This is a genomic window from Rhizobium sp. A37_96 (assembly GCF_053521765.1).
On the sequence record NZ_JBNWDS010000025.1, the window covers coordinates 1 to 46,341 of the forward strand.

Consider the following 46,341-nt stretch of genomic DNA (forward strand, 5'->3'; position numbering starts at 1 on the left):
TCGGGCGGAAGATGCGCGCGAGAATGCCGCCTCCGGCAAGCAGCGTATCCAGATCCTCGTCCGCGATCCTCTCGCCTTTCTGCGCCCGCCGGAAGGCGGACCACACGCCCTTGAGCACGAAGAGATTGGCGATGCCGATCAGAAGGAGAAAGGCCGCCGAAACCGTGGTGCCGATGACGCCGCCGATATCGTGGAAGGAATCGAGCCGGTTCTGCATGGCGGCGGCCGTCGCGGCAATCAGGATCGAGGCGATCACGACGATCGAGGAGTGCCCGAGAGAGAAGAAGAAGCCGACCGCATAGGGCTGCTTCTTTTCCTGCATCAGCTTGCGCACGACGTTATCGATGGCGGCGATATGGTCGGCATCGAAGGCGTGGCGAAGCCCGAACATGTAGGCAAGCAGCGCGATGCCCAGAAGCGATGGCCTGTCGGCAAAGGCCGCCCACGCCCAGATCCATGCGGCAATGTTGAAGACGATCAAAAGCGCAAAGGTAAAGGCGATCTTGGCTTTCGGCCGCTCGACGCCATCGTCAAATGGATTGAGGATCATACTTTTGTTCCCGTTATGCTTACTCGAAGAGTGCCACGGAAACGAAGGCGGCGCGACAGTCAAATGACGTAGGCGCCAAACTTCGCCGCACTGTCACAAAAATGAGCAAACCCGGCATGAGGCCGGGTTTGTCCTGTCGGTCTGCTAGGTTATTTCGAAGGGGTAGCCCTCATCCGCCCAGCCGGTCATGCCGCCGATCATCACCTTCACGCGCTTGCCGAGCGTGCCCAGCCGCAAGGCCGCCTTGTCGGTGCCGTTGCAATGCGGGCCGGCGCAATAGACGACAAACAGCGTATCGTCCGGCCATTCCGCCATCTTGCGTGCGGTCATCTTGCCATGCGGAAGATTGATCGCGCCGGGAATATGCTGCTCCTGGAACAGGGCTGGGCCGCGAACATCGATCAGAACGAAATCGACATTGCCCGATAGCGTGGCCTGATGCACATCGGAGCAATCGGTCTCGAAGGCAAGCTTCCGGGCATAGTGTTCGGCGACGAGGTCCGGGGCGGCGGCGGGGATTTCACTGACGAGGGACATGGAGCACTCCTTGGTTGGTTCTGTGCATTCATGCCTGATCGATCTTGCTGTTGAAATTGGCCGTAATGCCATATAGCGTCAACATCATGCCAAACGCTGATAGCCCCAATCTTCTCGGCCCGCATGTCGTCACGCTTGTCTATGACGGGCTGTGTACGTTCGAATTCGGCGTCGCCTATGAAATTTTCGGCCTGTCGCGCCCGGAGATGGGGAACGACTGGTATCGCTTTTCCGCCTGCGCGATCGAAGATGGTCCGCTCCGCGCCGCCGGCGGCCTCACGGTTCAGGCCGATCACGGACTTGAAGTCATGGCCGATGCCGATCTGATCGTCGTGCCCGGTTGGCGCGGCATCGGCACGCCTGTCCCCGCTCCGTTGATTGCCGAGTTGCAAGCAGCCAGCCGCCGCGGCGTGCGCATCATGTCACTATGCTCGGGCGTCGCGGTCCTTGCCGCCGCGGGGTTGCTCGCCGGCCGAAAGGCGACGACGCATTGGCGCTACGTCGATTCGATCGCGGCGCGCTATCCGGATATCACCGTCGATGCCGATGTTCTCTATGTCGATGAAGACAGCGTGCTGACGGCGGCCGGCAGTGCAGCAGCCATCGATCTCTGCCTGCATGTCGTGCGCCGGGATTTCGGACCCGACATCGCCAACAGCGTCGCGCGTCGGCTGGTGGTGCCGCCTCACCGTGAAGGCGGCCAGGCGCAATATATCGAGACGCCGGTTCTGAGGCAGCGCGAGGGAGCCCGCCTGGGGCCTTTGCTTGAGTGGATGCGCGAGCGCCTGCAGGAAGAACAGCCAATCGCCGCACTGGCAGCCCGCGCCGGCATGAGCATCCGGACTTTTCAGCGCCGCTTCGAGGCCACCACCGGCATGTCGCCGGGCGAATGGCTGTTGAGCGAGCGGCTGCGCCGCGCGCGCGATCTACTCGAAAAACAGGCCGCCATTTCGTTGGACGATGTGGCTGTGGCGAGCGGATTTGGATCGCTCGCCACCATGCGCCATCATTTTCGGGAAAGGCTTGCGGTCAGCCCGAGCGACTACCGCAAGCGATTTACGGTCCTTAGACCAGCCGGCTCTGTTCCGTCGCGGCTTCGATGAAGCTGGAGAACAGCGGGTGCGGCTCCAGCGGCCGGGATTTCAGCTCCGGATGGTACTGGACGCCGATGAACCACGGATGATCGGCATATTCGATCGTTTCCGGCAGGACGCCGTCCGGCGACATGCCTGAGAAGGTCAAGCCGCAATCTTCCAGCTTATCCTTGTAATCGATGTTGACCTCGTAGCGATGACGATGGCGCTCCGAAATATCGGTGGTGCCATAGATCTCCGAAATCTTCGTGCCCTTCTTCAGGGCTGCCTTGTACGCGCCGAGACGCATGGTGCCGCCGAGGTCGCCGGATGACGTGCGCTTCTGCAGCTCGTTGCCCTTCAGCCATTCGGTCATCAGGCCGACGACCGGTTCCGGCGTCGGTCCGAATTCGGTCGAAGAGGCATTCTCGACGCCGGCCAGATTGCGGGCCGCTTCTATGACGGCCATCTGCATGCCGAAGCAGATGCCGAAATACGGCACCTTGCGCTCGCGTGCGAAACGGGCGGCCAGGATCTTGCCTTCGGAACCGCGCTCGCCGAAGCCGCCCGGCACCAGGATGCCGTGAACCTTCTCGAGATAAGGTGCCGGATCTTCCTTTTCGAAGACCTCGGATTCGATCCACTCGAGATTGACCTTGACGCGATTGGCGATGCCGCCGTGATGCAGCGCCTCGATCAGCGACTTATAGGCATCCTTGAGGCCGGTATACTTGCCGACGATGGCGATCGTCACTTCGCCTTCCGGCGTGCGGATGCGGTTGCAGACCTCTTCCCAGTCTTCCAGGCGCGGCTTCGGAGCCGGCTCGATGCCGAAAGCGGCCAGCACTTCGTTGTCGAGGCCTTCCTTGTGATAGGCCATCGGCACGTCGTAGATGTTGGCGACGTCGAGCGCCTGGATGACGGCCGAAGGACGGACGTTGCAGAACAGCGAAAGCTTGCGGCGCTCCGCTTCGGGGATCTCGCGATCCGCGCGCACGAGCAGGATGTCGGGATGAATGCCGAGAGCCTGCAGTTCCTTGACGGAATGCTGTGTCGGCTTGGTCTTCAGCTCGCCGGCAGCCGGAATATAGGGCATCAGCGTCAGGTGAACGTAGATCGCCGTACCGCGCGGCAGATCGTTACCGAGCTGGCGGATCGCTTCCATGAAAGGCATGGCTTCGATGTCGCCGACGGTGCCGCCGATCTCGCAGATGACGAAATCATAGTCGTCATTGCCTTCGATGACGAAATCCTTGATCTCGTTGGTGACGTGCGGAATGACCTGGACGGTGGCGCCCAGATAGTCGCCACGGCGTTCCTTGTCGATGATGTTCTTGTAGATGCGACCGGTGGTGATGTTGTCGGTCTTGGTGGCCGAGCGGCCGGTGAAGCGCTCGTAGTGGCCGAGATCGAGGTCGGTTTCCGCACCGTCGTCGGTGACGAAGACCTCGCCGTGCTGGGTCGGGCTCATGGTGCCCGGGTCCACGTTCAGATAGGGGTCGAGTTTGCGCAGGCGGACTCGATAACCACGAGCCTGCAACAACGCTCCGAGAGCCGCAGCCGCAATTCCTTTTCCGAGGGAAGAAACCACGCCGCCTGTGATGAATACATATCGCGCCATGGGAGTCACCGGATACCTTTTAACAAATGATTCCGCTAGCCCTAAAATTCGTTTCCGGAATTTTGGACGCACAAGGCGGAATATAGACAAAACAAAACCGGCAGATCCGAGGACCTGCCGGGGATGATCTTTACGACCAGGCTTACTTGCCGGTCGGAACGTCGCCGCCGCTCTGGGCGGGAGCAGTCGTGGTGGCTGCCGGCGCGGTCTGCTGACCGGCCGCAGCCGGAGCCTGCTGCGCAGGTGCGGCGGCAGCTGGCTGATTCGTCGTGGCGGGCGGCGTTGCCTGCGACTGCGGAGCGACGGCTCCGCTGTTCGGAACGCCGCTGTTGTCGGCCGGCTTCGGCTGACCGTTCGCCGGTGCGGCGCCGTTCTGGCCGCCGAGCGAATCGAGAATGCCGTTGCCCTGGCCGGCCGTGCTCGGAATGCGGTTGAGAATATCGGTCGGGCGAGCTTCGAAACGCGACAGCACATTCATGCCGAGCGCGAGTATGAAGAACAGCGCAGCCAGGATGGCCGTGGTGCGGGTCAGCGCGTTGGCCGTACCACGCGCGGACATGAAGCCCGATCCCCCGCCTATGCCGAGGCCGCCGCCTTCGGAGCGCTGAATCAGCACCACGCCGATAAGGGCGACGACAACCATGAGATAGATGACAAGCAGTACGGTTTGCATAGGTCCAGTCCTGCCCGCGGGCGGGCATCAAAAACAAAAGCTTGCGGCTCTTTACATGAGGCTCTCGCCTATTCCAAGCCCTTTTAAGGATGGAATTCCGGGCAAGGTGCTGCTTCAGGCGAACTGCGGTTCGAATGCGGCATAAATGGCGAGGAAGTCGGCGGCTTTCAAGCTCTGGCCGCCCACAAGAACACCATTGACGTGCGGAACCTCCAGAAGGTCGCGTGCATTGGCGCCGCTGACCGATCCGCCATAGAGGATTCGCATGTTTGCGCCCTCCTTGCCGAAGCGCTCGATGAGTTCCGCGCGGATGAAGGCATGTGCCTCCTCCACATTCTCTCGGGTCGGAACGACGCCCGTGCCGATCGCCCAGACCGGCTCGTAGGCGACCACGGTCGTCTCCGCCGTTGCGCCATCGGGAATGGAGCCGACGAGCTCCCGCTTCAGCACGTCGAGCGTCTGGCCGCTGTTGCGCTCATAGGCCGTTTCGCCGATGCAGATGATGGCGATGAGCCCGGCATCGAGCGCAGCCTGCGCCTTGGCACGCACCAGCATATCGCTTTCCGCGTGGTTCCTGCGCCGCTCGGAATGGCCGACGATGACGTGGGTGCCGAAGCAGTCCGCGATCATTTCCGCCGAAATATCACCCGTATGGGCGCCGCTGACCTGCTGATGGCAATCCTGCGCGCCGATCGCGAGCGGGCTGTCGTCGCAAAGCGCGGTGGCGACATAGAGCAAGGTGGCCGGGGGGCAGAGCAGCGTATCGATTTTCTCGGACAACGGCGTCTTGACGCCATCCGCGATCGCCTTGATCTGATCGAGGCTCGCACGCGTACCGTTCATCTTCCAGTTTCCGGCCAGAAGCGGCCGCATGGTCTTCGTCATTCCGGTTGTCTCCCCCTATTCCATCAGTCGGACTAACAAAAAGGAGGAGGAAAGGAAAGTTATCGAATGAAGCCGAAGCCGGTTCAAATCGTTTGAAAAATGCTTATCCGGAAAATAAATCCGATCTTCTCGCAGCTTTCACGACGCTTGCGGATCGACGATCCAGTTGAGCACCTTGCGCCAATCGGTCATGCGCACCGGCGTTCCGTGGTTGCCGGTTTCGAAAAGCGTGAAGCGCGTCGGATAGTGCGCCTTGTAGAGTTTCTCGAACAAGGCTTCCTGGTCGGCCGCCGCATAGACTGGATCCTTGCTGCCATGCGTGAACCAGAGCGGCAGCTTCGCCTTGTAGAAGGCGCTCTTCGTGAAATCCGGATCGGTGACGCCGCTCAGGATCGCCATGCCCTTCAGGCGCTTGACGCTTTCGGCGTCGCGGGTGATGCCCCAGCAGATGAAGCTGCCCATGGACGCGCATGTCAGGATGACGGGCTTGCCGCCGGACTGTTCGGAGGAATAGCGGATCAGCGCGGCGATATCAGCGACGCCGTTGCTGTCGAAGCCCTTGACGCTCGGCGCATAATAGGTGCCGCCATTTCCATAGGCGAGGTTCTTCAGCCGGTTGAAATTGCCGCCGAACGTATAGTCGTTGGAGCCGAGCCGCCGGTCGCCGCCCCGACCGTGGATGAAGATGACGGTAAAGGCCTGCTTCGATGCGGGACCGATGCGGGTGACATCGACCTTGCGGTCGCCAAGCTGAAGCGTCTCGTCTTCCTGCGCCTTCCAGCGTACGCCTGTGTCGACATAGGCCGGTTTGACGCGCTTCTCCGGAATCTGGTCGCGGCCGTTGATATCCCGCATTTCCTGGTAGTCGATGGTCTGGAATGCGCCGTTGTCGTGACTTTCGATGACCGTCTGGTTGGAAAACAGCTCGTCCTTGAAGGGTTTGAGCATATCGGCGGCAGCGTCCTGAATGGTCGCCAGCAGCAGAATGCCCGATATCGCGGACAGGATAGGCAAATGAGCTGTGGACATTCGCATGCGGATAGTTCCTCTGATCGGCCATCGGGCTTGCCATTCGTCACCCGGCAACGCAAATCTCTTCATCAATTCGCCGTTCTCGGGCGCCATCGCTCTTGTGCGCCGTTTCTGGCAGAATCACGGTGATTCGCGAATAGCCGCGATAAATGCGACAATAACGGGGTTTGGCCCCTCCAGGACAAATCTGGCAGTTTGAAGTTCTATGGATAACAGCAAAGATCTCTTCTCCGAACTACCCCGCTCGCCGAAACCGGAAGCAGCGGAAAAGCCTGCCGTGAAGGCTGAAAAGCCCGCGGCCGCACCGGTGCGCGCGGTTCCGACGACGTCTTCGGCCGAGGAATATGGCGCGAGCTCCATTCGCGTTCTCGAGGGGCTCGAGCCGGTTCGCATGCGTCCGGGCATGTATATCGGCGGCACGGACGAGAAGGCGCTGCATCACCTTTTCGCCGAAGTCATCGATAACGCCATGGACGAGGCGGTGGCGGGTCACGCCAATTTCATCGAGGTTTATCTCGATCAGCAGGGATATCTGACCGTCACGGACAACGGTCGCGGCATTCCTGTGGAAAACCACCCGCAGGTGCCGGGTAAGTCCACGCTCGAAGTCATCATGACGAAGCTGCATGCCGGCGGCAAATTCGACGGCAAGGCCTATGAGACGTCGGGCGGCCTGCACGGCGTCGGCGTATCGGTCGTCAACGCGCTGTCGGATGATCTGGAAGTCGAGGTGGCCCGTAACCGCAAGCTTTATCGCCAGCGATTTTCGCGCGGCCTGCCGGTCGGCGGCATCGAAGAGCTGGGCGATGTGCATAACCGTCGCGGCACGCGCGTCCGCTTCCATCCCGATCCGCAGATCTTCGGCGATCACGCCCGCTTCGATCCGGCCCGCGTCTTCCGCATGGCCCGCTCCAAGGCCTATCTGTTCGGCGGCGTCGAGATCCGCTGGAGCTGCGATCCGGAGTTGGCGCCCGAAGGCGCCGATGTTCCCGAAAAAGCGGTCTTCCATTTCCCGGGCGGCCTGAAGGACTACCTCAAGGCGACGATGGGCAACGAGTTCACCGTCACCCGCGAGATTTTTGCCGGAAAGTCGGAGAAGGAAAGCGGTCACGGCTCGCTGGAATGGGCGATCACCTGGTATGGCGGCGACCCGCAGATTCACTCCTATTGCAACACGATTCCGACTCCCGAAGGCGGAACGCACGAGGCCGGTTTCCGCATTGCCCTGACCAAGGGCCTGAAGAACTACGCCGACCTTACGCAAAACAAGCGCGCGGCCAACATCACGACGGACGACGTGATGATTTCCGGCGTCGGCATGTTGTCGATCTTCATCCGCGAGCCTGAATTCGTCGGTCAGACAAAGGACAGACTTGCGACGGTCGAAGCACAGCGCATCGTTGAAAACGCTCTGCGCGATCCTTTCGATCACTACCTCACGGACAATCCGGCCGAAGCTGAAAAGCTGCTGGAATGGGTGATCGAGCGCTCGGAGGAGCGCATGCGCCGCCGCAAGGAAAAGGAAGTCAACCGCAAGACGGCCGTGCGCAAGCTGCGCCTCCCCGGCAAGCTGGCGGATTGTTCGCAGAACGTTGCCGAAGGTGCAGAACTGTTCCTCGTCGAGGGCGATTCGGCAGGTGGATCGGCCAAGCAGGCGCGAAACCGCACGAACCAGGCAATCCTGCCGCTGCGCGGCAAGATCCTCAACGTCGCAAGCGCGGGCCGCGAAAAGCTTTCCGCCAACCAGCAGATTACCGACCTCGTCCAGGCGCTCGGTTGCGGCACGCGCACGAAATATCGCGAGGAAGATCTTCGCTATCAACGCATCGTCGTGATGACCGATGCCGACGTCGACGGCGCCCACATTGCTTCGCTCCTCATCACTTTCTTCTATCAGGAGATGCCCGAGTTGGTGCGGCAGGGCCACCTGTTTCTGGCGGTGCCGCCGCTTTACAAGATCACACAGGGATCGAAATCCATCTATGCTCGCGACGATGCCCATCGCCAAGAGCTGATGGCGACGGAGTTCAAGGGCAAGGGCAAGGTCGAGATCAGCCGCTTCAAAGGTCTCGGCGAAATGCTGCCTGCCCAGCTCAAGGAAACGACGATGGATCCGTCCAAGCGCACCCTGCTGCGCGTCGAGATCGACGAGGTGGATTTCGAAGGCACGCGCGATGCCGTCGACAATCTGATGGGCACCAAGGCCGACGCCCGCTTCCGCTTCATTCAGGAACGGGCAGCCTTCGCCGAGGATCTGGATATCTGACGGCTTAGCAACCGAAGATTGCCGCAGCCGGCGGTCTTCGCGATATTTTGCCGGATTGTCCGGCATCCGTTACGAAGGCGTCATGGATGGATGTGTAGATGGCGGCATTGTTTTGAATGCCGCCTTTTCACAATCCGGGTTGACGATTTCGCCATGTTGAAGCCATTTCTGACGACTGCCGCCGTTCTCCTGTTCGGCCAGGCTGCCTATGCGCTGGATATCGGGGCGACCATCGACGTGCCCTGCCCCTTTGGCGACTGCAAGGCGGGCATCAGCCTCTCCTATCTCGGCAGTTACGATATTCCCACCGGCTTTATGGAGAATGGAGTGGAGGTCGGCGGCCTCTCGGGCATCGACTTCGACCCCTCCACCGGCCGTTATATCGCGATCAGCGACGATCGTTCCGAAAAGGCGCCTGCCCGCTTCTACGATCTCGAAATCGATATCGATGCCAGCGGACTGAAGGGTGTCACGATTGTCGATCACATCACGCTGAAGGACAGGAACGGCCAGCCCTTCGCGATCAAGACGGTGGATGGCGAAGCCATTCGCCTCGGCAAGGATGGTATCTATTGGACCAGCGAAGGTGACGGCAAGGCGCTGCTGCCTCCCTTCGTGCGTGTCGCCAATCGCGATGGCAGTTTCGTTCGCGAGTTTTCCTTGCCTGCGGGTTTTGCTCCGACGGCAGACAAGAGCACAGGCATTCGCGACAATCTGGCGTTCGAAGGCCTGACGTTCCTGTCTGGCGGCGACGTGCTGGTTGGCACGGAATCGGCGCTCTATCAAGATGGACCCATCACGACGCTGACGGGCGGTGCGCTCGCGCGCCTCATCCGTTATGACGCAGTGACCGGCAATCAGAAGGCGCAATATGTCTATCCGATCTCGCCGATCCCGCAGGCGCCATCCACGGCCATCGGCTGGAACGACTTCGGCCTGTCGGAAATCCTGGCGCTCGATGACCGTCACCTGCTGTCGATCGAGCGCGGCTACGCACAAGGCGTCGGCAATTCCGCGGTAATCAGCATGTTCGACCTCGATGGCGCCACCGATGTCGCGGATATCCCGTCGCTTGCGAAGGCCGACCAGCGTATCGTTCCGGTGCGCAAGACACAGATAATGGATCTGCGTGCGCTGGGGCTTGCCCCCGACAACATCGAAGGTATTACCTTCGGCAAGGCGAAGGATGGCACGGATCTATTGGTCATGGTGGCTGACAATAATTTCAATCCCACACAGAAAACCCAGTTTTTTGCCTTCAAGATTATCCGTCGACCACTCTGACAAACCTTGCTCCCGCCGGTATCGCAGTCGTGTTATTGTCACGGGACCTGAATAAGAAGCTTTGGACCGTCGCTCTTGAAACGGCCAAGATCATACCCCATAACCGGTTGATCTATAAAAGAGGGGTGAAGTAAGTCCGGTGGGTGTATTTGAACGTCAAAAGCCGAAGGAGCATCGGTGGCTCGGGTCCAGCGCGCATGCGCGCCTGCCGCTGATACCATCCATTTCAGCTGCGCGTTGGCTGCTGATCCTGATTGCCATTGCAGGCATCTATTTCTTCTACGGCTTTCTCGTTCCCGTTCTGGCCGCTGCCGTAATCGGCTTCGCCACTTGGCCGCTCTACAACGATATCGTGCGCCGCACCGGCGGAAACACGACGCTTGCCGCCACTATCGCCATTGCGTTCATCGTCACGTTTCTCGTCTTGCCGATCGTTCTTTCCGCCATCTACATGGCCGGTGAGGTACGTGAATGGTTCGGCTGGGCGGTGCATGTGAATCGTGAAGGCGCGCCGCCGCCGCAGTGGATTCTGGCTTTGCCCGTCATCGGCTCGTGGCTCGGTGACCAGTGGACGCAATATGTCGGCAGCCCCGGTTCGCTCGGCGAGCTGGCGCAGCTCGTGAGCGGCGCCCATATCGGCAATATCTACCGGGCGGTGCTCGCAGCCGGCGGCGGGGCGTTCCATGTCGTCCTGACCTTGCTGTTCATGCTGATCGCTCTGTTTTTCATCTATCGCGATGGCTCGACATTCGTTCGGCAGGTCGATCTGCTCGGCGAGCGCATCCTTCCCAATCGCTGGGAGCGGATTTCGCGCGTCGTGCCGGCGACGATCAGCTCGACCGTCATGGGCATGACGCTGATTGCCATCGGCGAAGGCATCGTTCTCGGCGTCGCCTATTGGATCGCCGGCGCGCCATCCGCGATCACGCTTGGCGTTCTCACGGGCGTCATGGCCCTGGTGCCGGGCGGCGCCCCGCTGTCCATGTCACTCGTCTCGATCTATCTCATCGCCAGCGGTTCGCTCTGGGCAGGCATCGCCCTCTTCCTCTGGGGCACCATCGAGCTTTTCATCGTCGACAAGACGCTTCGCCCGAAGCTTGTCGGCGGCCCGATCAAGCTGCCCTTCCTGCCGACTTTCTTCGGTCTGGTCGGCGGCGTGAAGACCATGGGTTTCCTCGGCCTGTTCATCGGTCCGGTGCTGATGGCGATCATCGTCGCCATCTGGCGCGAATGGATTCGCGAGGCGGAATTGACCGAAGAGCTTCAGGCGCAGGAACCGGAGCTGCAATTGCATGTTCGGGACGCCGCCGAGCGCTGATCCCCCTATCCCAGCCGTTTTTCCATGAAGAGGCTGAGCGGGTCCGGCTGATAGCTACCGAAGGCCGGGATTTCGGCGTAGCCGAATTTCCGGTAGAGGCCGATTGCCTCCGGTTGGTATATGCCGGTTTCCAGCCGTATGGCCGCAAGGTTTCTTTCGAGCGCCGCTGCTTCGAGCGTTTCCATCAGTTTGCGCGCGACGTTGCGTCCCCTGGCGGCGGGGTCGACGAACATCCGCTTGATCTCCGCAGTGCCGTCACCCGCGTCCACGAGGGCGCAGCACCCGACGATCGCTCCTTCCAGCCTGGCGACCCAGAAGGTCACGTCCGGCTTCTCCAGCGAGGCCAGGTCGAGGATATGGTTGCTTTCAGGCGGATAGAGCGATTCCGCATAGGCGCTCGACATGTCCAGAAGACGGATGACGCCTTCCTGGCGCGGGGATTCGATTGATATCGTCAGTGACACGATGAACCTCGGAAAACAGGACGCCGGCTGGATATCACGCGGCGGCGAGCGTCGCGAGTGCCGCGAAGCTGCGTGCGGCCTGCCGCCGTTCGGCATTCGCAAGCTTCTCCACCATGTCGAGCAGCTGCATCGCAGCGGCAGGCGGTTGCTCCGCAAGGCGGAATTTCCGCATCAGCTGTGAAGAAACGTTTTCGAGCAAGGCAGTGCCGTTCTTGCGGGTGGCTTCACGCCAGATCATCGTCGCCTCGACGAAGATCGTGCTGACATCTCTCGACAGTCCGGCGTCTTCATAGAGCGCGCGGATGGCATAGACGCGGCCCCTGGAAATGATCGAGCGCACGCGCCGCTCATCGCAGCCGGAAAGATTGGTGATCGCACAGGCGAAGAAATCGACCTTGCCCGAGCATAGCGCATGCATCAGGAAAGCCGGCGTCAGCCAGCCGCTTTGCCTGAGATGCTCGACCAGATCGGGGAGTTGTTCGTGCTGCGCCGTTCCTGCAATGGCAACCGTCGCCGATTCGGTCGCCTCGCGCGTCACCTGCTGAAGCCGGCCGCTGCCGATGACGGTCTGCACAAGCGCGGAGCCCGACAGCGCTTCGCTGACCCGGCGCATCAGCAGGTGCCTGACGTCCGAAGAGAGCGCATCCCGCGAAAGAAGCAGTCCGCGTATATCGGCGCAATCGCCCAGACGCTCTGCGATGCGTTTCAGCGAGGCCTGGGAAAGGAGTGCCCCATCGTTCTCAAGCAGGCACAGGATTTCGATCTCTCCGCCGATCTCGGCAAGTGCCGCACAGACGGCGCGCGGCACCTCCCCGCGGGAGGCGACCAGCACCCGCGTCACATCGCTGCCATGCAGCGCCAGATCGACAAGGTCGGCATCGGTGAATACGGGCGATAACAGGATGATCTGCCCGGCAATCTCGGGCTGATCCTCGGCAAGGGAGAGAATGACGTTGCGCGGCGTGCTGGCCGAGCGGGCGACCGCTTCTGCAAGAGCCAGCCGGACGCGCGGGGACGGGTCATCGAGCAGATAGGTCATCGCCATCTCCGCAGCCGCGCGTTCTTCCGCCGGCATCTCCGATTGCAGATAGGCTCTGCCGAGCGCGTTGGCCGCCCTGGCTCTGCTTTCTGCCTTGGCGGTCTCAGCCCAGCGAAGGAATGCTTCTATGATCACGTAACGCCCCGATATCGACGAGGCGATTCCAGCCCCGCAAACTCATATTCACTACGCTATCGGGGAAAGGTTTACGGGACGTTTACCTTGCTTATTAACCTTTCGCATATCGACGCCAAAGGCCCCCTTCAGGGAGCCTTTGGCCGCATCATCTCGAAGACGTCGCTGCCCTCGCTGTAATCCATGTAGCCCATGCGGGCGACAGGCCGTGCCAGCGCCATATCGAGCCTGCCGTCACGAATGATCGTTTCGTCGATATGGATACCGACGACCTGGCCAATGACCATGATGTTGTCGGAGGGTGCGCCATCGAGCCCTTTCGGCTCCAGCACTTCCGTCACCCGGCATTCGAGGGCTGCAAAGGCCTCGCCAACGTAGGGCGCATCGACCAACCGGCCGGGCACGGCCGTCAGTCCGGCCAGTTCGAATTCGTTGACGCCATAGGGAACGGCAATCGAGGAATGGTTCATCTTTTCCACGATATGGCGACTGACGAGATTGGCCGTGAAAACGCCCGTCTCCTCGACATTGCGAACGCTGTCCTTTCGGCCGGCCGACGAGAACATCACCAGCTTCGGCCGATCGCTCACGGCGTTGAAAAAGGAATAGGGAGAGAGATTCAGGGAGCCGTCCCTGCCCTTGCTGCCGATCCAGCCGATCGGCCTCGGCGCGATAATGGCCTTGAAAGGATCGTGCGCCAGCCCGTGGCGATTGCTATCCGTCGTGTAGAACATCACGCGTCCTCGCCGCCGACCCAGGTCACGGTTTCGGAGAGTTCCGGCCGCGGACGCTCGACGGGCGGGAAGGTCGTCGAACCGATATGGATGAAACCGGCCACCTTCTCGCCCGGCTGGACGCCAAGCAGCGGATAGGCGCGCTCGTCAAAGGCAAACCACTCGGTCAGCCAATTGGAGACCCAGCCATGGGCGTTGGCGGCGATCAGCAAATTCAGGCAAAGCGCGCCGGCCGACATCAGCTGTTCCCATTCCGGAATCTTGAAATGCGGCGCGGCGGTGCTGACAACCGCAACGACGACAGGCGCGCGGGTGAAGCGAGTCCGCTCGACCTGAATCATTTCCTCGGAAAGATCAGGCCTCACTTCCAGCGCAAGCTTCAGCAGCTCCTCGCCGATGCGCGCACGCTCCTCGCCGCGATAGACGATGAAGCGCCATGGCGCGAGCTTGCCGTGATCCGGTACGCGCGAAGCCAGCCGGAGAATCTCCTCGATTTCAGCCTTTTCCGGCCCTGGCTCCGACATTTGGAACGCGGGGATCGATCGGCGCACAGCGAGATAGTCGACCAGCTTGATATCGGTTTTCATTGATGGACTGCCTTCATTTTGGCTTATGGGAGGATGTAGGTCTTGAATTTGCCACTGCATTGGTTTTGAAGTGGCGTGTGTTTTATCGGAAGTCAATCGGTTGGGTATCCATGTCAGGCATTTCATCCGCTCTCCGATTGAGCGCAGTTTTTGCGATGCTCGCGAGCTTGGGTACGACCGCCTCCGCGCAGGAAGCCTTTAAGGAATTCAAGCAGCTGGACGGCAGCGTGAAGATGCCGAAGCTCAACGCCTTCGTCGCGCCCGACGGTGAGAATTCCCCGGCCCGAACCCTGCGCGACGTTTTCCTCGAGGCCAAGATGACGCCCCAGAGCAGCCCGCAGCAGCAGGGCCTTTCCTGGTATGTCTTCAGCCCGATTGCCGGCGCCGATGGCAAGCTGCCGCTGGTTGCCAGTTCGCGGGGTGGCTCGGCCTCCTTCCACCTTCAGCCCGGCGATTACTTTGTCAACGTTTCCTTCGGCCGCGCCGGCGTTACCAAGAGGCTGAGCGTGCCGGAAACCGGCGATACGCAAAAGCAGACGATGGTCCTCGATGCGGGCGGAATGGTTTTGAATGCCGTTTCCGGATCCGACGTCCGAATCCCGCCGAACGAGCTGAGCTTCTCGATCTATTCGAGCGAGGCGAAGGAAGACGGCGAACGCGGTCTCGTCATGGACGACGTCAAGCCGAACACGCTGGTCGGTCTCAGTGCCGGCACCTATCACATCGTTTCCGAGTATGGAGACGTCAATGCCGTTATCCGCGCCGATATTCAGGTGGAGGCCGGCAAGGTGACGCAGGCGACCATCCAGCACAGGGCGGCAAAGATCACCCTCAAGCTGGTGTCCGACGCCGGCGGCGAGGCGATCGCCGATACCGCCTGGTCGATCCTGACGTCCGCGGGAGATATCGTCGGGGAAAGCGTCAGCGCCTTTCCAACCATGGTGCTTGCCGAAGGCCGCTACACCGCCGTCGCCCGCAACAAGGACAAGATCTATCAGCGCGACTTCACAGTTGCCGCAGGCGTGAATACGGACGTGGAAGTGCTGATGAAGGAACAGCAGCCGCAGGATGCCGACGACGAACAGCCGGCCCGCCAGCTTCCGATCCAGATGCCGCCGATGCGCCAGAGCCAGACGCCGCCCGCGACCATCAATCAGCAGCCGCTGCCGACCTATGAGCAATTGGCGCCCTCAGGCGGCGACGAAGGCGAAAGCATGGATTGACGATGGCGCGCTTGCGACCGCCAACTCAAGCCGGCGAAGCAGTCACCGCTCGTCGAAAGCGAACTCTACACTCTTCCCGCTCATCCGGCCTTGCGGCGCAGCATCCGTCTCGGCGGCGCCATCGAGAAGACCGCACCATATAGTTTCGACAGCAGATCCTTGCGATCGCTGCCTTCGCTGAGCGCTTCCCAGCTTCTCAATGCGCCGATATGGGCTGTGATGGTGCTGCCGGAAAGACGCCGGAATTCCCGGATCAGCAGCGAAATGCGCAGGGTCATCGAGATCCGGCTCGCCAGATGGAACAGCCGACCGTTCTGCCCTTCGAAATAGATGGGAATGACACTGGCGCGCGCGGCCTGAATGAGCTTGGCGGGAAACATTTTCCAAGGCAGATCTTCCGCCCGGCCAAAACCCTTCTTTGCCGTTGCGACGCCGCCGGCGGGAAAGACGATGATGGTCGTGCCTTCCTTGAGAAGGCGGACGGCCTCATGCCTGGTCTTCATATTGATGGCCATCGCGTCCTTGGTTTCCTCGAAAGAAACCGGAAGCGAATAGTCGAGCATTTCCGGCACCTTCAACAATTCGTTGTTGATGAGGACCTTGAAGGGACGGCCGAGCTGCTCGGCAAGCGCCATCACCGCGATCCCGTCGCCGATGCCATAGGGATGATTGGCGACGATGACGATCGGCGCTTCGGGGATCTGGCTCGGCGGCCACTCGCCCTTGATCAGCAGGCGCACGTCGATGAGATCGAGCATCTTGCCGAAGACCCGTTCGCTCTTGCCGACGATATCGGTGCGCCAGATATCGTAGAGCCGGGCGTACCGATCTCGGCCGGAAAGGCCCTCGATGGAGCGGATGAACCAGCGCTTGATACGCGGGTCCCGTTCATTGGCGTAGGATAATTCTTTGAATTCCAAGTGCGCGACGGGGCTGCCCCGCTCCTATGGTTCAGTTGCGTCCCATGCCGCAACCACAGCAACGCGTTGATTCATCAACTATATGAAAGCTTTATGTCAGTTCTCTGACGGCACCCTGAAGGTGCCGTCAGATATGGGTTGCCGTCAAGCGGCCTTGGCGCGCCGCGCTGCGCGCTTGCGCAGGATGTCCGGTGCCGTCGCCTCCAGAGAAAGCGATGCGATGGCCTCGTCGAGCGACATGGACGTCTGCGACTGGCTGCCGAGGCGACGGATATTGACCGAACGCTCCTCGGCTTCCTTCTTGCCGCAGACGATGATCACCGGAACCTTCGTCACCGAATGCTCGCGGATCTTGTAGTTGATCTTCTCGTTGCGGAAGTCGGTCTCCACGGTGAGACCGGCATCGCGCAGTGCTTCGGCAACCTCTTCGCCATAGGCATCGGCTTCGGAGGTAATGGTGGCCACGACGACCTGCAGCGGCGAGACCCACAGCGGCATGTGGCCGGCGAAGTTCTCGATCAGGATGCCGAGGAAGCGTTCCATCGAACCGCAGATGGCGCGATGGATCATGACGGGCTGCGTCTTTTCAGAATGCTGGTCGATGTAGAACGCGCCGAAACGCTCCGGCAGGTTGAAGTCGACCTGCGTCGTGCCGCACTGCCATTCGCGGCCGATGGCATCCTTGAGCGTATATTCGAACTTCGGTCCGTAGAACGCGCCCTCGCCCGGCAGGATGCCGGTCTTGATGCGTCCCTCGGACTGCGCCTCGATGGTTTTCAGCACATCCGTCATCACGCTTTCGGCGCGATCCCAGAGTTCGTCGGAGCCGACGCGCTTTTCCGGGCGGGTGGACAGCTTGACGACGATCTCCTTGAAGCCGAAGTCCTGATAAACGGACAGGATCAGATCGTTGATCTTCAGGCACTCGGCGGCCATCTGCTCGTCGGTGCAGAAGATATGCGCGTCATCCTGCGTGAAGCCGCGCACACGCATCAGGCCATGCAACGCGCCCGACGGCTCGTAGCGATGAACCGCACCGAATTCCGCAAGGCGGATCGGCAGTTCGCGGTAAGACTTCAAGCCATGCTTGAAGATCTGGATATGGCCAGGGCAGTTCATCGGCTTCAGCGCGAAGACGCGGTCGTCGTCCGTATCGTCGCCGGCGACGGTGACCTTGAACATGTTGTCACGATACCAGCCCCAGTGACCCGAGGTCTCCCAAAGCGACTTGTCGAGCACCTGCGGCGCGTTGACTTCCTGATAGTCGCCCTCCAGCCGGCGGCGCATGTAGGACACCAGCGTCTGGAATATGCGCCAGCCCTTGCCATGCCAGAAGACGACGCCGGGGCCCTCTTCCTGGAAATGGAACAGGTCCATTTCGCGGCCGAGACGGCGATGGTCGCGCTTTTCGGCTTCGGCAAGGATGTGCAGATAGTTGTCGAGATCCGCCTGCTCGGCGAATGCCGTGCCGTAGATGCGGGTCAGCATCGGATTGTTGCTGTCGCCGCGCCAATAGGCACCGGCAACCTTCATCAGCTTGAAGGCATTGCCGATCTGGCCGGTGGAGGCCATATGCGGGCCGCGGCAGAGGTCGAACCAGTCGCCCTGGTAATAGATCTTCAGATCCTGGCCTTCGGGGATGGCATCGACCAGTTCAACCTTGTAGTTTTCGCCCTTGGCGGCGAACACTTCCTTGGCCTTCTCGCGCGACCAGACTTCCTTGGTGAAAGGCTTGTTGCGCTGAATGATCTCGCGCATCCGCTTCTCGATGACCGGCAGGTCGTCGGGCGTAAAGGGCTCGTTCTTGGCAAAGTCGTAGTAGAAGCCGTTTTCGATGACCGGACCGATGGTCACTTGCGTTCCCGGCCATAGCTCCTGCACGGCTTCGGCGAGAACGTGGGCAGTGTCGTGGCGGATCAGTTCCAGCGCGCGATCGTCTGCCCGGGTGATGATCTCGATCTTGCCGTCCGATACCGGATCGGACAGGTCGCGCACCGTGCCGTCGATAGCAATGGCGACGGACTTCTTGGCCAGCGACTTTGAAATGGATTCGGCGACATCGCGACCGGTCGTGCCGGCAGCGAAGCTGCGCACGGAACCATCGGGAAATGTCAGGGAAACAGATTGGGACATCGATATTCTCCTTGTCCAGTCCCGCCAACGAATGCGGGTGGTTTCTATGGAAGCGGTCAATTATCCAAATGTTGCGGACAATCGACCGCAGCCTGATAAAGACTTTTCGTGATTTAGTAAAGGAAAGTGGGTCTCAGGGCTGCAGAAATCGAGTGGGGTTTTGGCGGTAAAATCAGGAGATCGCGGGAACTCGTTTCCAGAAAAAATATGCAATAAGGCTGATAACCCAGACGAAAAGCAACCAGTAATAGAGATAGATTCTGAGGAGACTTTTGATGATTGCGGCGTTGATGGAATCACTCGGGTGAAAGCCAAGCCAAGTGTGCGGGCCGTGGTAATTGTCGAACTTATCCAGCCACATGAAAAGTATACCGAAACCTATCAACAAAACCGGAAAGATCAGGGGTATTTTCTTGACTCTGAATCCCCTTAATGCCTTGAAGGTGAAGGCAATAAGAGTGGTGAAACCTAAGAGCAAGGTTAGGCTCGCTATCGATCTGACACCGAAGAAAGTACACTGGTCCCGCTCGGAATACGGTAAACTCTGCATTTGCGACAAAGCCGTGGCATTCGGCGGCCACAGATCACGTAGAAATGGATTGTCGCGGAAGTAACAGGCGGTCTTTATTTCGTAATGGAACAAAACCCAAGCCAGGATCGTGATAAGGAACGCGGCACCCAATACGATTAAGAGGAATTCACCGCGTCTGTTGGCCGCTGCTATTTTTGCTTGCAGCTCCTGTTTAGGGTCTTTTGAGATATCCTGGCTCAATGCACTCCCCCACGCTCATCGCCATGACTGCGACCGAGATCATTGCTCGATCAATATGATATCAAAGATCAGTTGTTTTCGCTCGACCGATTATTTCATCGATTCCGCGCACCGTGTTCCAGTTTCGCATCGTTCCGATGCCAAGCCGCTTCGTCGTCAGGGCCGGCAACAACTTCGTCTCGCTGGCCTTGAGACCGAAATCGATCCAGAGATCGCCGCCGACAATAGCCATGCGCTCGCCCTGACGATATTTCGCAAGTACTTCGAGAATCCGGGGCTCCAGCGGCTGACGCATGACGCGAATGGCGACCTCGCTGCCAATGCCATCGACAAAGGGATTGCCTTCGGCAAGTTTCAGCCATGTCTCGGCGTCCCGCACGACGATGTCGACATGCTTGCCGAACGCTTTGACAAAACCAGCTTCGAGTTGCGCTTCGATAGAAGCAATCGACCGCTTCTCGCTCTCGAAAATCAGATTGCCGGTCGCGACAAGCGTGCGGGCATTGCGAAAGCCAAGCCCTTCCGCCATCGCCTTGAGATCACTCATCACAACCCTGCGTCCGGCGCCAAGCACAATGCTGTGGAGCAGCGCCACGTAGAGAGCCATGCGGATCAGGCTGCCTTCCGGCCGAGACGGAAGTAGCGCCAGGGCGTCCACCAATGGTATCGGCGCTCCAGTTCACCGGGCACCGGATCGAGCCCGCTGGTGCCTCCCGGTCCGCAGCGCGCGACACGAAACAGCGTCATCCAGCCGCCGGCCCAAAGCCCGTGGCGGGCGACGGCCTCATAGCCGTATTCCGAGCAGGTCGGGATATGGCGGCAGGAATTGCCGATGAAGCCGGAAAGCGTGAGCTGATACAGGCGAATGAGACCCATGCCGAAAAGCCGGTCCGGTGTCTTGCGGAAAGGGCCGGTATAATTACGCGATCTGATCGCCCTGCCTCCGGCCGGTGACGTGTCGCGCCGCGCTCGCTTGGAAGGAGCAGCACCGCCCTCGTCTTCATCATCATCCTGCATGAGACAGAATTGGCACATCGCCCGAAGCCCCGGTCAGACAGCTTCAGCGGTCTTGGCGTTGCCGCCCGTCCGCGTGGCTTCGATCTGCCCGATCGCATCGACGACGGCATCGAATGTCAGCATGGTCGACGCATGGCGCGCCTTGTAATCCCGAACGGGCTTCAGGTAGCGCATGTCCTCGAAGCGCCCGTCCGGCCCTTCGCCGTCGGCCTTGAGCATGGCCAGCATATCTTCCCGAGCCTTTCGCACTTCGTCCGCCGAAGCGCCCACCACATGGCGGGCCATGATCGAGGACGAGGCCTGACCCAGCGCGCAGGCCTTGACGTCATGGGCAAAATCGGTCACCACGTCGCCGTCCATTTTCAGCCAGATTTTTACGCGAGAACCGCACAGTCTGGAATGGGCCTGGGCACTGGCATCGGCGTCGGAAAGACTGCCGATACGTTCGATATTGCCGGCAAACTCCAGGATTTTGCTGTTGTATATGTCGTCCATCACAGATTTTACTCCGATGCCCCCGTTTTGCGTTTCGTAACAAAAAACACAGCGTGTCCGTTTAGGACACTTTCACAGGGACAATGCCATACTATATGTATGTCGTTCGAAGACCATCGAAATGCAATGGTCTTCTGTAAGTTTGATGGGAAACCGTGCAGGACGGCAGGCTTGTCCGCCAGCCAGAACGCCCCGGAGCCCGCCAAAGGTACGAAATCTCCGCGCTTCGGAGAATGCCAGTGGCGAGTCCGACAGATGATATCCGCTTAGCGGGTCAGGAGATCCACAGGTAATGGACGCCATTGTAAAGAACTTTCCGCAAGTCGTTGATTCCGAACGCCCCTCACAGAAGGAAGCCGAGGACGCAGTTCGCGTTCTGCTCCGCTGGGCGGGCGACGATCCGCAGCGCGAAGGCCTGCTGGATACGCCGGCGCGCGTTGCCAAGGCCTACCGCGAGCTCTTCTCCGGTTACGATTTGAACCCCGAGGACGTACTCGGCCGCACCTTCGAAGAGGTCTCCGGCTATGATGACATCGTCCTCGTGCAAGATATTCCGTTTTTCTCGCATTGCGAACACCACATGGTGCCGATCATCGGCAAGGCGCACGTCGCCTACCTGCCGAACGGCCGCGTGCTCGGGCTCTCCAAGATCGCCCGTGTCGTCGATATTTTCGGTCGCCGCCTGCAGACGCAGGAAGCGATGACGGCGCAGATTGCCAATGCGATCGACGATACGCTGCGTCCGCGTGGCGTCGCCGTCATGATCGAAGCCGAGCATATGTGCATGGCCATGCGCGGCGTGCAGAAGCAGGGCTCCTCGACGCTGACGATGACGTTCACGGGTGCCTTCAAGGCCGATCCGGCCGAGCAGGCCCGTTTCATGTCTTTGGTCCGGGGCCGCTGACCGGGCTTCAACGAAAGAGCCGGAGATGAATTTGATTTTCAACGCGCCTTCCGAGGACAAATCCGAGCTGGAAGATGCGGGCGATTTCACGCCCCGCTTCGACGATCGCGGCCTGATTACCGCGATCGTGACCGACGCGCATGACGGCGAGCTGCTGATGGTCGCGCATATGAATGCCGAAGCTCTTGCGCTGACGATCAAGACAGGCACGGCGCATTATTTCAGCCGTTCCCGCGGAAAACTCTGGAAGAAAGGCGAAACCTCCGGAAATCTGCAGGCGGTGAAGGAAATCCGTACCGATTGCGATCAGGATGCCATCTGGCTGAAAGTCGAGGTCGCCGGACATGATGCGACGTGCCATACTGGTCGTCGTTCCTGTTTCTACCGTACGGTCGAGCTCGAAGACGGCAAGCCGATGCTGAGCGTGGTCGACGATCACCTGCATTTCGATCCGGAAGAAGTTTACAAACAGTAGACTTATCGGCGAAGTGCTCGAAGAAGCTACAACCAGTATACGATTTGGAAACGAAAAAGGGACAGTATTTTAGCTGAGGCATACTAGGCCTCGGAGGAGGCCTTAAATGCTGAATTGGGGGTTGAATCGTCATACTGGCGGACAGAACTCGACCGGTTCAGGCCCTTCGCAGGATACGTCCAGCCCGCTTATCCCTCCCGCTCCGCCCAAGAAGGTCAAGATTGCGCTGGCGCTTGGTGGCGGCGCTGCGCGCGGCTGGGCGCATATCGGCGTTCTGCGTGCTCTCGATGAGGCAGGCATCGCCGTCGGCATGATCGCGGGCACATCGATCGGCGCCTTGGTTGGCGGTTGCTATCTTGCCGGCAAGCTCGACGAGCTGGAGGCTTTTGCCCGCTCGCTCACGATGCGCCGCATCGCCAGCCTTCTCGATCTCACCATCGGCGGCAGCGGCCTGTTCGGCGGCATGCGGCTGACCAAGCGCATGCAGGAGCACCTGGAAGGACTTTCGATCGAGGATCTTGACCGTCCTTTCGTGGCCGTCGCATCGGAGCTGAATACCGGCCATGAGGTCTGGATCGCCAACGGTTCGCTGATTACGGCGCTCAGGGCGTCTTATGCCCTGCCCGGCATTTTCGAACCGGTTCGGAGCAACGGCCGCACCCTGGTCGATGGCGCACTCGTCAATCCCGTGCCGGTTTCCGTATGCCGGTCCTACGAGCAGCCGCTCGTGGCGGCGGTCAATCTGCACTATGACCTTTTCGGCCGGTCGGCCGTGGTCAAGCATAGCGTCGGCCAGCCGAACGGCGATTTGTTGCGTCGTGACGATACGGCACCCATGAAGCTCGGCATGACCGGCGTCATGGTGCAGGCCTTCAACATCATACAGGACAGGATCGCGCGCGCCCGTCTGGCCGGCGATCCGCCGGATCTCGCGCTGCATCCGCGTCTCAGCGATATCGGTCTTTCGGAGTTCCATCGCGCTGGCGAGGCCATCGAGCGCGGCTATGAAGAGGCTTTGACGAGATTGCCGGAAATCCGGCGCATGCAGGAAACCTACGCACGTCTGTAGCGCAGGGCTGCGACCGGCCCTTGGCCGATCGCCTGATCTCATCCGATTCCGGGTCCGTTCACCCGGCGATATAGGCCTTGATCTGTTCGGCCTCGAGTTCGATCTCGCGGATACGCCATTTGACGACGTCGCCGATGGAGATGATGCCGGAAAGCTTGCCCTTTTCTTCGACGGGGACGTGACGGAAGCGACGCATGGTCATCAGCTCCATCAGCTCGTCGGTCGTGGTGTCTTCCTTGCAGCGATACACCTTGGCCGTCATCAGCGAAGCGATCGGCTTTTCGAGGCATTCCTGGCCATGCTTGGCAACTGCGTTGACGACATCCCGCTCGGTGAATATGCCGGAAATCTTGCCGCCCGGCCCCACGACGACGATCGCGCCGATACGATTCTCATTGAGAATCTTCGCGGCCTCGGCAACCGACGTGTTGCCGCCAGTCGTAACGACATCGCGGCCCTTGGCCTCAAGTATGGCCTTTACGGAAACTGACATTCGATCCTCCCATCTCGAAAGCATGCTGAACACCTGAAGCGTCCGATATGTTCCGAAATTACCCCCGGAGCTCAAACCGGCGCCTTGCCCGTCGGTCGAGTCGATCTCCTCATCTCGCGACCGACGGACAATAATCGTGCGCCTGTGTCAGTGAGAAAGCAACAGTTCATTCATCGAGTGGTAAAGCTTCCCGGGCCTCCCGGGGCGGCTGACGGTCGAACAGCGCAAAGAGCAGAAATCCGAACAGGAAACCGCCGATATGGGCGTCCCACGCCACCGGCTGCGAACTGTCGCCGGCAAGCGTGATCCCGAAGGCCACGAGCGCATTGCCCGCGATCCACATGACTATATAGGCGACGACGGTACGGCTGCGAAGCGAGCCGAGAATGCCGAGGCGCGGGTTGAGGTGCGCCTGCCGCATCGAGACCCGGCGACCGTCCGTGACAGGAAATGCAAAGCGGCAAGCTGCGCCCATGAGCGCCGAGACCACCCCGGAGGCGCCGATCAGAAGCGTCTGGTCGCCCCAATAGAGTGCGGCATGCATGAAGGCGGAGGCCGCGGACGAGAGAATCCAGAAAATCACGTAGCGTAGGGCGCCGATGCGCCGCGCCACGGGCGCCGCAAAGACCATCAGCCAGAGGCCGTTGAAGACGATATGCTCGATCCCGCCATGCAGCAGCGAATAGGTGACGGGTGTCCAAAGCCACTCCAGTCCTTGCTGCGACAAAGGGAAGGCATAGCGCGCCGGAATGAAGCTGAAGGTGAAATAGATCCAGTTCAGCGTATCGTCCGACCACCACGGCAGGTTCATGACCGCGAAAACCACGATCAGGACGGCGAGGCTGGCGACAATGATGGGGGGTAGATTGAAGACTGGAGCGCGCTGCTGCGGCCGCGGATTTTCCGGCTCGGGGCGCGGCAGCTGTTCATCGTCCATGTCTTGCTCGGCTTTCTCTGGAAGTTACCGACCCATAGCGCAGCGCACGTCAAAAAAAAAGCCGCCCGGCGGTGACGGACGGCGTATCGGGTGCTTCTCTCCGGACTTAGCCTTGAAGGCCTGCCCGGCACCCGGGAAATTCGTGCTGAATATCACTTCGTGAAGTGATGAACGATTTCTTTCATTTGCCGCCGCGAAAGGCAATCGCAACCTTTTATTAACCCTAACGGCCCGGTTCTGGCATGGATTTCGCAACGCGTAAGCTGGAGGCAATGAATGCCTTTGCAATTGAACTGAAATGGGACACGGACGCATTATGCGCCAGAAGACGAGCATAGAGATATTTACCTATTGGGAGCAGATACGCGGCAACGCGGATGCACCCTTGCGCAATCTGATACAGCCATCTGCCGTGAGCCATATTCTCCCGGAGCTGTTCATTCTGGAAAATACGGCGGATGACAGCCCGCGCTTCCGCCTGGCGGGCACGGCAATCTGCAACCTCATGGGACGCGAGATTCGCGGCGAGAATTTCGCGGCGCTCTGGGCCAGCAGCCAGCAGGACGATCCCGTCCGCATCGCTGCCGGCGTGATGACGCACGTCGTTCCCGCGTCGATCAACGCGACGGGTTATTGCATCAGCGGCCGCAGCATGGCTTTCGAGATGGTCTTGATGCCGCTTCGCACATCGGGCGACACCTGCGACAGATTGCTGGGCTGTCTTACGCCCGCGGTTCATTCGACATGGCTGGGCAACGAACGCCTGGAGTTTCTGGCGCTCGACCGCAGCCGCCTGCTTCACGAGCGCCCCGCCCGGCTTGTCGACGCACAACACCATCCCGATCCTTCCGATATGCTGCCGCTTCAAGGCGGCGTCAGCCTGGGCGAATGGATGCGCCAGAAGTTGATTCAAGCAAAGAACGGACGCGACCGTGCCGGGATTGATCCAGTACGGGACAAAATCGGCCGTCGTCTCTAAGTTAAGCCTCAGGAAAGACAACCTTACTTTAAGGAGTTGCCGCTAATAGTTGGAAGAGACGCAATAGGGTTTAAGACGCTTCCATGCACTCATTCCAGCCGGCCCATGCGACGCGGCCCAATCACATGGCAGGCAATGCCATCCGCAACGATCAGCGGACCTTTCAGCGGGTTCCGATCAATATGCAGGGCCGCCTGATGCTGGCCAACTATGACGAGTTCGAGTGCCTGGTGACGGAGATGTCGCCGGGTGATCTCTATGTCACTTGTGCGGGACGTCCGCGCGCAGAAGAGCGCGTCATTGCCTATATCGACCATCTCGGCCGCGTCGAGGGCAATGTCGTTGCGGTCGATGGCCGCGGCTTCAGCATGTCGATCAACGCGACCGAGCGGAAGCGCGAAAAGCTTGCCGCGCAGCTGACATGGCTTGCCAACAAACATGAGCTGGGCCTGCCGGAAGATCGCCGCCACGATCGTCTGATGCCGCGCGATACCCGCAGCGAGCTCACGCTTGAAGACGGCACGCAATATGTCTGCCGCATCATGGACCTTTCGCTCTCGGGCGCCGCTGTCGATGTCGAAGTCCGCCCCGTGATCGGAACACCGGTGCGCCTCGGCAACATGCGCGGCCGCGTCGTACGCCATTTCATGGAAGGCGTGGCGATCGAGTTCCTGTCGCTGCAGTCGCGCGAGACCTTGCGCGAATTTCTCTAGTATCGTCATCTTCCCGTCACGCGGCATCGCGAAACAGCGACGCCTGTCTTTTCTTTCAAGCGTGACGGCAAGATGCTCTATCCGGACATAACTCCTTTTGATGAAGGCCTGCTGGATGTCGGCGACGGCCAGCGGATCCATTGGATGCAATCCGGCACTCCGGACGGCACTCCGGTTCTCATCCTTCATGGCGGTCCGGGGTCCGGCAGCTCCGCTGGAACGCGACGTTATTTCGATCCGCAACATTACCGGATCATTCAGTTCGACCAGCGCGGCTGCGGTGGCAGCCTCCCGCATGCGTCGGAACCGGCGATCGATCTCGCGAGCAACACCACTTGGCATACCGTTGCCGATATCGAGCAACTGCGATTGCAACTCGGCTTGGAGCGCTGGATGGTGTTCGGCAACTCCTGGGGCTGCACGCTTGCGCTTGTCTACGCCGAAACCCATCCGCAACGGATCGAAGGCTTGCTCCTCGTCGGCGTCACCATGACGAGGCAATCGGAAATTGACTGGCTCTATCGCGGGCTTGGCCGCTTCTTTCCGGATGAATGGGCGCGTTTTCGGGCAGCCGTGCCGGAAGAGGATCGCGACGGCGATCTTGTCGCCGCCTATTATCGCCTTCTGCGTGATCCGGATCCGGCAATCCATGTGAAGGCCGCCAGGGATTGGCACGCATGGGAGGCGGCCTCGATCCTGATCGATCCCCGCGCGACCCTGTCAGCGCGCTGGTCGGACCCTCTCTACCTGGCGGCGCGCGCCAGGATCATCACCCACTATTTTCATCATCTGGCCTGGCTGGAGGAACGCCAGATATTGCGCGACATCCATCGCCTCGCCGGCATCCCCTGCACGATCATCCAGGGTCGTCTGGATCTCGAGGCGCCGCTCGTTACCACCTGGGAACTATCCCAGGCCTGGCCGGAGGCGAAACTGACTATCGTTTCGAACGCAGCCCATTCGCCGGCGGTCGAGGAGATGGCCGCCGCGATCATCGGTATGACCGACGGGCTTCGTCGGCGGAATTCCCGATAGACATCAAAAATAATTTTTTGAGCCGTCTTTCCCAAAATGGGACAGTCTTGCGCAGACATGGCCATTTTCGCCGCCCCGATTGAGCACTGGCGTATGCAACCTGTTTCATGATGGCACGATTTTCATCCGAATTGGCACCGGCATGTTAAGAATTCTGCCTGCGGGAAACCATTCTAAAACAGCTCGATACGCGATTTCCCCCTCCCGCAATCCAATACCGAAATCACTCGAATTTTAATCGAATTTGACGCGAACTTGATTCAAGTTTTCTGCGTGTTTTATGAAAGTTTGATCCAGATTTGAATCAACTAAGTCCTTAATTTGACTGTGCAATTTTGCGTCGGATAAAATCATGCGTGTCATTCTGATCCCAATAAAAACAGGGACAGGGACATGAACTTTCAATCCGTACTTCGCGGCTGCGCCGCTCTGGCACTTTTCACTCTCGGCTTCTTCGGTCCGGCTCAGGCCGCGCCCGCCAGCATGACGATCACCGGCGACGCCGCTCCTCCGATCGGCCATTACGAGTTCTGCAAGGAAAACCCGCGGGAGTGCGCCTATGCCGGCGGCGACGCCGGTCCGGTCATCCTCACCCAGGATAGCTGGAAGACGATCCTGCAGATCAACTACACGGTCAACACGACGATCAAGCCGATGACCGACATGGAGCTCTACGGCGTCGAGGAAAAATGGGCGATCCCGACCACTGCCGGCGATTGCGAGGATTTCGCGCTTCTGAAGCGCAAGGAACTCATCGATGCCGGTTTCTCGCCTTCCGACCTGCTCATGACCGTCGTGCTGCAGCCGAACGGCGAAGGCCATGCCGTCCTGACCGTCCGTACGGATCGCGGCGACTTCATCCTCGACAACATGCGCAACAAGGTGAAGCTCTGGTCCGAGACCGAATATACCTTCCTCAAGCGCCAGTCCGCCAACGATCCGGCCCGCTGGGTCAAGATCCAGGATGGCCGCGCCGTCGCAGTCGGCAGCTTGAAATAAGTTCCGCTCCTACACGATCGTTGGCGGCCTAGCGCCGATGATCAAAGTCAGAGGCCCGGTCTAGTCCCCTGATTTCTGTCCAGGCCGGTGCCTCTGAGCCGTTCCCACTGTCCCGGGGAACGGCTCTTTTTCGTTGTGAGACTGGCCTCGGAGCGGAGGCCGGAAACGTCCCGGGAATATAAGTGCGCCATTAGCATGGCTTGCGATCTATATTTAACCGACGGTTAACCATCATGGCGCCAATCATCATTCCCAACGAGACTCAATAAAGGTCGAAAGCCGCTCGGTTTTGCCATTAATGATGGCGATCGGAGCGGAGGGAACTGAAGGCAAGAGTATGGCTCCTCTTCTGTCGTCCGCCTCAATGATCGAAGAAAGGCCGCTGGTGTCGAGCGGCTTTGTCTATCGGCTCACCGCAGGCGTTGCCGTTCTGGCGGCCCTTACCGTCGCGATAACCATTGGCGGCCATTGGCTTGGCGAGAAAATTTCACTGGCCGGCCATACGATCGATACCAGGCCCATATCCGTTACGATCGGCGACGACACCATACGCCTGGCGGCGAACACGATACGCTTCCCGAGCGAGCGTGTGGACGGCACTGCCGAACGCGTCGATCTCTATCTGACCTGGCCGCAGATGCAGGGCTATAGCGAAGCCGACCGGATGCGCTTCGACGATATCTCCCAGTCGTCCTCTCTGATCTTTCTGCAAATGAGCCAGAGCACGATGTCCCGCGACATGTCCGGCCGGCTTGAGCCCATTTATTCGCAATTGATGGATGGCGCCGCCTATGCCGGCCCCTTCGACCTCACGGCACATCGCCTGCGTGCGGATGCCGGCTATAACGGTGAAGTGCTTCTGACGGCGCCACGACCGGGCGAGCCTGACTATGCCGTTCGCTGCCTGCTTCCCTCCTCGCCGGCACTTGCGACGAGCGGCGATTGCCAGAGAGACGTCAAGATCGGCAAGGATTTGAGCGTTCTTTACCGATTTTCCAGCAATCAGCTTGGGGATTGGCGCGCCATGGACGCCGCCGTCCAGAACTTCGTCAGGACGCGCCTTGTGGATAACCCCGCTTTGGCGGCGACTGCTGCCGGCGGCCGCTAAAATGGCACAGAAACCTGAAACCAACTGTTCATCATAAACCGATTGGTAACGCTAAGCCTCTATTGTCGAACGCAACGGGCGTTCATGGAGGCGGCGACCGGATAATCGAGAATGTTAATGCAAGCAGAGAGTGATTTAGTGTCCAGATCAATTCTTCCCGTTTCGTCGTCTCAAACCGGTAAGATTCTGGCGAGAGCGCTTCTTGGTTTTTCGATTGCGACGGCAACGGTCACCGTAACCGTCGTTGATGCCAGCGCCGCCGGTTCGAAATATGCCGGCATCGTCATTGACGCCAATACCGGCAACGTCCTCTACAGTGAAAACGCCGATACGCTCCACTATCCCGCCTCGCTGACCAAGATGATGACGGTCTATCTGACCTTCGAGGCGCTGGAGGCAGGCCGCATCACTCTCGATACCCCCGTCGTCTTCTCCAGGAATGCCGCCGCGCAGGCGCCGACAAAACTCGGTATCGGTGCCGGTCACTCCGTAACCGTTCGCGAGGCGATCCTCGGCATCGTCACCAAATCAGCCAATGATGCGGCGATGGGACTTGGCGAGATGCTAGGCGGCTCGGAAGAAAACTTCGCCCGCATGATGAACGACAAGGCGCGCGCCCTCGGCATGACGCGCACGACCTACCGCAACCCGAACGGCCTGCCGAATACCGCGCAGATGACGACGGCGCGCGATCAGGCCCGTCTCGGCATCGCCCTGCGCGAGCATTTTCCGCAATATTACGGCTTCTTCTCCGAAACGAGCTTCCGGCTCGGCAATCGCGTCATACCGGGCCACAACCATCTGATCGGTTCGGTTCGCGGGGTCGATGGCATCAAGACCGGCTATACCCGCGCCGCGGGCTACAATCTCGCGACCTCCGTAAAGGTAGATGGACGCTCCATCGTTGGCGTCGTCCTGGGCGGCGCTTCCACGCCGGCTCGCGACAACCAGATGCGCAAGCTGATTGCCGCCTATCTGCCTGTCGCATCGACGAAGCATATTGCGACGAATGTCATCGCGCAGACGTCGGCTACCACGCCCAATATCCAGGCTGCGAGCGCGCGCATGGCCGATATCAGCCGCGCCAAGATCAAGAATGACCAAACGGTCGAGGTCGCTGACGCTCGCCCATCGAGCGCGGCAGCTTTCGCGGCGGTAACGCCTCAATCCTCAAATCCGTTGCTCTCGGCAAAGCCTGAGCCGGTCCAGCGCCCCGCCTACGACGAGACCGCGTCCGTCGCCCCGTCGGATGAAGGCGATGAGGATGAAGTCGATACCGTAACGACCGCATCGACCTCCAAGAGCGACACGAAGCTCGTCAAGCTGCAGCGTGCCGAGAAATCCGAGAAAACTGAAAAGGTCGCGAAGGCAGGTAAGGCCGAACGCGGCCCCACCGGCTGGGTCGTTCAGATCGGCGTCTCCTCCAGCAAGGACGGAGCGACCGATTTGCTGGATACGGCAAAGAACAAGGGCGGCAAGGCTTTGCGGTCGGCCAAGCCCTACGCGGTCGCCTTCGACGGCGGTTACCGCGCCCGCTTCGGTGGTTTCGGAGATCAGGGCGAGGCACTCAATGCCTGCAAGGCGCTCAAGCGAGCCGGCGTAAAGTGCTGGGCGAGTATGGAATAAAAATGCGGCCATGGCTTTCATCGCCGCATGATTTGAGAATTGGTCGGGCCTTCTTGAAAAGCCCGGCTTTCCGGCTTCGAATGTCAAACGGGCCGGCCCTGAGTTTGTAACGTGTACGGGGTTTTGAGATGGCAATGAACGAGAACTTTCCGGGTTTCTCGCTCGACGGCGGGGGCAAGATGAAACCGAAGAGCTTTGCTCTTCATCCGCTGCATGAGGCGGCGATGCGGCTGGCGGACCTGGGCCTCAGCCGATCGCGTTCGCGTAACAAGACGAAAGATCTAATCGGCATCCTGCTTTGCCACGGCGCGCGCGCGTGGCGCTACTCGCAGCCTGAAGCCCATATTCATCTGCACATCACGGCCCCGACCGGCCGGGCACCGATCATGATGCGGCTGCGCTAGAGAGACGCCGGAAAAAACGTAGAACGGTTTCCCGCTCGGAGTTGCGTAAAAACAATGAGATAGAGCGGGAAGCTAAAGCACTTTAAGGGCCGAGCTACAGCAGTCCGAGTTCGGACAGTTCCCGCCGCAGATCGGCGGGTAACTCGGCCGCGGCACCAAGACTATCGAGGTCGCGCGGTACGTCATCCTGCGGCAGATAGCGCCACCCCTGAAACGGCCGACGAGGCTGACCGGTCGTCTCGATGACGCTTGGGTCGAGGATCAGCCGGCAGCGCTGAATGCCCTCGGCATCGGTGAACGTCTCGATCCCGAGCAGCCTCTGCCGGGCCTGCACTTGCCCCTTGATGACCCAGTAGAGCGAGCCGCCGTCCAGCAGCTCCTCAATCCGTTTCGGCACCATGCGCGTCGTATGGGTCGTATGCGGCTCCAGCCCGGCGGCGATGGCGTTCATCGCCCGCTCGGAAACCCATTCGCGCAGATCCTCCAACGAATCCGCGCCGACGCACAATTTGATGAGATGCAAAGCCATACCGCCGTTGAAATCCTTTTGGCCGACAGCGTCAAGCTTTTAGATCAGGTGTCCACTCAGCATTCCACGACATTCACGGCAAGACCGCCAGTCGAGGTTTCCTTGTACTTCTCGCTCATGTCGTAGCCGGTCTGGCGCATGGTCTCGATACAGGCGTCGAGCGGCACGAAATGCTGGCCGTCGCCCTTGATCGCGAGCGAGGCAGCCGTGACCGCCTTGACCGCACCGAGGGCGTTACGCTCGATGCACGGCACCTGCACCAGGCCGGCGATGGGATCGCAGGTCATGCCGAGATGGTGCTCCAGCGCAATTTCCGCTGCATTCTCGATCTGCTCCGGCGTTGCCCCCATGACCGCAGCGAGCCCAGCAGCCGCCATGGCGGCCGCCGACCCCACCTCGCCCTGACAGCCGACTTCGGCGCCGGAAATCGAGGCATTGTGCTTGATGATGCCGCCGACGGCGGCGGCCGTCAGAAGATAGTTGCGAATGCCGTCCTGATCCCAGTCCTCGTGAAAATGCTGATAGTAGCGGATCGTCGCTGGGATGACGCCGGCGGCACCATTGGTCGGCGCCGTCACCACGCGTCCGCCGGCCGCATTCTCTTCGTTGACGGCCATGGCGTAGACGCTGAGCCAGTCATTGGCGAGCAGCGGATTGATGCGGTTGCTGCGCCATTCTTCTTGAAGCTTGTCATGGATCGCGCGCGCGCGCCGGCGCACCTTCAGGCCGCCGGGCATGATGCCATCGACCTTGAGGCCGCGATCGATGCAGCTGCTCATGGCAGCCCAGATGCGGTCGAGGCCGGCATCCAGCTCTTCGGCGCTCATGTGCGATTCTTCATTGGCGCGCTTCATCTGCGCGATGGAAAGACCGGACCGCTCGGCCATGTCGAGCATCTGCTTGGCGCTGGCGAAGGGGAAGGGAATGCGAGCGCCTGCCCCAGCCGGTTTCTTCTTGTCGGCCCGCACCTGCTCGAGCTCCGTATCGGTCACGACAAAGCCGCCGCCGACGGAATAATAGATGCGCTTGACCAGGAGGCGGTCGTCTTTGTCGAAGGCGGAGAAACTCATGCCGTTGGCATGGCCGGGCAGCGGCACCTTCTTGTCGAAGATCAAATCTGTCCTCGGCTGGAACCGATAGCCCGGATGACCCGGCGGCATGATGCGCCCCTGGCGCTCGACCTCATCGATAATGCCGTCCATATGGTCGGGATCGACGCTATCGGGTCTCTCGCCCATCAGGCCGAGAATGACAGCCCTGCCCGTGCCGTGGCCGATGCCCGTATGGGCCAGCGAGCCATGAAGGGTAACCTTGATCGAGTCGACATGCACGTTCGACGACGGGCGCGGCCATTCGTTCGACAGCAGCAAGTCAAGGAAGCGATTCGCGGCCGACATCGGCCCCATCGTGTGCGAGCTGGATGGTCCCACACCGATCTTGAATACATCGAAAACTGAAAGAAACATGGACTTTGAGTGCCTCCCAGGCAAATCGATTTCTGGCAAGGCTACGCTATCGGGGCAAGCTTGCACGGCGATTGGCCGACATCGGATTTCATGGTAGCGACATTACATATAGGCATGAGGGGAGGCAAACAGAAGGCCATTGCGCCCCGCTCGTGCTCGGATACAGTCCCCGTCGGATCGATCTGGAGAATCTGCCTATATGACGACAGCCGACTATGTCGCCCTCGCCCTCTTCATCTTTCTCTGGGTCGCGCTGAACTGGATCACCAGCAGCGCAACATTCTTCAACCGCATCAGCCTGACGCTGGCGATGAATGAGCGCCGGCGCGAATGGATCTACAATTCGCTGCGTCGCGACCTGAAGATGATCGACACGCAGATTCTCTCCGGCCTTCAGAACGGCACCGGCTTCTTCGCATCCACCTCGATCTTCGCCATCGGCAGCTGCTTCGCGTTGCTGGGCGCGACCGACAAGGTCAACGCCTTCTTCTCCGACCTGCCCTTCGTCTTCAACAGCGGCCGGACCGCATTTGAAATCAAGGTGGCGGGGCTTGCCTGTCTGTTCGGCTATGCCTTCTTCAAATTCGGCTGGGCCTATCGCCTGTTCAACTATTGCACCATTCTCTTCGGCTCACTGCCGATGCGCGAGGAAGCCATTCTCGATCCGCTGGGCGCAGAACGGGCAGCGGAGCGTGTGGTGCGCATGAACATTATCGCAGCGCGCAGCTTCAATGCCGGGTTGAGGGCAATCTTCCTGTCCATCGGCTATCTCGGCTGGTTCCTCAGCCCTTATGTCTTCATGGCAACGACGCTCTTCATCATCGTCGTGCTGATTCGCCGACAGTTTTTTTCGGATGCTCGTCTGGCCATCATGGACGGCGATATGCAATGACAAGGCCGCGCCGGCCCGCGCCGGCGCGTAAGATCTGAATTCATGCCCGGAAGGAATCCGCAATGGCCGCCATCGCCGAGAGCGCCGATGCACCCCCGAAGACGCCTCGCATCGGCATTCTGGACACGGCGCGCGGCATCGCCCTGCTGGCGATGGCGAGCTATCACTGCACCTGGGATTTCGAATTCTTCGGTTATCTCGATTCAGGCACCGCCGAAACCGGCTGGCTGAAGCTATACGCACGCGCCATCGCCAGCACCTTCCTGTTCCTGGCCGGCTTCAGCCTCATGCTCGCCAATACGCCTGAAATCCGCTGGCGCTCCTATTGGCGGCGGCTGGGCATGATCGTGGCCGCGGCGTTGGCGATCTCGCTCGTCACCTTCATCGGCATGCGCGACGAATGGATATTCTTCGGTATCCTGCACAGCATCGCGGCGGCGAGCCTCATCGGGCTGCTGTTCCTGCGCATGCCGGCATTTGCCACGCTTCTGATCGCTGCGTTGCTCGCAGTCGGCATCGTCATCGACAATGTCATTGCGCCGCTGTCGCTGCATTCGACGTTTTTCGATGCGCCGTGGCTATGGTGGGTCGGACTGTCGGAAAACATCCAGCGTTCGAACGATTATGTGCCCCTCTTCCCATGGCTGACGCCGTTCCTCTTCGGCCTCGGCATGGCACAGCTGGCACTATCGCTCGGCTGGCTCGAACGTCTGGCGAAATTCGGCCCGGGCCGCAATCCGATCGCCCGCACCGGCCGCCACAGCCTGATCTTCTATCTGCTTCACCAACCGGTCCTGTTCGGCCTTGTCTATCTTCTCTCAGTGGTGGCACCGGCGCCGCAGCAGGATCCGACGGTCGGCTACATCAGACAATGCGTCGCCTCCTGCACGCGGTCGGGAGGCGAAACCATGTGCCGAAGCTTCTGCCAATGCACGCTCGACAAGTTGCAGGCGCAGGATCTCTTCAAACCCCTGGAATCCGGGGCGATCAAAGCAGATAGCGATGAACGCATAAGCCGAATCGCGATACAATGCACGGAACAAGCGCAATGACAGGGTTATTCCATGAATGCCTATCGTTCGAAGTCGCTAAGCTTTCCGTGGCCGCCGCTGCTTTATAGCCTGGCCGTCATTGTGGCGCTGTACCTCCAGCGGTGGTATCCGCTGCCCTTGCCGTTTGCCTGGGCTCTCGCTTCATGGATCGTCGGAGCCTTGCTGACGGCCTTTGCGGTGACGCTGAATGTCTGGGCCGTCAAGACGCTGCTGGAAAGACGCACCACCGTGCTGACCCAACGCTGCACCGCGCATCTGGTGACGTCAGGCCCGTTTCGTTTCACCCGCAACCCGACCTATCTCGGCTATACCTTGCTAACGGCGGGCCTCGGATTGCTGATCGGCAATCTCTGGTTCGTGGCGATGGCGGCAGCAGCAGCCGCATTGACGACACTGCTCGTCATCCGCTGCGAGGAAATGCATCTCCTCTCGCGCTTCGGCTGCGAATTCGAATTTTACTGCAAGCGCACACGCCGCTGGCTTTGAGTCAATGGGACCGAAGGATCGCTCGGGGGATCGTTCAGGCGCTGCCTACTGGTTTCCAAATAGAAGGAATATCCGGCCGATTCTCGTTCGCGTGCGATAAACCAGATCGTTCCTGACTGGGGCATCTGCGCCGGCGTAGAGCTCGAATTGACGGGACCTGTCTCCGCCGACGGCACCTTCCAGCCTGGCGGATCTTGCCTCGTTCAGGAAGGAGCAGTCGGGTCTGCTGCACCGAACGCTGACCTCTCCCGACAGACCTAGTATGGAGTCGATGGTCACGCTCACTTCAACTTGGGTCTTCCGGTCGTCGACAAGCTGGCAGCGGGCATGAATGTGACAGACCTGCTGGCCATAGATCGCATCCTTGCCGTCAAGCAAAAGGCCGTAGGCGACCTGAATATCCGATTGGGTGATATCAGCCGCGCGGCTGCCATCGGCACTCGCGAAAATAGCGGCCGCGAGCATGACGAGGGCAGATGAAATTCTTGTTGCCACGCCAATAACTCCTTAAGAACGCTCAGTTTTTAGAAAGCATTCTTGCCGGAACTATGGCCGCGCTATTGCGTGCTTATTCGTGGTGCAGGCGATCAGGTGCCCACGCCGATTTCGGCGAGACGTCCGAGGCAGGCCTCCTCGACATTGTCGAGTTCGCTGAGTGTATCGTCGATATCCTTGCGCTTCTGGCGCAGTTCATCGCGCTTCTCATCGACACGCTTCATCAGCAGCTTCAACTGGCCGATTTCGCCGGGAGGCTCCCGATAGACCTGAATGATCTCGCGTATTTCGGCAATGGTAAAGCCGATGCGGCGGCCGCGGAGAATTTCTTGAATGAGACGTCGGTCGGCGGGCCGGAACAGACGCGTACGACCCCGGCGCTCGGGCTGAATGAGACCCTCGTCTTCATAGAACCTCAAGGTTCGGGTCGAAACGCCGAATTCCCGAGTGAGCTCCGTTATGCTATAATATCCGTCAACCAAGAATCCGGCCCCTTCTGCTGACAGCCATAATATTGACTTTTACGTAATAGTCAATTTTCATGGGTTTATAGGGCGTGGCCTTCTCGCTGGCGACGCGCAAACCAAAAGGTCGCTAGCGCGGCGAACATGAAATAACCTCCAGCATGATTGCGGTCGGCCGTCACTGAACCGGGCGAAGCGGGAACGGACCGGCTCCGAATCGAAGACGTACGCGCTCGGTAAATATCAACAACGCCATAAATCGAAAAACAGCTCATAAGCAAAGAGATAGAGGAAAATGCTGCTATAGAGAATTCAGTTATCGAGACGGTGGTATTGTCCTCGCCTTGTCCCTATCCTGGCAAGTCTACAGATGTCCCTTCGTTCGATAGAGAGTACCTTGACCGCCCGCCCCATTGTCCGCTTCCCAGATCCGCTGCTTCGCACCCCTTGCGCTGCCGTCACCGTCTTCGATGACGACCTGCGCGTGCTTGCAGGCGATCTCCTCGATACGATGCGTGCCGCCCCCGGCGTCGGCATTACGGCCGCGCATATCGGTGTCCTCAAGCGGGTTGTCGTGATTGAACTCAGCCGCGAGGACGGCGTGCGTACCTATGTCAATCCGCAGATCGTGTGGTCGTCCCACGAGAGCATGCGCCATACGGAAGGCAGCGTTTCCATGCCGGGCGTGACCGAAGAGATCGTCAGGCCGAAATCCATTCGCTTTCGCTATCAGGACGTTGCTGGTGAAGTACATGAAGCGGAGGCGAGTGACTTTCTGGCCATCTGCATTCAGCACGAGATCGATCAGCTGGACGGCATCTTCTGGCTTCAGCGGCTTTCCAGGCTCAAGCGCGACCGTCTTGTGAAGAAATGGGATAAGACGCGGGATTAGGATATCCAGACGAAAACGGGCGCCGTAGAGGCGCCCGCTGTACGATCGATCGATCAGGTTTGCACTCAGCCCTTGAGCTTGGTGTTGCAGAGGCTGTAGTAGCCGCCGCCCTTCTGGATCCACTTCAGGCCGCCGAGCGAATTCTTGGCCTTGTTGGCATTGTAGGCATCGACGCAGGTGTGGAAACGGCCCTTGCCGGGAGTCTCGCTGGCATACTTGGCGTCAACTTTCGCCGGGAAGCTCACGCCAGCCGGTGCAGCCGTCGTCGGCTTTGCAGGTTCGGTTGCCGGCGGCTTGGTGGCATCCGGTTCGCTTGCATCGACCTTGGCTGCCGCCTTCGTCGTCTTGGACGGTGCCGCAGCAGCGGGAGCGGTCGCCGCCGGAGTGGTCGTCGTGGTAGCGCTCGCATCGGCGCTGCACTGCGTGGCGCGGAAGTCGTTCCACTTCTGGCCGTTCAAGGTGCCAGCGGTTTTAGCGGCCTGATATTTGGCGCTGCACTCTTTCATGGTGAGCGCAGAAGCCGAAGAAGCGAGGCCCATCGAGCCTACAACTGTGAGAGACGCAAAAGACATCAACAGAATGGCACGACTTGTCATTGGCATTTCCTCCGCTCTATGACGAATGTCGAAACTATTAATCGTATCGTCCCTGTCGATTGTCAATCGACGCGCGATCCGGGGGCGACGGAAGACACCATATGCGGACGAACATGAACGGAGACTGTACGAAAATAGCCATCAAAAAGAGTGACTTGGCCTGAAGGACAATCTGCGATGGCAGTTCGCGGCGCTACGTGATTCGCCATCAGTCCAATCGGTCCGGTTGCCGATATGGCACAGCAGATATCGAAGCCATTCTATTCGCAGACGAGCGACGCACTCGGGCTGCAATAGCACTCATAACGCGGAGCCGGACAAGTCGCGACAGCCAGGCTGAAATCGTTGCAATTGCATTGGACGTGAAACTGCTGATCCGCCGTGGCCGAGGTCGCGCTATAGATGGAGAAGCCGGTACCGATGTCGGCTGGACGAGACCCCACGCTGAAAGAATAGTTCGGGCCGGTCGTCTGTGTCGGGGGATCGCTCTGCTGCGCCAGGGCAGCAAACGGCATGGACGCGACGGCGCAAATGACGAACAGCCGCTTTATCGTTGATTTGCTCATGTGATCTCGCGCCTTTTACTGACACATCAGATAGGCATGCGGAACGCAAGTGCAGGCATAGGCCTGAGTCGGGCATGTCATGTCCTGCAACGTGCGGTCGTCGCAATTGCACGTCACGAAATAGGATGAATTGTTCGGCATCTTCAGGATGCTCGAGGTGGAATAGCCGCTGCCAAGATCAGCCCGCCGATAGCTGAAGCTGGAAGCCGAGTTTTTAGTATCCGGCTTGGGGTCCGCGGCGTGGCTCGCGATCGGCAGCCCGGCCAACGCAACAATCAACAACGCCTTCCCACCCATCCTTCGATATCGGGACGCGTTCATAGCAATCTTCATCTTCCAATTCCCTTCAACAGAACTTGCATCGAAACAACCGCTACATTCGCGGTGTTTCGTCCGTGTCTCCGTCCGTTTCGAAACGTTTCCGCCCGGTGGCTTGCGGTTGTCCGGCCGGCGGAGACATTGCGGTGAGAACCCTCACGGATCCTGCACGCAAAACGATATCACCACCGCGTCGGCCCCAAAAGCCAGATGGCGGGCAACCGGCAATCACTGTTTCGCGATCAGGCGGATGGCGCAGACAGGCGGCGTTTCCGCATCGTTCCCAAGCCTTGAAGTATGAAGGCGCCGCCCTAATCTCTTTAGGGCAGTTCCCCTCTCTGTGCCCTGGATGCTCTCCCGTCCAGGGCATTTTCTTTGGCGGGTGACAGACCCGACACCCGGCATTTGCAGCGTGATACTCTTAGAGGTTGATTGCCGGCTACGCGAAATGAGTCGCCATAGCGCCTCGATGGGCGTAGGCTCCATCCACCGTTGGCTGATCGAATCCGTAGGCGCCAGCGGCTGAGAGAGACAACGCACTCTCGCCTGCAGAGGTCTAGGAGTTACCCGCATGACCTCGCATGATAGTCATGACAATATTCTCAGCGATCAGAAACTGCACGATCTTCTCAAGGCCGAAGACGAGATGGAACGTCTGGTGGAATCGAAGCCCGGTATTCCGGCGGAGATCGAACCTCCTGCCGATGAAGACGCAGAAGAATCGCTCCTGTGAAAACACTTCATATCGTGACAGCCGTTTTTCATCGAAGAAATACGATCTGAGCTCCGCCGGTATATGGCGGAGCAAATGTCTTTGATCGGTTTCTAATGCTTGGCTTCCAATCAGGGAAACATGCTTAGCCGTCGTTGACGGTCAGCCCGAATACCTGCTCGAAAGCATCCCGCAGGCGGATGTCGACATCCGCCATCATCACCGGCAAGCCGAGATCGACAAGGCTGGTGACGCCATAGGCGGAGATTCCGCACGGAACGATGCCGGTGAAATGGCCAAGATCGGGATCGACGTTCAGCGACAGGCCATGAAACGTCACCCACTTGCGAACACGGATGCCGAGGGCCGCGATCTTGTCTTCGGCGACCGCGCCATCCGGCAGCGCCGGCCTTTCCGGACGTCTGACCCAGACACCGACCCTATCCTCGCGCCGCTCGCCGCGTACGTTCATCGATTCGAGCGTGCGAATGATGACCTCTTCGAGGGCGCCCACGAAGGCGCGGATATCCTGCCGCCGACACTTGAGGTCCAGCATGACATAGGCCACGCGCTGGCCCGGCCCGTGATACGTATATTCGCCGCCCCGTCCGGTCGCGAATACGGGGAAACGATCCGGCTCGATGAGATCGGCGGCATTGGCGCTCGTGCCTGCCGTATAAAGTGGCGGATGCTCGACCAGCCAGACGAGTTCCGATGCCCGGCCTTCGGCGATCGCGGCGACTTCCGCCTCCATCGTGGCGACGGCTTCATCATAAGGCACCAGCGTATCGCTGATCCGCCAGCGAACGGGCGGCGTACCGTCAACGGGAAACATCTGGTGAGAAAGTTCGGTGCGAAGCATATTGGCAGTCCTTTGCGCGCCGCAGGCCGCACTTGTGGAAATCCTGCGTGCCGACGGGTTGTCCACATATGGCGCTATTCAGGCGGAAATTCAAACATCTACGGCGTTTCCACCGCATTTGGACCGATGCGATCGGAGGAGCTGTGAAGGAATTTAAAAAAACTGACACATCGCTCTTGTGCCCCCCGAATGCTTTTGCTACATGCAGCCGCGCCGGAGCAATTCGGCCTACCACGATGCGGTCGTGGCGGAATTGGTAGACGCGCAGCGTTGAGGTCGCTGTGGGGCAACCCGTGGAAGTTCGAGTCTTCTCGACCGCACCAAGAACCCGGCTTAGGCCGGGTTTTTTGTTTTCAGGTCAATGCTTTACTCCCGCAGCATGTTCTTCCCCGTGAAGCATGCCGGAGGCCACTGTAAGCATTCCGCACGCTGATGATCGCTCCATCCATTGAAATCAGTGCCTGCGGGTATGGCCTCCGCAAAAATCACCGCAGCAGCAAAAGCAAGCGACGCCGGTTCTGCCCGGCCAACGGACATCCGATGGGCGGCTTGACACAGCTTGGCGTCATGTCAGTTTGCGCCAAATGCGCGAGTGGGGACGACCGTGAAACAATTTTACCTTTTGGGAATTCTGATGCTTCTTGCGACATCGGCCATGGCGGATGCCGGCGCCGACATGAAAAGCTGCCGGGATGAAACCGATTCATTGAAGCGCTTGACCTGCTACGACGCCATAAAAATCGATGGTGAGAACACGCCGGCGGACAACACGATATCCGCGGAAGTACCGAAACCCGCTGACGTGAGGTCCGGCTCTTCAATCACGCCGGCAAAATTGAAGCTTGAAGTTCGACGGCGCGACTTCCGTCGGGAGATACTCAATGATCAGGTCATTCTGGTTCCCACGCTCAAGAACGGCTCCAAGAAGACCGTGGTGGCAATAGAATTCAACATAGCGATCAGCGACGCTTTTGGAGACAAGGTGGTCGACCAGCTCGCCCGTTTGGACATCAAGATAGCGCCGGGCAAGACCGTGGAAAGCGATTCGATATTCTACTGGGAAGACAACCCATTTATTTCAGGCGAAATCTACGACAAGCTTGTCGGGCCGGTTTCTACCGGTGTGGCGAAAGCATCTCTTGATGTGAAGAAAGCCGTATTTTCCGACGGCACGACGGAAAGCTATCAATAAGTCTTCGTATCAGGATCGCAAGTAACCAGAAAAGCCCGCTCATGCGGGCTTTCTCCTTCCGATCTCGACCGCTTGCAAATCCGGTGCGGTCATCAGTGCGCGACATCCTTGCTGAGATTGCGCAGCCGTATCTGATGGTCGAGTCGCTCGAGCTGACGGGTCGTGGTCTCTATCAGCCGGCCGATCTCCTGATAGGCTGTCCTCAGTCGCGAAAGCTCGTTTCGAACGGCGTCCAATGCGCGCTCGTCGCTGTCCTCTCCAGGCCCGTCGCCTGCCCCGGTCATCAGCCATACCGGAGAAACGTCGAAGAGAGCCGACATCTTGACCAAGGCGGACGGGTTGGGTTCGGCGCGATCGGATTCCCAGGCGAGCATGGTCTCTTCGCTGACGCCGAGCTGGCTTGCCAATGTCTCGAGGCTGATGCCGGCCGCGTCGCGGGCCATGGATAAGCGTCCGCCCAGGGTGTCGTCGCCCTCGTCCGAAAAAACGGTCGTCTCTTGTTCTGGCTTGAACATCGGTGCGATCCTTTTCCTGGCTGCGCCGGCGATCTTGTGCGGCGCATCTATGTTTTAGCCGTTTCCAAAGCTTCAGATAGGTCTAAGGGCGTCATCCCGCCACCGTGATGTGTCCCAATTGGAAAAGTGTGACATTTTCCGATGACAGTCTCCGCGTCTCGCGACCCATCCCCGATCGCGCCTTGATTGCATGCCTTTCCTGTGTTTGATGTCTGCCCATGTCCGTCTCCTCCACCGTCTCCACGCAGCAGAATCCGCTCAGAGGCATGACGATTATGGCCAGCGCCATGATCCTGCTCCCGACGATGGATGCGATCGCCAAATACATGGCGAGTTTCGAGGGCATGTCGCCCGGCCAGGTGACGTTCTACCGCTTCTTCTTTCAGCTTGTATGCATGCTGCCGCTGCTAGCGACCGCGACCGGGAGGTCCGCCTTCTCGGCAAAGCGTCCCTGGATGAACCTGTTGCGCGGTGCCCTGCATGGCGCCGCCAGTCTTCTGTTCTTCGCGGCCGTGAAATATATGCCGCTCGCCGACGTCTTCGCGATCTATTTCGTGGAGCCGTTCATGCTGACGGCCCTGTCCGCCCTGTTTCTCGGAGATAAGGTCGGCTGGAGGCGCTGGCTGGCGATCGTCATCGGGTTCGGCGGGGCGATGATCGTCATTCAGCCCAGTTTCGCAATCTTCGGCCTGAAGGCATTGCTGCCGGTTGCCTGCGCCTTTCTCTATGCGCTCTATCTCTTCATGAATCGCGCTGTCGGAGAAGCGGATTCGCCGCTGACCATGCAGATCATGGCGGGTGCCGGCGGCACTCTGTTCATGGCGTTTGCGCTGTTCGCCGGCAATTCGGCCGGCATCGCCGATTTCCAGCCGTCCCTGCCCGTCTCCGCGCTTGGTCTCGTGCTTTTGCTGATTCTGGGGTCGATTTCAGGCTATGCCCACATGCTCGTGGTCCGGGCTTTCCGGCTGGCGCCCCTCTCGCTGCTCGCTCCGTTCCAATATTTCGAGATCATTTCCGCCACCGTTCTCGGCTATGCGATCTTTGGAGATTTTCCCAATCTTTCCAAATGGATCGGCATCGCCATCATCGTCGGCTCGGGTCTCTTCATTATCTGGCGGGAGCGCATACAGTCGAGATTGGAAAAAACGGCATGAGCGCAGGCATCTTGCGCATGGACCGACAGTGCGATTTGTGGCTAAAACACTGACTGAATAGAGTATTTGGGCGGAGATTGCATGTTCAAGAAAATCCTGATCGCCAATCGCGGCGAGATCGCTTGCCGCGTGATCAAGACCGCGCGCCGGATGGGCATCCTGACGGTTGCCGTCTACTCCGATGCCGACCGGGATGCTCTGCATGTCGAAATGGCCGATGAATCCGTCCATATCGGCGCGGCTCCCGCGGCCGAAAGCTATCTCGTCGCCGACAAGATCATCGCCGCCTGCAAAGAGACCGGCGCCGAGGCGGTTCATCCGGGTTACGGTTTCCTGTCCGAGCGCGCCGCCTTCTGCGCGGCGCTGGAGAAAGAAGGCATCGTCTTCATCGGCCCCAAGCCGAAGGCGATCGAAGCCATGGGCGACAAGATCGAATCGAAGAAATTCGCCAACGCCGCCAAGGTATCGACCGTTCCGGGCCATCTCGGCATCATCGACAATGCCGATCACGCCGAGAGGATCGCCGCCGAGATCGGCTATCCCGTCATGATCAAGGCGTCCGCCGGCGGTGGCGGCAAGGGTATGCGCATCGCCTGGAGCAAGGACGAGGTGCGTGACGGTTTCGAGCGCGCCCGTTCGGAAGCGAAAAGCTCCTTCGGCGACGATCGGGTCTTCATCGAGAAATTCGTCGTCGACCCCAGGCACATCGAGATCCAGGTGCTGGCAGACGGTCATGGCAATGTCGTCTATCTCGGCGAGCGCGAGTGCTCCATCCAGCGCCGAAACCAGAAGGTCGTGGAAGAAGCGCCCTCGCCGTTCCTCGACGAAGCGACGCGCAAGGCCATGGGCGAGCAGTCCGTGGCGCTTGCCAAGGCCGTGGACTACCAAAGCGCCGGTACGGTCGAATTCATCGTCGATCGCGACCGGAACTTCTACTTCCTCGAAATGAACACCCGCCTGCAGGTCGAGCATCCCGTAACGGAACTCGTGACCGGCATCGATCTCGTCGAACAGATGATCCGCGTCGCCGCCGGCGAAAAGCTACCGTTCAAGCAGGCCGATATCACGCTCAACGGCTGGGCGGTCGAAAGCCGGCTCTATGCGGAAGATCCGTATCGCAATTTCCTGCCTTCGATCGGCCGTCTGACGCGCTATCGCCCGCCGCGCGAGGGCAAGACGGAAAAGTCGGTCGTCCGCAACGATACCGGCGTCTTCGAAGGTGCCGAGATCTCCATGTATTACGATCCGATGATCGCCAAGCTCTGCACCTGGGCTCCTTCCAGGCTGGAGGCGATCGAAGCGATGGGCGAAGCTTTGGATGGCTTCGTCGTCGATGGCATCGAGCACAATATGCCGTTCCTCTCCGCGCTGATGAAACATCCGCGCTGGCGCGAAGGCCGTCTCTCCACCGGCTTCATTGCCGAGGAGTATCCGGAAGGTTTCGCGCCCGCAGCGCCGGATGAGGCCCAGACCGCCCTGCTTGCCGCAGTCGCCCTGTCCTGCAGCCTCATCGAATCCAACCGCCGGGAGCGTTATGCCGACCGGTTGCGTCCCGCGGCTGGACCGTTGCGGGAAAGCTGGATCGTCAAGCTCGGCGCGGACTACCTGCCCGTTACGCTGCTCGAAGGCGTGGTGACCATTCCTTTCGAGATGGATATGCAGGTGGGCGGCAAGACCGCAACGGTTGCGACCGACTGGCGCCCCGGCGATGCCGTCTGGGTCGGCGCCGTGGGCGATCGCAAGTTGACGGTGCAGATCCGCACCGTGTTGAACGGCCTGCGCATCGATTGGCAGGGCATCTCGGTCAGGGCCCGGGTATTTACGCCGCGCCAGGCGGAGCTCGACAAGCTCATGCCGGTTAAATTGCCGCCGGATACGTCGAAGCTGCTGCTTTGCCCCATGCCGGGCCTAGTCGTGTCGATCGCCGTCACCGAGGGCCAGGAGGTCAAGGCGGGCGAGACGCTGGCCATCGTCGAGGCGATGAAGATGGAAAATGTCCTGCGCGCCGAACGCGACCTCGTGGTCGGCAAGATCAACGCCAAACCCGGCGAGAGCCTCGCCGTCGATGCGGTGATCATGGAGTTTGCCTGATCGAAATACGGCATCGGAGCAATTTCGGGAAAGGCGCATAGCGGTTTTCCCTCCGGAGTTTCTTGAAACGATGGCGCAGAACGACTGTCCGGTTTAAACTGAATAATTGCCGCTTTAAGTGTCTGATTTTGGCTTGAGCCGCGATGCGTGCCCATGCCAATGTCGCGCGGACCAAATCATAGCAGGAAGGGATGAAACCATGGACGTAAGAGCAGCCGTTGCGGTCGCTGCCGGCAAGCCGCTTGAGGTGATGACGGTTCAGCTTGAGGGGCCGAAGGCCGGCGAAGTGCTGATCGAGGTGAAGGCGACGGGTATCTGCCACACCGACGATTTCACGCTGTCGGGCGCCGATCCGGAAGGTCTCTTCCCCGCCATCCTCGGCCATGAGGGCGCCGGCATCGTCGTCGATGTCGGACCGGGAGTCACCTCGGTCAAAAAGGGCGACCACGTCATTCCGCTCTATACGCCCGAATGCCGCGAATGCCCGTCGTGCCTGTCGCGCAAGACCAACCTGTGCACGGCGATCCGCTCGACCCAGGGCCAGGGCCTGATGCCGGAC

Annotated in this window: 51 protein-coding genes and 1 tRNA gene; 25 read left to right on the forward strand and 27 right to left on the reverse strand. The window is 59.9% G+C overall.

Features of this window, described 5'->3' with window-relative positions; genetic code table 11:
- Together ACQZ6J_RS31610 and ACQZ6J_RS31615 are read right to left on the reverse strand one after the other, a co-directional pair.
- The coding region (locus ACQZ6J_RS31610; protein WP_449086936.1) for a HoxN/HupN/NixA family nickel/cobalt transporter at positions 1–550 on the reverse strand (550 nt) is incomplete at its 3' end.
- A 144-nt stretch (positions 551–694) separates the two neighbouring features.
- Positions 695–1,087 (reverse strand): rhodanese-like domain-containing protein, encoded by a 393-nt coding sequence (locus ACQZ6J_RS31615; RefSeq protein WP_449086937.1) that lies wholly within the window; start codon positions 1,085–1,087, stop codon positions 695–697.
- A 65-nt stretch (positions 1,088–1,152) separates the two neighbouring features.
- Between ACQZ6J_RS31615 and ftrA the strand changes: the two genes are divergently transcribed.
- Positions 1,153–2,190, forward strand: coding sequence for a transcriptional regulator FtrA (gene ftrA, locus ACQZ6J_RS31620; RefSeq protein WP_449086938.1), 1,038 nt, complete (start codon positions 1,153–1,155; stop codon positions 2,188–2,190).
- Here the strand turns inward: ftrA and ACQZ6J_RS31625 are convergent.
- The 4 genes from ACQZ6J_RS31625 to ACQZ6J_RS31640 all read right to left on the reverse strand — a co-directional run bounded on the left by ACQZ6J_RS31625 (position 2,153) and on the right by ACQZ6J_RS31640 (position 6,374).
- Positions 2,153–3,781, reverse strand: coding sequence for a CTP synthase (locus ACQZ6J_RS31625; protein WP_163994136.1), 1,629 nt, complete (start codon positions 3,779–3,781; stop codon positions 2,153–2,155). The genes ftrA and ACQZ6J_RS31625 overlap by 38 nt on opposite strands.
- Before the next feature lie 142 nt (positions 3,782–3,923).
- Positions 3,924–4,454: a preprotein translocase subunit SecG gene (gene secG / locus ACQZ6J_RS31630; protein ID WP_449086939.1), complete on the reverse strand. Its 531-nt coding sequence runs from the start codon at positions 4,452–4,454 to the stop codon at positions 3,924–3,926.
- A 114-nt stretch (positions 4,455–4,568) separates the two neighbouring features.
- Entirely contained in the window at positions 4,569–5,339 is a 771-nt protein-coding gene (tpiA, locus tag ACQZ6J_RS31635) for a triose-phosphate isomerase (protein ID WP_449086940.1), read from the reverse strand.
- Positions 5,340–5,477: 138 nt separating this feature from the next.
- Positions 5,478–6,374 (reverse strand): dienelactone hydrolase family protein, encoded by an 897-nt coding sequence (locus ACQZ6J_RS31640; RefSeq protein ID WP_163994129.1) that lies wholly within the window; start codon positions 6,372–6,374, stop codon positions 5,478–5,480.
- Positions 6,375–6,576: 202 nt separating this feature from the next.
- On the opposite strand from ACQZ6J_RS31640, the gene parE reads away from it, so the two are divergent.
- The 3 genes from parE to ACQZ6J_RS31655 all read left to right on the forward strand — a co-directional run bounded on the left by parE (position 6,577) and on the right by ACQZ6J_RS31655 (position 11,239).
- On the forward strand, positions 6,577–8,637 hold the full coding sequence (gene parE / locus ACQZ6J_RS31645; protein ID WP_449086941.1) for a DNA topoisomerase IV subunit B: 2,061 nt from the start codon (positions 6,577–6,579) through the stop codon (positions 8,635–8,637).
- Positions 8,638–8,790: 153 nt separating this feature from the next.
- Complete coding sequence (locus tag ACQZ6J_RS31650; RefSeq protein WP_449086942.1) at positions 8,791–9,921, forward strand: esterase-like activity of phytase family protein; 1,131 nt, start codon at positions 8,791–8,793, stop codon at positions 9,919–9,921.
- Positions 9,922–10,060: 139 nt separating this feature from the next.
- Positions 10,061–11,239, forward strand: a complete 1,179-nt coding sequence (locus ACQZ6J_RS31655) for an AI-2E family transporter (RefSeq protein ID WP_163994123.1) — start codon at positions 10,061–10,063, stop codon at positions 11,237–11,239.
- 5 nt (positions 11,240–11,244) lie between these two features.
- Here ACQZ6J_RS31655 and ACQZ6J_RS31660 read toward each other — a convergent pair whose 3' ends face one another.
- The 4 genes from ACQZ6J_RS31660 to ACQZ6J_RS31675 form a co-directional block, all read right to left on the reverse strand.
- A complete protein-coding gene (locus ACQZ6J_RS31660) occupies positions 11,245–11,703 on the reverse strand; it encodes a GNAT family N-acetyltransferase (RefSeq protein ID WP_449086943.1) in 459 nt (152 codons plus the stop codon).
- Positions 11,704–11,737: 34 nt separating this feature from the next.
- Positions 11,738–12,892, reverse strand: coding sequence for a DUF2336 domain-containing protein (locus ACQZ6J_RS31665; protein WP_449086963.1), 1,155 nt, complete (start codon positions 12,890–12,892; stop codon positions 11,738–11,740).
- Between the two features lie 113 nt (positions 12,893–13,005).
- Positions 13,006–13,611, reverse strand: a complete 606-nt coding sequence (locus ACQZ6J_RS31670; RefSeq protein WP_449086944.1) for a flavin reductase family protein — start codon at positions 13,609–13,611, stop codon at positions 13,006–13,008.
- Complete coding sequence (locus ACQZ6J_RS31675; RefSeq protein ID WP_163994117.1) at positions 13,611–14,198, reverse strand: nitroreductase family protein; 588 nt, start codon at positions 14,196–14,198, stop codon at positions 13,611–13,613. Before ACQZ6J_RS31675 ends, ACQZ6J_RS31670 begins: the two co-directional genes overlap by 1 nt.
- 155 nt (positions 14,199–14,353) lie before the next feature.
- Here ACQZ6J_RS31675 and ACQZ6J_RS31680 point away from each other — a divergent pair, with 155 nt between their 5' ends.
- Entirely contained in the window at positions 14,354–15,421 is a 1,068-nt protein-coding gene (locus ACQZ6J_RS31680; RefSeq protein ID WP_163994115.1) for a hypothetical protein, read from the forward strand.
- Between the two features lie 80 nt (positions 15,422–15,501).
- Here ACQZ6J_RS31680 and ACQZ6J_RS31685 read toward each other — a convergent pair whose 3' ends face one another.
- The 6 genes from ACQZ6J_RS31685 to ACQZ6J_RS31710 form a co-directional block, all read right to left on the reverse strand.
- Positions 15,502–16,341: a lysophospholipid acyltransferase family protein gene (locus ACQZ6J_RS31685; protein ID WP_163994113.1), complete on the reverse strand. Its 840-nt coding sequence runs from the start codon at positions 16,339–16,341 to the stop codon at positions 15,502–15,504.
- Between the two features lie 144 nt (positions 16,342–16,485).
- Positions 16,486–18,474, reverse strand: coding sequence for a threonine--tRNA ligase (thrS, locus tag ACQZ6J_RS31690; protein ID WP_449086945.1), 1,989 nt, complete (start codon positions 18,472–18,474; stop codon positions 16,486–16,488).
- 172 nt (positions 18,475–18,646) lie between these two features.
- Positions 18,647–19,246 (reverse strand): hypothetical protein, encoded by a 600-nt coding sequence (locus ACQZ6J_RS31695; RefSeq protein WP_449086946.1) that lies wholly within the window; start codon positions 19,244–19,246, stop codon positions 18,647–18,649.
- A 61-nt stretch (positions 19,247–19,307) separates the two neighbouring features.
- Positions 19,308–19,853, reverse strand: coding sequence for a DUF1697 domain-containing protein (locus tag ACQZ6J_RS31700; RefSeq protein WP_449086964.1), 546 nt, complete (start codon positions 19,851–19,853; stop codon positions 19,308–19,310).
- A gap of 5 nt (positions 19,854–19,858) precedes the next feature.
- On the reverse strand, positions 19,859–20,281 hold the full coding sequence (gene yidD / locus ACQZ6J_RS31705) for a membrane protein insertion efficiency factor YidD (RefSeq protein ID WP_163994109.1): 423 nt from the start codon (positions 20,279–20,281) through the stop codon (positions 19,859–19,861).
- Positions 20,282–20,296: 15 nt separating this feature from the next.
- A complete protein-coding gene (locus tag ACQZ6J_RS31710) occupies positions 20,297–20,761 on the reverse strand; it encodes an iron-sulfur cluster assembly scaffold protein (protein WP_449086947.1) in 465 nt (154 codons plus the stop codon).
- Between the two features lie 289 nt (positions 20,762–21,050).
- Between ACQZ6J_RS31710 and folE the strand changes: the two genes are divergently transcribed.
- The 3 genes from folE to ACQZ6J_RS31725 all read left to right on the forward strand — a co-directional run bounded on the left by folE (position 21,051) and on the right by ACQZ6J_RS31725 (position 23,206).
- A complete protein-coding gene (gene folE / locus ACQZ6J_RS31715) occupies positions 21,051–21,662 on the forward strand; it encodes a GTP cyclohydrolase I FolE (protein WP_449086948.1) in 612 nt (203 codons plus the stop codon).
- Positions 21,663–21,687: 25 nt separating this feature from the next.
- Positions 21,688–22,137 carry a phosphoribosyl-AMP cyclohydrolase gene (hisI, locus tag ACQZ6J_RS31720; RefSeq protein WP_163994104.1) on the forward strand — a complete coding sequence of 150 codons (450 nt, stop codon included), beginning with the start codon at positions 21,688–21,690 and terminating at the stop codon, positions 22,135–22,137.
- A 106-nt stretch (positions 22,138–22,243) separates the two neighbouring features.
- A complete protein-coding gene (locus ACQZ6J_RS31725) occupies positions 22,244–23,206 on the forward strand; it encodes a patatin-like phospholipase family protein (protein WP_163994102.1) in 963 nt (320 codons plus the stop codon).
- A gap of 58 nt (positions 23,207–23,264) precedes the next feature.
- Here ACQZ6J_RS31725 and ACQZ6J_RS31730 read toward each other — a convergent pair whose 3' ends face one another.
- Both ACQZ6J_RS31730 and ACQZ6J_RS31735 read right to left on the reverse strand, forming a co-directional pair.
- A complete protein-coding gene (locus ACQZ6J_RS31730; protein ID WP_163994100.1) occupies positions 23,265–23,699 on the reverse strand; it encodes a CBS domain-containing protein in 435 nt (144 codons plus the stop codon).
- Positions 23,700–23,865: 166 nt separating this feature from the next.
- Positions 23,866–24,636, reverse strand: coding sequence for a rhomboid family intramembrane serine protease (locus ACQZ6J_RS31735; protein WP_163994098.1), 771 nt, complete (start codon positions 24,634–24,636; stop codon positions 23,866–23,868).
- A 316-nt stretch (positions 24,637–24,952) separates the two neighbouring features.
- On the opposite strand from ACQZ6J_RS31735, the gene ACQZ6J_RS31740 reads away from it, so the two are divergent.
- The 7 genes from ACQZ6J_RS31740 (at position 24,953) to ACQZ6J_RS31770 (ending at position 31,500) form a co-directional block, all read left to right on the forward strand.
- Positions 24,953–25,615: a PAS domain-containing protein gene (locus ACQZ6J_RS31740; protein WP_449086949.1), complete on the forward strand. Its 663-nt coding sequence runs from the start codon at positions 24,953–24,955 to the stop codon at positions 25,613–25,615.
- Positions 25,616–25,698: 83 nt separating this feature from the next.
- On the forward strand, positions 25,699–26,328 hold the full coding sequence (locus tag ACQZ6J_RS31745) for a PilZ domain-containing protein (RefSeq protein WP_163994094.1): 630 nt from the start codon (positions 25,699–25,701) through the stop codon (positions 26,326–26,328).
- 72 nt (positions 26,329–26,400) lie between these two features.
- Positions 26,401–27,363: a prolyl aminopeptidase gene (pip, locus tag ACQZ6J_RS31750; protein ID WP_449086950.1), complete on the forward strand. Its 963-nt coding sequence runs from the start codon at positions 26,401–26,403 to the stop codon at positions 27,361–27,363.
- A gap of 393 nt (positions 27,364–27,756) precedes the next feature.
- A complete protein-coding gene (locus ACQZ6J_RS31755) occupies positions 27,757–28,362 on the forward strand; it encodes a transglutaminase-like cysteine peptidase (protein WP_163994090.1) in 606 nt (201 codons plus the stop codon).
- A 337-nt stretch (positions 28,363–28,699) separates the two neighbouring features.
- Complete coding sequence (locus ACQZ6J_RS31760; RefSeq protein ID WP_449086951.1) at positions 28,700–29,470, forward strand: hypothetical protein; 771 nt, start codon at positions 28,700–28,702, stop codon at positions 29,468–29,470.
- Between the two features lie 117 nt (positions 29,471–29,587).
- Positions 29,588–31,096 (forward strand): D-alanyl-D-alanine carboxypeptidase, encoded by a 1,509-nt coding sequence (locus ACQZ6J_RS31765; protein WP_449086965.1) that lies wholly within the window; start codon positions 29,588–29,590, stop codon positions 31,094–31,096.
- A gap of 128 nt (positions 31,097–31,224) precedes the next feature.
- Positions 31,225–31,500, forward strand: a complete 276-nt coding sequence (locus ACQZ6J_RS31770) for a hypothetical protein (RefSeq protein WP_163994087.1) — start codon at positions 31,225–31,227, stop codon at positions 31,498–31,500.
- A 94-nt stretch (positions 31,501–31,594) separates the two neighbouring features.
- On the opposite strand, the gene ACQZ6J_RS31775 is transcribed toward ACQZ6J_RS31770, so the two are convergent.
- Entirely contained in the window at positions 31,595–32,029 is a 435-nt protein-coding gene (locus tag ACQZ6J_RS31775; protein ID WP_163994085.1) for a DUF1489 family protein, read from the reverse strand.
- Positions 32,030–32,085: 56 nt separating this feature from the next.
- Complete coding sequence (locus tag ACQZ6J_RS31780) at positions 32,086–33,495, reverse strand: L-serine ammonia-lyase (RefSeq protein WP_449086952.1); 1,410 nt, start codon at positions 33,493–33,495, stop codon at positions 32,086–32,088.
- A 199-nt stretch (positions 33,496–33,694) separates the two neighbouring features.
- Here ACQZ6J_RS31780 and ACQZ6J_RS31785 point away from each other — a divergent pair, with 199 nt between their 5' ends.
- The 3 genes from ACQZ6J_RS31785 (at position 33,695) to ACQZ6J_RS31795 (ending at position 35,925) form a co-directional block, all read left to right on the forward strand.
- Positions 33,695–34,387 carry a DUF599 domain-containing protein gene (locus tag ACQZ6J_RS31785; RefSeq protein WP_163994081.1) on the forward strand — a complete coding sequence of 231 codons (693 nt, stop codon included), beginning with the start codon at positions 33,695–33,697 and terminating at the stop codon, positions 34,385–34,387.
- A 62-nt stretch (positions 34,388–34,449) separates the two neighbouring features.
- A complete protein-coding gene (locus tag ACQZ6J_RS31790; protein ID WP_449086953.1) occupies positions 34,450–35,439 on the forward strand; it encodes a heparan-alpha-glucosaminide N-acetyltransferase in 990 nt (329 codons plus the stop codon).
- Between the two features lie 12 nt (positions 35,440–35,451).
- Positions 35,452–35,925, forward strand: coding sequence for a methyltransferase family protein (locus ACQZ6J_RS31795; RefSeq protein WP_449086954.1), 474 nt, complete (start codon positions 35,452–35,454; stop codon positions 35,923–35,925).
- A 45-nt stretch (positions 35,926–35,970) separates the two neighbouring features.
- Here the strand turns inward: ACQZ6J_RS31795 and ACQZ6J_RS31800 are convergent, their stop codons facing one another.
- A complete protein-coding gene (locus ACQZ6J_RS31800; protein WP_449086955.1) occupies positions 35,971–36,420 on the reverse strand; it encodes a hypothetical protein in 450 nt (149 codons plus the stop codon).
- 92 nt (positions 36,421–36,512) lie between these two features.
- Positions 36,513–36,902 carry a MerR family transcriptional regulator gene (locus tag ACQZ6J_RS31805; RefSeq protein WP_163994074.1) on the reverse strand — a complete coding sequence of 130 codons (390 nt, stop codon included), beginning with the start codon at positions 36,900–36,902 and terminating at the stop codon, positions 36,513–36,515.
- A 379-nt stretch (positions 36,903–37,281) separates the two neighbouring features.
- On the opposite strand from ACQZ6J_RS31805, the gene ACQZ6J_RS31810 reads away from it, so the two are divergent.
- Complete coding sequence (locus ACQZ6J_RS31810; RefSeq protein WP_449086956.1) at positions 37,282–37,776, forward strand: peptide deformylase; 495 nt, start codon at positions 37,282–37,284, stop codon at positions 37,774–37,776.
- A gap of 65 nt (positions 37,777–37,841) precedes the next feature.
- Here ACQZ6J_RS31810 and ACQZ6J_RS31815 read toward each other — a convergent pair whose 3' ends face one another.
- From ACQZ6J_RS31815 to ACQZ6J_RS31825, 3 genes are all read right to left on the reverse strand, one after another.
- On the reverse strand, positions 37,842–38,372 hold the full coding sequence (locus ACQZ6J_RS31815; RefSeq protein WP_449086957.1) for a hypothetical protein: 531 nt from the start codon (positions 38,370–38,372) through the stop codon (positions 37,842–37,844).
- Positions 38,373–38,632: 260 nt separating this feature from the next.
- Positions 38,633–38,938, reverse strand: coding sequence for a hypothetical protein (locus ACQZ6J_RS31820; protein ID WP_163994068.1), 306 nt, complete (start codon positions 38,936–38,938; stop codon positions 38,633–38,635).
- Between the two features lie 15 nt (positions 38,939–38,953).
- On the reverse strand, positions 38,954–39,217 hold the full coding sequence (locus tag ACQZ6J_RS31825; RefSeq protein ID WP_449086958.1) for a hypothetical protein: 264 nt from the start codon (positions 39,215–39,217) through the stop codon (positions 38,954–38,956).
- Positions 39,218–39,827: 610 nt separating this feature from the next.
- On the opposite strand from ACQZ6J_RS31825, the gene ACQZ6J_RS31830 reads away from it, so the two are divergent.
- The gene (locus ACQZ6J_RS31830) at positions 39,828–39,989 is read left to right on the forward strand and encodes a hypothetical protein (RefSeq protein ID WP_163994066.1); all 162 of its coding nucleotides are present in this window, start codon (positions 39,828–39,830) and stop codon (positions 39,987–39,989) included.
- Between the two features lie 124 nt (positions 39,990–40,113).
- Here the strand turns inward: ACQZ6J_RS31830 and lipB are convergent, their stop codons facing one another.
- The gene (gene lipB, locus ACQZ6J_RS31835) at positions 40,114–40,830 is read right to left on the reverse strand and encodes a lipoyl(octanoyl) transferase LipB (protein ID WP_163994064.1); all 717 of its coding nucleotides are present in this window, start codon (positions 40,828–40,830) and stop codon (positions 40,114–40,116) included.
- A gap of 238 nt (positions 40,831–41,068) precedes the next feature.
- Here lipB and ACQZ6J_RS31840 point away from each other — a divergent pair.
- A tRNA-Leu gene (locus tag ACQZ6J_RS31840) sits at positions 41,069–41,153 on the forward strand.
- 281 nt (positions 41,154–41,434) lie between these two features.
- Positions 41,435–42,022, forward strand: coding sequence for a hypothetical protein (locus tag ACQZ6J_RS31845; protein ID WP_449086959.1), 588 nt, complete (start codon positions 41,435–41,437; stop codon positions 42,020–42,022).
- Between the two features lie 92 nt (positions 42,023–42,114).
- Here ACQZ6J_RS31845 and ACQZ6J_RS31850 read toward each other — a convergent pair whose 3' ends face one another.
- Entirely contained in the window at positions 42,115–42,537 is a 423-nt protein-coding gene (locus ACQZ6J_RS31850; RefSeq protein WP_163994060.1) for a helix-turn-helix domain-containing protein, read from the reverse strand.
- A 218-nt stretch (positions 42,538–42,755) separates the two neighbouring features.
- Here ACQZ6J_RS31850 and ACQZ6J_RS31855 point away from each other — a divergent pair, with 218 nt between their 5' ends.
- The 3 genes from ACQZ6J_RS31855 to ACQZ6J_RS31865 form a co-directional block, all read left to right on the forward strand.
- On the forward strand, positions 42,756–43,691 hold the full coding sequence (locus ACQZ6J_RS31855) for a DMT family transporter (protein ID WP_449086960.1): 936 nt from the start codon (positions 42,756–42,758) through the stop codon (positions 43,689–43,691).
- 81 nt (positions 43,692–43,772) lie between these two features.
- Complete coding sequence (locus ACQZ6J_RS31860; protein ID WP_449086961.1) at positions 43,773–45,782, forward strand: acetyl-CoA carboxylase biotin carboxylase subunit; 2,010 nt, start codon at positions 43,773–43,775, stop codon at positions 45,780–45,782.
- Positions 45,783–45,981: 199 nt separating this feature from the next.
- Positions 45,982–46,341 (forward strand): alcohol dehydrogenase catalytic domain-containing protein (locus tag ACQZ6J_RS31865; protein ID WP_449086962.1); only part of this gene is annotated, 360 nt, incomplete at its 3' end.

Excerpts from the sequence above, each read along its gene's own strand:
- pip (WP_449086950.1), top strand. The coding sequence starts at position 26,401 with ATGCTCTATCCGGACATAACTCCTTTTGATGAAGGCCTGCTGGATGTC.
- ACQZ6J_RS31815 (WP_449086957.1), bottom strand. The coding sequence starts at position 38,372 with ATGACAAGTCGTGCCATTCTGTTGATGTCTTTTGCGTCTCTCACAGTT.
- thrS (WP_449086945.1), bottom strand. The coding sequence starts at position 18,474 with ATGTCCCAATCTGTTTCCCTGACATTTCCCGATGGTTCCGTGCGCAGC.
- ACQZ6J_RS31790 (WP_449086953.1), top strand. The coding sequence starts at position 34,450 with ATGGCCGCCATCGCCGAGAGCGCCGATGCACCCCCGAAGACGCCTCGC.
- ACQZ6J_RS31740 (WP_449086949.1), top strand. The coding sequence starts at position 24,953 with ATGCGCCAGAAGACGAGCATAGAGATATTTACCTATTGGGAGCAGATA.
- secG (WP_449086939.1), bottom strand. The coding sequence starts at position 4,454 with ATGCAAACCGTACTGCTTGTCATCTATCTCATGGTTGTCGTCGCCCTT.
- folE (WP_449086948.1), top strand. The coding sequence starts at position 21,051 with ATGGACGCCATTGTAAAGAACTTTCCGCAAGTCGTTGATTCCGAACGC.
- ACQZ6J_RS31785 (WP_163994081.1), top strand. The coding sequence starts at position 33,695 with ATGACGACAGCCGACTATGTCGCCCTCGCCCTCTTCATCTTTCTCTGG.
- ACQZ6J_RS31725 (WP_163994102.1), top strand. The coding sequence starts at position 22,244 with ATGCTGAATTGGGGGTTGAATCGTCATACTGGCGGACAGAACTCGACC.
- ACQZ6J_RS31680 (WP_163994115.1), top strand. The coding sequence starts at position 14,354 with ATGCTCGCGAGCTTGGGTACGACCGCCTCCGCGCAGGAAGCCTTTAAG.
- ACQZ6J_RS31855 (WP_449086960.1), top strand. The coding sequence starts at position 42,756 with ATGTCCGTCTCCTCCACCGTCTCCACGCAGCAGAATCCGCTCAGAGGC.
- hisI (WP_163994104.1), top strand. The coding sequence starts at position 21,688 with ATGAATTTGATTTTCAACGCGCCTTCCGAGGACAAATCCGAGCTGGAA.
- parE (WP_449086941.1), top strand. The coding sequence starts at position 6,577 with ATGGATAACAGCAAAGATCTCTTCTCCGAACTACCCCGCTCGCCGAAA.
- ACQZ6J_RS31830 (WP_163994066.1), top strand. The coding sequence starts at position 39,828 with ATGACCTCGCATGATAGTCATGACAATATTCTCAGCGATCAGAAACTG.
- ACQZ6J_RS31780 (WP_449086952.1), bottom strand. The coding sequence starts at position 33,495 with ATGTTTCTTTCAGTTTTCGATGTATTCAAGATCGGTGTGGGACCATCC.
- ACQZ6J_RS31765 (WP_449086965.1), top strand. The coding sequence starts at position 29,588 with ATGCAAGCAGAGAGTGATTTAGTGTCCAGATCAATTCTTCCCGTTTCG.
- ftrA (WP_449086938.1), top strand. The coding sequence starts at position 1,153 with ATGCCATATAGCGTCAACATCATGCCAAACGCTGATAGCCCCAATCTT.
- ACQZ6J_RS31675 (WP_163994117.1), bottom strand. The coding sequence starts at position 14,198 with ATGAAAACCGATATCAAGCTGGTCGACTATCTCGCTGTGCGCCGATCG.
- ACQZ6J_RS31625 (WP_163994136.1), bottom strand. The coding sequence starts at position 3,781 with ATGGCGCGATATGTATTCATCACAGGCGGCGTGGTTTCTTCCCTCGGA.
- ACQZ6J_RS31820 (WP_163994068.1), bottom strand. The coding sequence starts at position 38,938 with ATGAGCAAATCAACGATAAAGCGGCTGTTCGTCATTTGCGCCGTCGCG.
- lipB (WP_163994064.1), bottom strand. The coding sequence starts at position 40,830 with ATGCTTCGCACCGAACTTTCTCACCAGATGTTTCCCGTTGACGGTACG.
- ACQZ6J_RS31860 (WP_449086961.1), top strand. The coding sequence starts at position 43,773 with ATGTTCAAGAAAATCCTGATCGCCAATCGCGGCGAGATCGCTTGCCGC.
- ACQZ6J_RS31615 (WP_449086937.1), bottom strand. The coding sequence starts at position 1,087 with ATGTCCCTCGTCAGTGAAATCCCCGCCGCCGCCCCGGACCTCGTCGCC.
- tpiA (WP_449086940.1), bottom strand. The coding sequence starts at position 5,339 with ATGACGAAGACCATGCGGCCGCTTCTGGCCGGAAACTGGAAGATGAAC.
- ACQZ6J_RS31670 (WP_449086944.1), bottom strand. The coding sequence starts at position 13,611 with ATGTTCTACACGACGGATAGCAATCGCCACGGGCTGGCGCACGATCCT.
- ACQZ6J_RS31650 (WP_449086942.1), top strand. The coding sequence starts at position 8,791 with ATGTTGAAGCCATTTCTGACGACTGCCGCCGTTCTCCTGTTCGGCCAG.
- ACQZ6J_RS31730 (WP_163994100.1), bottom strand. The coding sequence starts at position 23,699 with ATGTCAGTTTCCGTAAAGGCCATACTTGAGGCCAAGGGCCGCGATGTC.
- ACQZ6J_RS31795 (WP_449086954.1), top strand. The coding sequence starts at position 35,452 with ATGAATGCCTATCGTTCGAAGTCGCTAAGCTTTCCGTGGCCGCCGCTG.
- ACQZ6J_RS31850 (WP_163994060.1), bottom strand. The coding sequence starts at position 42,537 with ATGTTCAAGCCAGAACAAGAGACGACCGTTTTTTCGGACGAGGGCGAC.
- ACQZ6J_RS31640 (WP_163994129.1), bottom strand. The coding sequence starts at position 6,374 with ATGCGAATGTCCACAGCTCATTTGCCTATCCTGTCCGCGATATCGGGC.
- ACQZ6J_RS31735 (WP_163994098.1), bottom strand. The coding sequence starts at position 24,636 with ATGGACGATGAACAGCTGCCGCGCCCCGAGCCGGAAAATCCGCGGCCG.
- ACQZ6J_RS31770 (WP_163994087.1), top strand. The coding sequence starts at position 31,225 with ATGGCAATGAACGAGAACTTTCCGGGTTTCTCGCTCGACGGCGGGGGC.
- ACQZ6J_RS31775 (WP_163994085.1), bottom strand. The coding sequence starts at position 32,029 with ATGGCTTTGCATCTCATCAAATTGTGCGTCGGCGCGGATTCGTTGGAG.
- ACQZ6J_RS31745 (WP_163994094.1), top strand. The coding sequence starts at position 25,699 with ATGCACTCATTCCAGCCGGCCCATGCGACGCGGCCCAATCACATGGCA.
- yidD (WP_163994109.1), bottom strand. The coding sequence starts at position 20,281 with ATGTGCCAATTCTGTCTCATGCAGGATGATGATGAAGACGAGGGCGGT.
- ACQZ6J_RS31700 (WP_449086964.1), bottom strand. The coding sequence starts at position 19,853 with ATGGCTCTCTACGTGGCGCTGCTCCACAGCATTGTGCTTGGCGCCGGA.
- ACQZ6J_RS31760 (WP_449086951.1), top strand. The coding sequence starts at position 28,700 with ATGGCTCCTCTTCTGTCGTCCGCCTCAATGATCGAAGAAAGGCCGCTG.
- ACQZ6J_RS31755 (WP_163994090.1), top strand. The coding sequence starts at position 27,757 with ATGAACTTTCAATCCGTACTTCGCGGCTGCGCCGCTCTGGCACTTTTC.